Annotated in this window: 51 protein-coding genes and 1 riboswitch (2 of these 52 cut by a window edge); of the genes, 30 read left to right on the plus strand and 21 right to left on the minus strand. The window is 67.9% G+C overall.

Features of this window, described 5'->3' with window-relative positions; translation table 11 throughout:
- Window positions 1-1,151, plus strand: partial view of an alpha-D-ribose 1-methylphosphonate 5-triphosphate diphosphatase gene (locus J1M43_RS12010; RefSeq protein ID WP_206476824.1) — the 3' portion only. The gene continues 28 nt to the left of window position 1, outside the view; only the last 1,151 of its 1,179 coding nucleotides appear in the window; its start codon lies off the left edge, out of view; it ends in the stop codon at window positions 1,149-1,151.
- A complete protein-coding gene (gene phnN, locus J1M43_RS12015) occupies window positions 1,148-1,705 on the plus strand; it encodes a phosphonate metabolism protein/1,5-bisphosphokinase (PRPP-forming) PhnN (protein ID WP_206476825.1) in 558 nt (185 codons plus the stop codon). The genes J1M43_RS12010 and phnN overlap by 4 nt, the downstream gene beginning before the upstream one ends.
- Before the next feature lie 33 nt (window positions 1,706-1,738).
- On the opposite strand, the gene J1M43_RS12020 is transcribed toward phnN, so the two are convergent.
- Window positions 1,739-2,110 carry a VOC family protein gene (locus tag J1M43_RS12020; protein ID WP_206476826.1) on the minus strand — a complete coding sequence of 124 codons (372 nt, stop codon included), beginning with the start codon at window positions 2,108-2,110 and terminating at the stop codon, window positions 1,739-1,741.
- Between the two features lie 97 nt (window positions 2,111-2,207).
- On the opposite strand from J1M43_RS12020, the gene J1M43_RS12025 reads away from it, so the two are divergent.
- The gene (locus tag J1M43_RS12025; protein ID WP_206476827.1) at window positions 2,208-3,422 is read left to right on the plus strand and encodes a hypothetical protein; all 1,215 of its coding nucleotides are present in this window, start codon (window positions 2,208-2,210) and stop codon (window positions 3,420-3,422) included.
- A 27-nt stretch (window positions 3,423-3,449) separates the two neighbouring features.
- Here J1M43_RS12025 and J1M43_RS12030 read toward each other — a convergent pair whose 3' ends face one another.
- The 7 genes from J1M43_RS12030 to J1M43_RS12060 all read right to left on the minus strand — a co-directional run bounded on the left by J1M43_RS12030 (window position 3,450) and on the right by J1M43_RS12060 (window position 11,108).
- Entirely contained in the window at window positions 3,450-4,064 is a 615-nt protein-coding gene (locus J1M43_RS12030) for a response regulator transcription factor (RefSeq protein WP_206476828.1), read from the minus strand.
- A complete protein-coding gene (locus J1M43_RS12035; protein WP_206476829.1) occupies window positions 4,061-5,233 on the minus strand; it encodes a sensor histidine kinase in 1,173 nt (390 codons plus the stop codon). Before J1M43_RS12035 ends, J1M43_RS12030 begins: the two co-directional genes overlap by 4 nt.
- 10 nt (window positions 5,234-5,243) lie before the next feature.
- Window positions 5,244-6,005 (minus strand): ABC transporter permease, encoded by a 762-nt coding sequence (locus J1M43_RS12040; protein ID WP_241245227.1) that lies wholly within the window; start codon window positions 6,003-6,005, stop codon window positions 5,244-5,246.
- Between the two features lie 2 nt (window positions 6,006-6,007).
- Window positions 6,008-6,964: an ABC transporter ATP-binding protein gene (locus J1M43_RS12045; RefSeq protein WP_206476830.1), complete on the minus strand. Its 957-nt coding sequence runs from the start codon at window positions 6,962-6,964 to the stop codon at window positions 6,008-6,010.
- A 165-nt stretch (window positions 6,965-7,129) separates the two neighbouring features.
- Window positions 7,130-7,690 carry a hypothetical protein gene (locus J1M43_RS12050; RefSeq protein WP_206476831.1) on the minus strand — a complete coding sequence of 187 codons (561 nt, stop codon included), beginning with the start codon at window positions 7,688-7,690 and terminating at the stop codon, window positions 7,130-7,132.
- Window positions 7,691-7,804: 114 nt separating this feature from the next.
- Entirely contained in the window at window positions 7,805-9,670 is a 1,866-nt protein-coding gene (locus J1M43_RS12055; protein ID WP_206476832.1) for an FAD-dependent monooxygenase, read from the minus strand.
- A gap of 64 nt (window positions 9,671-9,734) precedes the next feature.
- Window positions 9,735-11,108, minus strand: a complete 1,374-nt coding sequence (locus J1M43_RS12060) for an MFS transporter (protein WP_206476833.1) — start codon at window positions 11,106-11,108, stop codon at window positions 9,735-9,737.
- A gap of 98 nt (window positions 11,109-11,206) precedes the next feature.
- Between J1M43_RS12060 and J1M43_RS12065 the strand changes: the two genes are divergently transcribed.
- From J1M43_RS12065 to J1M43_RS12105, 9 genes are all read left to right on the plus strand, one after another.
- On the plus strand, window positions 11,207-12,760 hold the full coding sequence (locus tag J1M43_RS12065; RefSeq protein WP_206476834.1) for a fumarylacetoacetate hydrolase family protein: 1,554 nt from the start codon (window positions 11,207-11,209) through the stop codon (window positions 12,758-12,760).
- Entirely contained in the window at window positions 12,757-13,434 is a 678-nt protein-coding gene (locus J1M43_RS12070; RefSeq protein ID WP_206476835.1) for a GntR family transcriptional regulator, read from the plus strand. The genes J1M43_RS12065 and J1M43_RS12070 overlap by 4 nt, the downstream gene beginning before the upstream one ends.
- Window positions 13,435-13,447: 13 nt before the next feature.
- Window positions 13,448-14,944: a 5-carboxymethyl-2-hydroxymuconate semialdehyde dehydrogenase gene (hpaE, locus tag J1M43_RS12075; RefSeq protein WP_206476836.1), complete on the plus strand. Its 1,497-nt coding sequence runs from the start codon at window positions 13,448-13,450 to the stop codon at window positions 14,942-14,944.
- A gap of 10 nt (window positions 14,945-14,954) precedes the next feature.
- Window positions 14,955-16,118, plus strand: a complete 1,164-nt coding sequence (hpaD, locus tag J1M43_RS12080) for a 3,4-dihydroxyphenylacetate 2,3-dioxygenase (RefSeq protein WP_206476837.1) — start codon at window positions 14,955-14,957, stop codon at window positions 16,116-16,118.
- Between the two features lie 2 nt (window positions 16,119-16,120).
- The gene (locus J1M43_RS12085) at window positions 16,121-16,903 is read left to right on the plus strand and encodes a 2-keto-4-pentenoate hydratase (RefSeq protein ID WP_206477385.1); all 783 of its coding nucleotides are present in this window, start codon (window positions 16,121-16,123) and stop codon (window positions 16,901-16,903) included.
- The gene (locus tag J1M43_RS12090; protein WP_206476838.1) at window positions 16,888-17,697 is read left to right on the plus strand and encodes an HpcH/HpaI aldolase/citrate lyase family protein; all 810 of its coding nucleotides are present in this window, start codon (window positions 16,888-16,890) and stop codon (window positions 17,695-17,697) included. Before J1M43_RS12085 ends, J1M43_RS12090 begins: the two co-directional genes overlap by 16 nt.
- A gap of 111 nt (window positions 17,698-17,808) precedes the next feature.
- Window positions 17,809-18,366 carry a hypothetical protein gene (locus tag J1M43_RS12095; RefSeq protein WP_033104907.1) on the plus strand — a complete coding sequence of 186 codons (558 nt, stop codon included), beginning with the start codon at window positions 17,809-17,811 and terminating at the stop codon, window positions 18,364-18,366.
- Between the two features lie 155 nt (window positions 18,367-18,521).
- Window positions 18,522-19,607: a Xaa-Pro peptidase family protein gene (locus J1M43_RS12100; RefSeq protein ID WP_052166692.1), complete on the plus strand. Its 1,086-nt coding sequence runs from the start codon at window positions 18,522-18,524 to the stop codon at window positions 19,605-19,607.
- 50 nt (window positions 19,608-19,657) lie between these two features.
- Window positions 19,658-20,533 (plus strand): glycoside hydrolase family 43 protein, encoded by an 876-nt coding sequence (locus J1M43_RS12105; protein WP_033104908.1) that lies wholly within the window; start codon window positions 19,658-19,660, stop codon window positions 20,531-20,533.
- Between the two features lie 25 nt (window positions 20,534-20,558).
- Here J1M43_RS12105 and J1M43_RS12110 read toward each other — a convergent pair whose 3' ends face one another.
- The 3 genes from J1M43_RS12110 to J1M43_RS12120 form a co-directional block, all read right to left on the minus strand.
- Window positions 20,559-22,205 carry a hypothetical protein gene (locus tag J1M43_RS12110; protein WP_052166693.1) on the minus strand — a complete coding sequence of 549 codons (1,647 nt, stop codon included), beginning with the start codon at window positions 22,203-22,205 and terminating at the stop codon, window positions 20,559-20,561.
- Window positions 22,206-22,292: 87 nt separating this feature from the next.
- Entirely contained in the window at window positions 22,293-23,609 is a 1,317-nt protein-coding gene (locus J1M43_RS12115; RefSeq protein ID WP_052166694.1) for an ABC transporter substrate-binding protein, read from the minus strand.
- Window positions 23,610-23,808: 199 nt separating this feature from the next.
- Window positions 23,809-24,825, minus strand: coding sequence for a LacI family DNA-binding transcriptional regulator (locus J1M43_RS12120; RefSeq protein ID WP_033104909.1), 1,017 nt, complete (start codon window positions 24,823-24,825; stop codon window positions 23,809-23,811).
- Between the two features lie 162 nt (window positions 24,826-24,987).
- Here J1M43_RS12120 and J1M43_RS12125 point away from each other — a divergent pair, with 162 nt between their 5' ends.
- From J1M43_RS12125 to J1M43_RS12155, 7 genes are read left to right on the plus strand one after another with little or no spacing between them, the layout of a single operon-like run.
- Window positions 24,988-25,929 (plus strand): carbohydrate ABC transporter permease, encoded by a 942-nt coding sequence (locus J1M43_RS12125; RefSeq protein ID WP_033104910.1) that lies wholly within the window; start codon window positions 24,988-24,990, stop codon window positions 25,927-25,929.
- Window positions 25,919-26,830: a carbohydrate ABC transporter permease gene (locus J1M43_RS12130; protein ID WP_033104911.1), complete on the plus strand. Its 912-nt coding sequence runs from the start codon at window positions 25,919-25,921 to the stop codon at window positions 26,828-26,830. Before J1M43_RS12125 ends, J1M43_RS12130 begins: the two co-directional genes overlap by 11 nt.
- 16 nt (window positions 26,831-26,846) lie before the next feature.
- Window positions 26,847-28,196, plus strand: coding sequence for a Gfo/Idh/MocA family protein (locus J1M43_RS12135; RefSeq protein WP_033104912.1), 1,350 nt, complete (start codon window positions 26,847-26,849; stop codon window positions 28,194-28,196).
- The gene (locus J1M43_RS12140; RefSeq protein WP_052166695.1) at window positions 28,193-29,140 is read left to right on the plus strand and encodes an NAD(P)-dependent oxidoreductase; all 948 of its coding nucleotides are present in this window, start codon (window positions 28,193-28,195) and stop codon (window positions 29,138-29,140) included. The genes J1M43_RS12135 and J1M43_RS12140 overlap by 4 nt, the downstream gene beginning before the upstream one ends.
- Window positions 29,133-30,044 (plus strand): 5-dehydro-4-deoxyglucarate dehydratase, encoded by a 912-nt coding sequence (locus J1M43_RS12145; protein ID WP_234000493.1) that lies wholly within the window; start codon window positions 29,133-29,135, stop codon window positions 30,042-30,044. The genes J1M43_RS12140 and J1M43_RS12145 overlap by 8 nt, the downstream gene beginning before the upstream one ends.
- Window positions 30,044-31,114 (plus strand): mandelate racemase/muconate lactonizing enzyme family protein, encoded by a 1,071-nt coding sequence (locus J1M43_RS12150; protein ID WP_033104913.1) that lies wholly within the window; start codon window positions 30,044-30,046, stop codon window positions 31,112-31,114. Before J1M43_RS12145 ends, J1M43_RS12150 begins: the two co-directional genes overlap by 1 nt.
- A complete protein-coding gene (locus tag J1M43_RS12155; protein ID WP_206476839.1) occupies window positions 31,066-32,583 on the plus strand; it encodes an aldehyde dehydrogenase (NADP(+)) in 1,518 nt (505 codons plus the stop codon). Before J1M43_RS12150 ends, J1M43_RS12155 begins: the two co-directional genes overlap by 49 nt.
- Here J1M43_RS12155 and J1M43_RS12160 read toward each other — a convergent pair.
- From J1M43_RS12160 to J1M43_RS12180, 5 genes are all read right to left on the minus strand, one after another.
- On the minus strand, window positions 32,573-33,757 hold the full coding sequence (locus J1M43_RS12160; RefSeq protein ID WP_206476840.1) for an ROK family protein: 1,185 nt from the start codon (window positions 33,755-33,757) through the stop codon (window positions 32,573-32,575). The genes J1M43_RS12155 and J1M43_RS12160 overlap by 11 nt on opposite strands.
- Window positions 33,758-33,819: 62 nt before the next feature.
- Window positions 33,820-36,240: a glycoside hydrolase family 3 N-terminal domain-containing protein gene (locus J1M43_RS12165; protein ID WP_206476841.1), complete on the minus strand. Its 2,421-nt coding sequence runs from the start codon at window positions 36,238-36,240 to the stop codon at window positions 33,820-33,822.
- A 7-nt stretch (window positions 36,241-36,247) separates the two neighbouring features.
- Window positions 36,248-37,138, minus strand: a complete 891-nt coding sequence (locus tag J1M43_RS12170) for a carbohydrate ABC transporter permease (protein WP_188436096.1) — start codon at window positions 37,136-37,138, stop codon at window positions 36,248-36,250.
- Complete coding sequence (locus J1M43_RS12175) at window positions 37,135-38,151, minus strand: carbohydrate ABC transporter permease (protein WP_206476842.1); 1,017 nt, start codon at window positions 38,149-38,151, stop codon at window positions 37,135-37,137. Before J1M43_RS12175 ends, J1M43_RS12170 begins: the two co-directional genes overlap by 4 nt.
- Window positions 38,152-38,159: 8 nt before the next feature.
- Window positions 38,160-39,461 (minus strand): extracellular solute-binding protein, encoded by a 1,302-nt coding sequence (locus tag J1M43_RS12180; protein ID WP_188436097.1) that lies wholly within the window; start codon window positions 39,459-39,461, stop codon window positions 38,160-38,162.
- Window positions 39,462-39,615: 154 nt separating this feature from the next.
- On the opposite strand from J1M43_RS12180, the gene J1M43_RS12185 reads away from it, so the two are divergent.
- The 5 genes from J1M43_RS12185 to J1M43_RS12205 all read left to right on the plus strand — a co-directional run bounded on the left by J1M43_RS12185 (window position 39,616) and on the right by J1M43_RS12205 (window position 44,702).
- The gene (locus J1M43_RS12185) at window positions 39,616-40,614 is read left to right on the plus strand and encodes a LacI family DNA-binding transcriptional regulator (RefSeq protein WP_206476843.1); all 999 of its coding nucleotides are present in this window, start codon (window positions 39,616-39,618) and stop codon (window positions 40,612-40,614) included.
- A gap of 105 nt (window positions 40,615-40,719) precedes the next feature.
- Window positions 40,720-41,907, plus strand: a complete 1,188-nt coding sequence (gene xylA / locus J1M43_RS12190; RefSeq protein ID WP_206476844.1) for a xylose isomerase — start codon at window positions 40,720-40,722, stop codon at window positions 41,905-41,907.
- Between the two features lie 2 nt (window positions 41,908-41,909).
- Complete coding sequence (gene xylB / locus J1M43_RS12195) at window positions 41,910-43,313, plus strand: xylulokinase (protein ID WP_206476845.1); 1,404 nt, start codon at window positions 41,910-41,912, stop codon at window positions 43,311-43,313.
- A 60-nt stretch (window positions 43,314-43,373) separates the two neighbouring features.
- Window positions 43,374-44,096 (plus strand): DUF6882 domain-containing protein, encoded by a 723-nt coding sequence (locus tag J1M43_RS12200; RefSeq protein WP_206476846.1) that lies wholly within the window; start codon window positions 43,374-43,376, stop codon window positions 44,094-44,096.
- Window positions 44,097-44,135: 39 nt separating this feature from the next.
- Window positions 44,136-44,702, plus strand: coding sequence for a hypothetical protein (locus J1M43_RS12205; RefSeq protein ID WP_206476847.1), 567 nt, complete (start codon window positions 44,136-44,138; stop codon window positions 44,700-44,702).
- A 182-nt stretch (window positions 44,703-44,884) separates the two neighbouring features.
- On the opposite strand, the gene J1M43_RS12210 is transcribed toward J1M43_RS12205, so the two are convergent.
- Together J1M43_RS12210 and glyA are read right to left on the minus strand one after the other, a co-directional pair.
- A complete protein-coding gene (locus tag J1M43_RS12210) occupies window positions 44,885-45,766 on the minus strand; it encodes a bifunctional methylenetetrahydrofolate dehydrogenase/methenyltetrahydrofolate cyclohydrolase (RefSeq protein ID WP_033104923.1) in 882 nt (293 codons plus the stop codon).
- Window positions 45,763-47,037 carry a serine hydroxymethyltransferase gene (glyA, locus tag J1M43_RS12215; RefSeq protein ID WP_206476848.1) on the minus strand — a complete coding sequence of 425 codons (1,275 nt, stop codon included), beginning with the start codon at window positions 47,035-47,037 and terminating at the stop codon, window positions 45,763-45,765. Before glyA ends, J1M43_RS12210 begins: the two co-directional genes overlap by 4 nt.
- 44 nt (window positions 47,038-47,081) lie before the next feature.
- A riboswitch (ZMP/ZTP riboswitch) is annotated at window positions 47,082-47,165 on the minus strand.
- A gap of 75 nt (window positions 47,166-47,240) precedes the next feature.
- Between glyA and J1M43_RS12220 the strand changes: the two genes are divergently transcribed.
- From J1M43_RS12220 to J1M43_RS12245, 6 genes are all read left to right on the plus strand, one after another.
- A complete protein-coding gene (locus tag J1M43_RS12220) occupies window positions 47,241-48,749 on the plus strand; it encodes a family 20 glycosylhydrolase (RefSeq protein ID WP_206476849.1) in 1,509 nt (502 codons plus the stop codon).
- Window positions 48,746-49,894, plus strand: a complete 1,149-nt coding sequence (nagA, locus tag J1M43_RS12225; RefSeq protein WP_206476850.1) for an N-acetylglucosamine-6-phosphate deacetylase — start codon at window positions 48,746-48,748, stop codon at window positions 49,892-49,894. The genes J1M43_RS12220 and nagA overlap by 4 nt, the downstream gene beginning before the upstream one ends.
- A gap of 360 nt (window positions 49,895-50,254) precedes the next feature.
- Window positions 50,255-52,261, plus strand: a complete 2,007-nt coding sequence (locus J1M43_RS12230) for a sigma-70 family RNA polymerase sigma factor (RefSeq protein WP_206476851.1) — start codon at window positions 50,255-50,257, stop codon at window positions 52,259-52,261.
- A gap of 9 nt (window positions 52,262-52,270) precedes the next feature.
- Window positions 52,271-52,642, plus strand: coding sequence for a YrdB family protein (locus tag J1M43_RS12235; protein WP_033104927.1), 372 nt, complete (start codon window positions 52,271-52,273; stop codon window positions 52,640-52,642).
- Complete coding sequence (locus J1M43_RS12240) at window positions 52,639-54,000, plus strand: FAD-binding oxidoreductase (protein ID WP_033104928.1); 1,362 nt, start codon at window positions 52,639-52,641, stop codon at window positions 53,998-54,000. The genes J1M43_RS12235 and J1M43_RS12240 overlap by 4 nt, the downstream gene beginning before the upstream one ends.
- On the plus strand, window positions 53,993-54,412 hold the full coding sequence (locus tag J1M43_RS12245; RefSeq protein ID WP_033104929.1) for an NUDIX domain-containing protein: 420 nt from the start codon (window positions 53,993-53,995) through the stop codon (window positions 54,410-54,412). Before J1M43_RS12240 ends, J1M43_RS12245 begins: the two co-directional genes overlap by 8 nt.
- A gap of 156 nt (window positions 54,413-54,568) precedes the next feature.
- On the opposite strand, the gene nagB is transcribed toward J1M43_RS12245, so the two are convergent.
- The 3 genes in view from nagB to J1M43_RS12260 are tightly spaced (at most 38 nt apart) and all read right to left on the minus strand, a layout consistent with a single transcriptional unit that may run on beyond the window.
- Window positions 54,569-55,348, minus strand: a complete 780-nt coding sequence (gene nagB / locus J1M43_RS12250; protein WP_033104930.1) for a glucosamine-6-phosphate deaminase — start codon at window positions 55,346-55,348, stop codon at window positions 54,569-54,571.
- Window positions 55,341-56,267 carry an ROK family protein gene (locus J1M43_RS12255; RefSeq protein ID WP_033104931.1) on the minus strand — a complete coding sequence of 309 codons (927 nt, stop codon included), beginning with the start codon at window positions 56,265-56,267 and terminating at the stop codon, window positions 55,341-55,343. The genes nagB and J1M43_RS12255 overlap by 8 nt, the downstream gene beginning before the upstream one ends.
- A gap of 38 nt (window positions 56,268-56,305) precedes the next feature.
- Window positions 56,306-57,399: the 3' portion of an ROK family transcriptional regulator gene (locus tag J1M43_RS12260; RefSeq protein WP_033104932.1), read on the minus strand. 94 nt of this gene lie beyond the right edge of the window; 1,094 of the gene's 1,188 nt are visible here — the last part of the coding sequence; the start codon falls outside the window, past its right edge; the stop codon is at window positions 56,306-56,308.

A 57,399-nucleotide genomic window follows, 5' to 3' on the forward strand; every position in this document is an offset into this window, starting at 1 on the left:
TCGTGCTCGAGAACGAGATCGTGCACGGATCCGTGCGCGTCGCGGACGGGCGCATCACCGAGGTCTCGGCGGTCGCGCGCCCTTCGGCCGACGGCACCGTTCACGAGGACCTGGGCGAGGACTACCTGCTGCCGGGCCTCGTGGAGTTGCACACCGACCAGGTCGAAGGCCACCTCCAGCCCCGGCCCCAGCGATTCTGGGACCCCATCCCCGCGGTGATCGCCCACGACGCGCAGATGGCCGCGTCGGGCATGACCACGGTGCTCGATGCGCTGCGGATCGGAAGCGGACCCGGCGAGAACCGTCTGGCAGGCAGGGCGCGTGTGCTCATGGATGCCGTGGTGCACGCGGCCGAGGCGGGACTGCTGCGCGCGGATCACCATGTGCACCTGCGCTGCGAGGTCGCGACGCCGGATGTCGTCGAGGTCTTCGACGACATCGGAGGGCACGAGCGCGTGCGGCTGATCTCTCTGATGGATCACACCCCTGGTCAGCGCCAGTACGCCGATGTCGAGGCGTTCCGCACCTACATGGTCGGCAAGCACAGTTTCACGAACGAGCAGTTCGACCAGCATGTGGAGGCTCTGCACCAGTACTCGTCGCAGTTCTCCGCGGACAATCGACGACTGATGGTCGAGCGCGCCACCGCGCGCGGCATCACGATCGCCGCGCACGATGACGCCACCCAGGCGCACATCGACGAGTCGGCAGCGGCGGGCGTGCGGATCTCGGAGTTCCCCACGACGATCGAAGCCGCTCGTGCGGCACGTGCCGCCGGTCAACTCGTCGTGATGGGAGCCCCGAACATCATCCGCGGAGGTTCTCACTCCGGCAATGTGGCCGCGACCGAACTTCTCCGCCTCGGGCTGCTGGACGTGCTCTCCAGCGACTACGTTCCCTCGAGCCTGCTGAACGCTGTCTTCCATCTGTTCCACAGCGGAGACGTGACGCTTCCGCAAGGTGTCGCACTGGTGAGCGCCAACGCCGCCCGCGCGGCAGGCTTCGACGATCGCGGTGTCATCGCGGCCGGTACGCGCGCCGATCTCGTGCGCGTGCACGCGTACGCCGGCGCTTCCGCGGAGCAGCATCCGCTCGGTTCGGCGCTCCCTATCGTGCGCGGTGTCTGGCGCGAAGGGACCAGGGTCGCATGAGCGGAGTGTTCGTCGCGATCGTCGGACCGAGCGGAGCCGGCAAGGACACCGTCATCGAGCATGCCAGGGCCGCGCTGGCCGACTGCGACGACATCGTCTTCCCCCGCCGCCTCATCACGCGCCCCACAGGCGACGGCGAGGACTGCATCTCGGTCACGGACGACGGGTTCGCGCATGCCGAGGATCGCGGCGAGCTCGCCCTGACCTGGCGAGCGCATGGTCTCGCGTACGGCGTCCCCGCGTCGGCGCGGACGACGGTCGCTGCCGGGGGCGTGGTCGTGGCCAACGTCTCACGCGGCGTGGTCGCGCAGCTGCCGGCGCTGTTCGGAGAAGCGCGGGTGGTGCGCATCACGGTGTCGGACGAGATCCGCCTGGCGCGCATCATCGCCCGTGGCCGGGAGACCCGCGAGGCGGCTGCGGCGCGCGTCTCCCGACCGGACCCGGCGCCCGAGCACCCTGTCGACCTAGAGATCGTCAACGACGGCACACTCGACGAAGCCTGCGAACGCCTCGTCGAGTTCCTCCGCCACGTGCGGGAGGTCGTGCCGCGCTGACCCCGCGGGGCTGTGCTGCGTCGACCTGCCGTATCAACTCCGGTCGGGAAGCTGCTGCAGCGTCCAGGTGTTGCCGTCGGGGTCGTCGAACGTCACGAACCGGCCCCACGCCTGTTCGTCGACGCCGTTCGCCTCGACACCGGCATCGCGCAGCTGTGCGAGCGCGGCATCCGCGTCAGGCACCACGACCTGGATCGTGTTCTGCTGACCCGGTTCGAGATCGAGGCCGAGGCCCTCGCCGAAGGCGATCGAGCAGGCCGACCCAGGCGGAGTCATCTGCACGAACCTCAGACCTTCGTGGACGACCTGATCGTGGTCGGCGTTGAAGCCGATCTTCACATAGAAGTCCTTCGCCCGGTCGACGTCGCTGACCGGCACATGGATGAGTTCGATCTTCCAGTCCATCACTCGCTCCTCCTGGCGGGCGTCGGCGCCCGTCGACGTTCACGGTACGCGCGGCCACCGACATCGCACCAGAGCGCCAATGGCGGATACTGGTCCGATGACACCAGATCCGGAGAACGGCCGGCTGCAGACCATCCTCGCGGCGCTCGGTGCCGGGCCGGAGGACGAGCCCGCGCGTCGCCTGATCGGGGCGTTGGGCGGCGGGCCCGTCGAAGCTCATGAACGTCGGGTCGGAGAGCCGGCAGTGCTGTCGCGGCATGTGCGCTTCGGCTCGGGCGGAGAGCTCGTCCTTCACGACGATGCGATCATCGCCGTGATCCTGCATATCGCGACGACACCGTTCGCTCCGCGCGGACTCGACGTGGCGGACTGGATCCCGGGTGTCGACAACGACGCGACCTTCTCCGATTTCAAGAAGGTCTTCGACGTGACATGGCGTTTCGCCGCCGGCGACCGGTACTTCGTTCTCGAATCGGGGTATGTGCGACCCGAGTTCGTGAAGCACGGGGGCTATCGGGCCGGTGACCTCCAGCGCGTCGTCGTCACGGTGGACGATCCTGGGCGCACCTGCCGTCCGGCGGACGAGGACTGCCCTGTGTGCCGCGACCTGATCGTACGCCGAGGCGACGGATCCTTCGATGTGGACGGCACGATCGATGCACTGCGTGCAGCGGTGGGTGCCGGTCAAGTCGAGGAGCAACGAGGAGTCGTCCCACTCGCCGACCTCGACCTCCTTCATGCCTCCGCCCTGATGAAACAGGTGGAGAGCCAGGTCGCCTGCTCGGCATGCCACCGGGTCGCGTGCCTCACACTGTATCGAGACGCCGCACCGACGTTCGCGTACTACCCCTTCGACACCGCGATGAGGCGTCCGCTCGAGGCGATTCCCCCCATCGAGGAATGGGGCGATGCCGCTCGCATCGCAGAGGCGCAGGGCGCGATGCGATATGTCGATCACGAGCCGGGCTCATGGTTCCTGGTCGAGCAGAAGGGCGAGCTGTACCTCGAGTCGCGGTACACGATCAGTACGATGGCGGACGATCAGTGCGTGATCCGCTTGGACGACTCGGAGCGACAGGGATATCGCGACGACGGCCATGACTACCTCACCGGTCTCGCCAGAGAAATCGACGACAGCAGCCCCCACCGGGAGGACTCCCCCTTCCACCTGAGGAATCTCCTCCGACACCCCGACGGCGCACGTGACTACTCCGAGGAGGTGCGTGCCGCGATCGCCAACCACACCTGGCTCGCACGGCAGAAGCAGGCCGCGGCGCAGCGAATGCGGGCCGAACCCGCAGCGGACGGCTGAGCGGTCGACAGGTGGGGTCGTGCAGCGTCAGATCCAGCCCTTGTCCTGCGCGATCCGCACCGCCTGCGCACGATTCGCCGCGCCGACCTTGCCGATCGCCGCCGACAGGTTGTTGCGCACGGTCCCCGCCGACAGGAACACCTCGGAGGCGATCGCCGCGGCGCTGCGTCCGTCTGCGGCCAGTCGGAGCACCTGCTGCTCGCGCTCGCTGAGGGGGTTCGCGCCTTCGAAGACGCTGGCTTCGGCGAGTGCAGAGTCCACGACCCGCAATCCTGCGTGCACACGGCGCACGGCATCGGCGAGCTGTTCGGCCGGCGCATCCTTCACGACGAATCCGCTCGCGCCCGCATCCAGTGCGGCGCGCAGGTAACCGGGCCTCGCGAACGTCGTCACGATCAGCACCCTGGTCGCCGCGCTCGCGGCCCGCACCGCCCGCGTCGCGGCGATTCCGTCCATCCCCGGCATCTGGATGTCCATGCGACAGACGTCCGGCGCGGTGTCGGCGACCACCTTCACCGCGTCCTCACCGTCTCCGGCGACTCCGACGACCGTCAGATCGTCCTCGAGCTCCAGCAGTGCAGTGAGGGCGCCTCGCAGCATCGCCTGATCATCGACGATCACCAGTCGTATCGGGTCGGTCACCAGGTCACCTCCACGCACGTACCACCGCTCTCGTCCGCCCGCACGGCGAAAGCCGCGCCGCTCATCGTGGCGCGCTCGCGCATCCCCCTCACTCCGTTGCCCTCGTCTCCCCCGTAACCCGCGCCATCGTCGATCACCGCGAGGTTGCCTGGTGCGATGCGCACCGTGACCGTGCGCGCCTCTGCATGCCTGAGCACATTGGTCGTCGCCTCTCTCAGTATCCAGCTCGCCGTCAGCGACTGCGCGGGCGAGAGGGCGGCGGCGTCACCGTCCACGAGCATCACGACATCGGCCGACTGCAACGCGTCCCGGCAGGAGGCCAGCTGCTCGACGAGCGCCGCGCTGCGCACGCCCGCCACCGTGGCGCGCACACCCGCGATCGCCTCGGTCGTGAGCGACTCGATGTCGGCGAGCTCGGCCTTGGCGCGCTCCGGATCACTGTCGACGAGCCGCCGCACGAGCTGCGCCTTCAGACTGACGACGGTGAGCGAGTGCCCCACGAGGTCGTGCACGTCGCGCGCCACCGCCTCTCGGGCCTCGCTCGTGGCGAGTTCGAGACCGAGCTGCTCGGCCTCTGCCGAGCGGATGATCAAGCTGGTCGAGACGGTGTTGACGACGCCGAGCAGCAGGACGATCGCGAAGATGGTCAGGTTGTCCATGCCCTGCGGTGTGAAGAAGAGCATCACCGCAGTGAGCGTGACGCAGGCCGCCATCGTGGTCCAATGAGCGAGACGGGTCAGTCCGTACGACGCGAAGGACATGATGAACGGCAGGAAGCCCAGCGCCGCGCCGCCCACGCTGGGGACGACCAGCGCCGCGCACGCGATGAGACCTGCGAACGCCGCCCACTGGATCGGCTTCGGCGGCGTGGTCAGCCCGCCGCCGCCGAAGCTCATCCCGTTCATGAAGCCGGCGACGTAGACGACGATGAACGCGCCGAGCCCCACCCAGCCGGTGGCGATCCACCCCTGGGCGGCATCCGAGCGCAGCAGCGCCATCAGCGGATACACCAGGAATACGAGCCAGACGACGGCCATCAACCAGCCGAACCGCTCCCACGGCGCACCGGAACCGACGCTGCGCCGGCGGCTGCCGCGAGTGGCCCAGGCTGCGGGAGCGGCACCGGCGGCTGCCGCAGCTGCGGCATCCCTGGTCACGTCATCCGCCATGCTGTCGACCCTATCGGCGCGAACGCGAGCGCTTCACCCCGGCGGCCACGAGCACGGCGAACACCGCGAGCCACACCACGATGTTCAGCAGGAGCACCCACAGCGGATCGCTCTGCCCTGTGGTGAGCGTGCCGTCGGTCAACGGCCACCTGCTCAGCGCGACGAAACCGTACAGCGGAGTGAACCGGGCGATGTCGAGCATGACGCCATCGAGCGGGATGAACACGTTTCCGAAGAACGCGAAGAAGGTCATCGAGATGGATGCCAGGGCCGCCGCAGAGTCGGAGTTGAAGAACAGCCCGACCCCGAGTCCGTAGAGACCGTAGATGAGTCCGACGGCGAGCATGATCCCCGCCGCAGCCCACCAGCGCCACGCATCAGCAGCCTCCGCCCCGGTGAGCAGCCCCGCAGCGAACACGAGGACCACGGCGAGCGCGGCGAACGAGACCGCCGTGAGCAGCTTCGTCATCGCGTACCCGGCTGTGCCGAGCGGGGTCATGGCGAGCTGGCGGCCCCAGCCCTGCTTCGCCTCGCTGGCGGCGAGCGATGTGAGCGAGCTCATGGCGACGGCCGTTCCGTATGCTCCCATCGACACCATCACGTAGAACTTGACGTTGCCGTGCCCGGCCGACATCGAGCCGTAGCCCATGCTCGCACCGAACAGCAGGTACATCGCCACCGGCATCGCGAGGGTGAAGGCGAGCGTGTAGGGGTTGCGGAGCTGCCGCATCGCTTCGATGCGCATCATGGTGGGTGAGATCGTCATGGTCATGATCAGTCCTCCGTCAAAGCGGTGAAGGCGGTTTCGAGGGTGGGGGCGGTGATCTCCAGATCGTGCGCGCCGGCGTTCAGCAGAGCGGATGCCGCGGCATCCGAATCCTTCGCACGCAGGCTCACGCGATCGCCGTCGACGTGGACGTCGACGATGCCCTCGGTCGCGGTCAGCTGCCGGACGATCGTGTCGGCGCCGCCTGCAGGAAGGCTTGCGGCGACGGTGCGGCCGCCGAGGTTGGCGCGCAGTTGCGCGGTCGGAGCATCGGCGACGATGACACCACGGTGCATCACCACGGTGCGTCGTGCGAACTGCTCCGCCTCCTCCAAGTAGTGCGTGGCGAAGATGATCGTTCGACCGGCATCCGCATCCGCGCGCATGACGTCCCAGAAATGCCGGCGGGCGTTGACATCCATGCCGGCGGTCGGCTCGTCGAGCACGAGGATGTCGGGGTCGGCGACCAGTGCGAGCGCGAACTTGACGCGTTGCTGCTCACCGCCGGAGCATTTCGAGAGACGGCGCCGGGCAATGGGCGCAAGTTCGGTGCTGGCGAGCACATCGGGCACACGGGAGAGCGCCTCCCGGCCGTGCAGCGATGCGATGACCTCGACGGTCTCGCGCACGGTGAGGTCAGACAGCAGGCCGCCGGTCTGCAGCACGCCGGCGATCACACCGGCCTTGGCTGCCTTGATGGGTTTCTGGCCGTACACCGAGAGGGTGCCGTCGCTGGGATCGGTGAGCCCCAGCAGCATGTCGAGCGTGGTCGTCTTGCCGGCGCCGTTCGGGCCGAGAAGTGCGATGACCTCGCCACGGCGGATGCTGAGATCCACACCGTCGACGGCCTTCACCGTGCGCTCGCCCAGGCCGAAATGCCGGTGCAGATTGGTGATGACGACGGCATCGTCGGATGCTGTGGCGCGCGGTTTCGTCGATGCCCGTGTGTCCGGTGCTGTGCTCATGCCTACAGCCTGGCGGGCGCCGGCTGCGGTGTCCGGACGGCGGTGTCACCGGATACTCGTGACAGGTGTCATGCGGTGTGCTTCAAGTCGCAAACACTGCCGCTCTGGCGGCGCCACACCGGCGGTTTCTGCGACCTGAGTGATCTCGTCCTGCTTCGGGGCAGTTCACAGACTGGCGAGATGAGCGGCGATGCGCTCGGCGATGTCGTTCGACGTGCGCATGGACTCGCGCCAGTCATCGTGGAGCAGGGCGTGGTCAGCGCCCTCGACGCTGACCAGTTCGGCGGCTGTGCCCTGGACGGCCTCCGGAATCCAGTGCCGGTCGTTCGTACCGCCCACTGCCAGGTGACGCCGGTCGGCTGTGAGCAGCGCCGCGGCGACCTCGCTCCTGTTGAGAAGCGGTGTCAGCCAGACGCCGGCGATGTTCTCGTCGATGCACCGCGGCAGAGCGAGAGTCCCGAGCGACTTCGCGACAACGAGGTCGAGCGTCCCGGCTCCTTCTGCCGCGTTGAGTTCGAACACGTGCTCGATCAAGTCCTGTGGGGTCGCGTGCGCCCGATCGCCTTCTTCCCAATCCGCGATGCGGATGTGCCAGCCCGCCGAGAGGAGCACCGCGGTGGACCAATACAAAAGCGGCGCCTGCGCGGTGTAATTGACCCCGGGAAGCAACAGTGCCGATCGGCGCCCCGTTGCCTCATCCGAGCCCAGCGTTGTGATCCGAACCATGAGACGAGAATAACGACGCCCACAGTTCAGGTCGCAAACGTTGCCGTTCTGGCGGCGCCACACCGGCAGGTTTCGCGACCTGAACGAGCCCGGGCAACGCCCCGGGCATACGACTCAGACCGCGAGGAAGACACCCTGCAGGAATGCGTCGAGCTCGGCGACGCCATCCAGCGGCAGCACGGCGGCCACGTACTGGTCCGGCCGCACAACGACGACCACGCCGTCCCGCGCGAGCTCGCGCTCGTCGAAGATGTCCGTCGGGCACCACGCGTTCGGCGTCGCGGCGTAGACCTTCTCCCAGTCGATGAGCCCGAGCGGACCGGTGCGCGGCACGAACAGCGACGGTGCCGACAGCACGTCGAGCTCGTCGAACGCCTCCTGGTAGATGACCTTCGCGTCGATGACGGCATCCACATCGGCATCCGCCGGCGTGACGCGCGCGATCAGCGGCGCGACGGCCGACGCCCACTCGCGCAGGCGTGCGCCACCGGCATCGGCGAATGCGTACACGCGCCAGCGGCCATCGGCCTTCGCGTGGTGGCCGAGGTGCACGGCGTTTCCGTCGCTCACCCGCACGACCTCGGACGACTTGAACCGCCGCCCGATCGGGAATCCTGCGGCGAGCGCCTGGTGTTCGCTACCGCCGGTGATCGCCGACGGCGTGTAATGCGTCATGAACCCGGACGGGAACTCGGCCGTCGCGAGGTAGTAGTTCGACAGCTCCTGCGGGTCGGAGATCTCCTCGGGCTTGCGCGCCATGAGCGATGACCATTCGCGGTCGAAGTCGATGAGGTGCTGCGCGACGGGCTGCCGCTCGGCCGAGTACGTGGCCAGCAGGCTCTCCGGCGAACGCCCCGTGAGCACCGCTCCGAGCTTCCAGCCGAGGTTGAAACCGTCCTGCATCGAGACGTTCATACCTTGCCCTGCCTTCGCGCTGTGCGTGTGGCAGGCATCGCCGGTGAGGAAGACCCGCGGCGAACGGTCTGAGTCCAGGGCGTCGTCGAAGCCGTCCGTGACGCGGTGCCCGACCTCGTACACGCTGTGCCAGGCGATCTCTTTCACGTCGAGCGTGTAGGGGTGCAGGATCTCATTGGCCTTCTCGATGACCTTCTCGATCGGCGTCTGACGCACCCGGTGGTTGTCGTCGGAGGCGACCTCGCCGAGATCTACGTACACCCGGCTGAGGTACCCGCCCTCGCGTGGGATGTGCAGGATGTTCCCCGCCTTCGCGTTGATCGCGCACTTGGTGCGCCAGTCGGGGAAGTCGGTGTTGACGAGCACATCCATGACGCCCCACGCATGGGCTGCGAATTCACCGACGTGGGTGCGGCCGATGGCCTCGCGCACGCCGCTGCGGGCGCCGTCGCAGCCGACGACGTACTTCGCTCGGACGGTGCGCTCCCCCCCCGCACGCGGCCCTGCGGTGTGACGCACCCGCACCTCCACCGGGTACTCGCCGTCGCCGTGCACGGTGAGGCCGACGAACGCGATCCCGTAGTCGGGGGTGATGCGCCCTGGCCCGTCGGCGGCGGCTTCGGCGAAGTAGTCCAGCACCCTGGCCTGGTTCACGATCAGGTGCGGGAACTCGCTGATCTTGAGACCGTAGTCCTCGGTGCGCGTGGTGCGGATGATGTTCCCCGGGTTCTCCGGATCGGGCCCCCAGAAGTTCATGTACGCGATGTTGTACGCCTCGGCCGTGATGCGCTCGGCGAACCCGAAAGCCTGGAACGTCTCGACGCTGCGCGGCTGGATGCCGTCGGCCTGGCCCAGCACGAGCCGTCCGTCGCGCTGCTCGATGATCCGGGTCGTGACATCGGGGAACTGCGACATCTGCGCCGCGAGGAGCATGCCTGCGGGGCCGGATCCGACGATGAGCACGTCCATCTCGTCCGGCAGGTCGGCTGGACGATCGACTCCGGTGCCCGCCGCCGCGACGATCCGCGGATCCTGCGAGACGTAGCCGTGGTGATGGAACTGCATCAGTACTCCTTCTTCTGCGTGAACCGCGGGGCGGGTGCGGATCGCTCCGCCCCACGGGGATGTGTCAGGCCCTGGCGAGTCCGCGGATCGGACTGACCGACTGCTCCTCCTCGTGATCCGGACCCAGCGGGATGCCGCTGCGGTCGCGGAGCAGGAGCGTCGCGATCAGGCCGATCACGGTCATGCCGGCCAGGTACCACGTCACCATCTCTGTCGATCCCGTCGCGTCGACGATCGCGGCGGCGATGGTCGGGGCGAACGCGCCACCCGCGATCGCGCCGATCGCGTAGGAGATCGAGACGCCGGAGAACCGGATGGATGCCGGGAACAGCTCGGTGTACAGCGCGGCCTGGGGCCCGTAGGTGAATCCGAGTCCGATGGTGAGGATCGCGAGGCCGAGGAACAGCAGCCCGATGTTCGCGGTGTTCACGAGCGGGAACAGCAGGAAGACGCCGACGAGCTGCATGATCCACCCGGCGATGTACGTGTTGCGGCGGCCGATCCGGTCAGAGATCCACCCTGCCAGCAGCGTCGTGATCAACCAGGTCACAGCGGAACCGGTCACGGCCCACAGCACGGGGCCGCGGTCGAGGCCGATGGGTCCCTCGGGATCCGTCGCGTAACCCTGGATGTACCCGCCGGTGGTCATGTATCCGATCGCGTTGTTGCCCGCGAACACCAGAGCGGCGATGACGACCAGGAGCGCGTGCTTGCGGAAGAGCTGCACGATCGGCATCTTCGCCTTCTCCTTGCGTGCGGCGAGCTCGGCGAACACCGGGCTCTCCTCGACGTTGCGGCGCACGTAGTAGCCGATCAGGATCAGCACGACGCTGAGCAGGAACGGGATGCGCCAGCCCCAGGCGAGGAACTGATCCCCGGGTGCGATCGCGGTCATGATCGCCATGACGCCGGAGGCCAGCAGCAGGCCGAGCGGCACGCCGATCTGCGGCGAGGCACCGAAGATGCCGCGCCTCTTCTTGGGTGCGTGCTCGACGGCCATGAGCACGGCGCCGCCCCATTCACCGCCGGCCGAGATGCCCTGCAGGATGCGCAGCAGCACGAGAAGGATCGGGGCGCCGACGCCGATGACCTCGGCGGTCGGCAGCACGCCGATGAGCGCGGTGGCCGCGCCCATCAGGATCAGCGTCCACATCAGCACGCGCTTGCGGCCGAGCTTGTCGCCGAAGTGGCCGGCGAGGAAGGCGCCGAGCGGACGGAACAGGAAGCTGATTCCGACGGTCGCGAATCCGAGGATGACGGTGTTCGTGCCGAGCGCCGAGAAGAACAGCTGGCCGAAGACGAGTCCGACGGCTGTCGCGTAGATGAAGAAGTCGTACCACTCGACGGTGGTTCCCACCACTGTGGCGAACACCACGCGACGCCGGTCCGCGGCGCTGGCGATGGTGCCGGTCGGCGTGAAGCCGGGCTGATCAGTCATTGAAACCTCCGGGTGACGACGTTGTCCCGAGTGCGGATCTGATCCTTGCCACCCGATGTCAGGATGATATACGATTTCAAATACATCGCACAAGAGCGATGCTTCAGACGCAAGGAGGCGCCCACGTGACGGACCCGATCGCCCGCCCCGGCAAGATCATCGCGGTTCACCTCAGCTATGCATCCCGTGCCGATCAGCGCGGCCGTCGGCCCGCCGATCCCTCCTACTTCTTCAAGGTCGCAAGCTCCATCGCAGCATCCGGCGGCACCGTCGAGCGCCCGGCCGGCACAGAGCTGCTCGCCTTCGAGGGCGAGATCGCCCTCGTGATCGGCTCCCCCGCTCGCCACGTCGGCATCGCCGACGCCTGGTCGCACGTGGCCTCCGTCACCGCCGCCAACGATCTCGGGCTGTACGACCTGCGGGCGAACGACAAGGGCTCGAACGTGCGCTCCAAGGGCGGCGACGGGTACACGCCGCTCGGTCCGAACCTGATCGACGCGCGATCGGTCGACCCCGCGGACATCCGGGTGCGCACCTGGGTCAACGGCGAGTTGCGCCAGGACGACGACTCCTCCGGCCTCATCTTCCCGCTCGCGCAGTTCGTCGCCGATCTCTCGCAGCACTTCACGCTCGAGACCGGCGACGTGATCCTCACCGGCACACCGGCGGGCTCGTCGGTGATCGTTCCGGGCGACGTCGTGGAGGTCGAGGTCGACGCCCCGAACGCGCCCGGCGCTCCGTCATCCGGACGCCTGGTGACCACCGTCACGCAGGGCGACGTGCCGTTCGACGACACTCTCGGGTCGGTGCCGGCGGTCGATGACACGCAGCGCACCGAGGCCTGGGGCACGACTCCCGCCGACCCTTCGACAGGCTCAGGGAGCGGCTCAGTACCGGCCCCTGAGCCTGTCGAAGGGTCCGGGTCCCCGCACCCTGAGCCTGTCGGAGGGTCCGGGTCCCTGCATGCACTCTTCCCCGACCTCCGCGCCAAGCTCGAGAAGGCACCGACGGCCGGACTCTCGTCCCAGCTGCGCAAGCGGGGCCACCACTCCTGCTTCATCGACGGTGTCACCGCCAACATCGCGGGAGCGAAGATCGTCGGCACCGCGCGCACGCTGCGCTTCATCCCGGCCCGCGAAGACCTCTTCAAGAGCCACGGCGGCGGATACAACGCGCAGAAGCGCCTGTTCGATGCGGTCGGCGAAGGCGAGATCATCGTGATCGAGGCGCGGGGGGATGCAACGACCGGCACCCTCGGCGACATCCTCGCACTGCGCGCGAAGGCCCGAGGCGCGGCCGGCGTCGTCACCGACGGCGGCGTGCGCGACTTCGACGAGGTCGCCCGCATCGGCCTGCCGGTGTTCTCGCAGGGTGCGCACCCGTCGGTACTCGGCCGCAAGCACGTGCCGTGGGAGCTGGATGTCACCATCGGATGCGGTGGCGCGGCTGTGCAGCCGGGCGACATCATCGTCGGCGACGGCGACGGCGTGATCGTGATTCCGCCGTCGCTTGTCGAAGAGGTCGTCGACGCTGCGCTCGCGCAGGAGGACGAGGACGCCTGGATCGCCGCGCAGGTCGAGGCGGGGCATCCGGTCGACGGCCTGTTCCCATTGAACGCCGAGTGGCGCGCGAAATACGAGGCCCGCGAATGACGAAGCTTCTCAGCAAGTCGCAACAGGCGTACCACTGGATCAAGGAGCGCATCGCGAGCCAGACCTACACCCCCGGCTACCGGCTGGTGCTCGGCGCGATCGCCGGCGAGCTCGACATGAGCGTCGTGCCGGTGCGTGAGGCGATCCGTCAGCTCGAGGCCGAGGGGCTCGTGCATTTCGAGCACAACGTCGGCGCTCGGGTCGCGATGGTCGACGACTCGCAGTACCGGCACAGTATGGAAGCCCTCAGCATCCTCGAGGGCAGCGCGACCGCGATGTCGGCGCGGCACCTGAGCGCCGACGACCTGAAGCTGGCCCGTGCGATCAATGCGCAGATGATCGAGACGCTCGACCACTTCGATCCCCCGGCGTTCACGCGGCTCAACCAGCAGTTCCACGCCGCGTTGATCGCCCCGTGCCCGAACCCCCGACTGCAGGAGCTGGTCACCGTCGAGATGGCCCGCCTGAACCGGCTGCGCGATTCGACGTTCAGCTACGTGCCGGGTCGCGCACACGAGTCGGTGCGCGAGCACGAGCACATCGTGGCGCTGATCGAGAACAGCGCGCCCATCTCCGAGATCGAGCGGGCCGCGCGCGATCACCACTCGGCCACGCTCGACGCGTACCTCACGAAAGAACACCCCGACGAAGCCGTCGGCATGCACGTCCACTGACACCGGAGGAACCATGACTGATTCACGCATCCCCGCTGACCTTCCCGATCACATCCAGCACTACATCGACGGCGCGTTCGTCGACTCCGTCGACGGCGACACGTTCGACGTGCTCGATCCGGTGACGAACGAGAACTACACCACAGCATCCGCCGGCAAGAAGGCCGACATCGACCTGGCGGTCGCAGCAGCCAAGCGTGCGTTCGACGAGGGGCCGTGGCCGAAGATGCTCCCCCGCGAGCGCTCGCGCGTGCTGCACCGCATCGCCGACATCGTCGAGTCGCGCGACCAGCGCCTCGCCGAGCTCGAGTCGTTCGACTCCGGCCTGCCGATCTCGCAGGCCCTGGGACAGGCGCGCCGCGCGGCGGAGAACTTCCGATTCTTCGCCGACCTGATCGTCGCGCAGGCCGATGACACGTTCAAGGTGCCCGGCCGCCAGATCAACTACGTCAACCGCAAGCCGATCGGCGTCGCCGGCCTCATCACGCCGTGGAACACGCCCTTCATGCTCGAGTCCTGGAAGCTCGGCCCGGCCCTTGCCACCGGCAACACGGTCGTGCTGAAGCCGGCGGAGTTCACGCCGCTGTCGGCGTCGCTGTGGGCAGGCATCTTCGAGGAAGCCGGGCTGCCGAAGGGCGTCTTCAACCTCGTGAACGGCCTAGGAGAGGATGCCGGCGACGCGCTCGTCAAGCACCCCGACGTGCCGCTCATCTCGTTCACCGGCGAGAGCTCTACCGGCCAGCTGATCTTCGCGAACGCCGCCCCGTTCCTCAAGGGCCTGTCGATGGAACTCGGCGGCAAGTCGCCCGCCGTCGTCTTCGCGGACGCCGACCTGGATGCCGCGGTCAATGCCACGATCTTCGGCGTGTTCTCCCTCAACGGCGAGCGCTGCACCGCCGGCAGCCGCATTCTGGTCGAGCAGTCGATCTACGACGAGTTCGTCGAGAAGTACGCCGCGCAGGCGAAGCGCGTCAAGGTGGGTCTGCCGAACGACCCCGCCACCGAAGTCGGCGCTCTCGTGCACCCGGAGCACTACGAGAAGGTCATGAGTTACGTCGAGATCGGCAAGACCGAAGGGCGCCTCGTCGCGGGTGGCGGACGGCCCGAGGGCTTCGAGACGGGCAACTACGTCGCCCCGACCGTGTTCGCCGACGTCTACCCCGATGCGCGGATCTTCCAGGAGGAGATCTTCGGACCCGTCGTCGCGATCACCCCGTTCTCCTCCGATGCGGAGGCGCTCGCCCTGGCGAACAACACCAAGTACGGTCTCGCCGCGTACATCTGGACGAATGACCTGGGTCGGGCGCACAACTTCGCGAGTGATCTCGAGGCGGGCATGGTGTGGCTGAACAGCAACAACGTGCGCGACTTGCGCACGCCGTTCGGCGGCGTCAAGGCCTCCGGCCTCGGCCACGAGGGCGGCTACCGCTCGATCGATTTCTACACCGACCAGCAGGCCGTGCACATCAACCTCGGCGAGGTCCACAACCCCGTCTTCGGAAAGCCGTGAGGACGCTGACATGACCAATCGCGAAGACATGACCCTGACCTCCTCTGGCTACTACGTCAGCCAGGAGGCGCCGATCCAGACGGACAACCCGGTCCCGACGCCGAAGGCCACGCCGCCCGACATCCTGCGCTGCGCGTACATGGAGCTCGTGGTCACCGACCTCGCGGCATCCCGCCAGTTCTACGTCGACATCCTCGGCCTGTACGTCACGGAAGAGGATGACGAGGCGATCTACCTGCGCTCGACCGAGGAGTTCATCCACCATAACCTGGTACTGCGCGCGGGTCCGATCGCGGCCGTGCGCGCGTTCTCGTACCGCGTGCGCACTCCAGAGGACCTCGACCGCGCGGTCGAGTTCTACTCCGAGCTGGGCTGCGATGTCCGGCGCGAAGCGAACGGCTTCGTCAAGGGCATCGGCGACTCGGTACGCGTGGTCGACCCGCTCGGCTTCCCGTACGAGTTCTTCTTCCAGGCCGATCACGTCGAGCGGATGTCGTGGCGCTACGACCTGCACACCCCCGGCGAGCTCGTCCGACTGGACCACTTCAACCAGGTGACTCCTGATGTGCCGCGCGCGGTGAAGTACATGCAGGATCTGGGGTTCCGCGTCACGGAGGACATCCAGGACGAGGCCGGCACGGTGTACGCCGCGTGGATGCGACGCAAGCCCACCGTGCACGACACCGCGATGACAGGCGGCGACGGACCGCGCATGCATCACGTGTGCTTCGCCACGCACGAGAAGCACAACATCCTCGCGATCTGCGACAAGCTCGGTGCCCTCCGCCGCTCCGATGCGATCGAGCGCGGTCCAGGCCGCCACGGCGTCTCGAACGCGTTCTACCTGTACCTGCGCGATCCAGACGGGCACCGCGTCGAGGTCTACACGCAGGACTACTACACCGGCGACCCCGACAATCCGGTCGTCACCTGGGATGTGCACGACAACCAGCGCCGCGACTGGTGGGGCAACCCGGTCGTGCCGTCCTGGTACACCGAGGCATCGCTCGTGCTCGACCTGGACGGCAACCCGCAGCCGGTCGTCGCCCGCACCGACGACAGCGAGATGGCGGTCACGATCGGCGCCGACGGATTCTCGTACACTCGTCCGGGCGACGAGACTGCGATGCCCGAGTACAAGCAGGGTGAGTACAAGTTGGGGCACCAGCTGTGACGCTGCCCGCGGCGGTGATCGCGCAGATCGCGGACGAGCTCGCAGAGGCGGATCGCACGCACAGCGTGATCCCGCGGATCACTTCACGGTTCCCGGATGCCACGATCGAGGACTCGTATGCGATCCAGGGCGTGTGGCGAGACAAGAACCTCGCTGCCGGGCGACGCCTCGTGGGTCGCAAGATCGGTCTGACGTCCAAGGCGATGCAGCAGGCGACCGGGATCACCGAGCCCGACTACGGCGTCATGTTCGACGACACCGTGTACGCATCAGGGTCGGACATCCCGTTCGACGACTTCTCGAATGTGCGCATCGAGGTCGAGCTCGCGTTCGTACTCAAGCATCCGCTTGAGGGTCCGGACTGCACACTCGACGATGCTCTCGCCGCGATCGACTACGCGGTTCCCGCTCTCGAGGTGCTGAACTCGCACATCGAACTGGAAGGCCGCACGATCGTCGACACGATCAGCGACAACGCCGCCTACGGCGCGATGGTGCTCGGCGATGTGCACAAGAGGCCGGACGAGATCGATCTGCGCTGGGTACCAGGCGTGCTCTCCCGCAACGGTGAGATCGAGGAGACCGGTGTCGCCGCAGGCGTTCTCGGGCACCCCGCGACCGGAGTGGCGTGGTTGGCGAACAAGTTCCACCAGCACGGCGCCAGGCTCGAGGCCGGAGAGATCGTCCTCGCCGGCTCGTTCACACGGCCCATGTGGGTGTCGAAGGGCGACAACGTGCGCTGCGACTACGGAGAGATGGGAATCATCGAATGCCGATTCATCTAGAACCCGCGCCCTCGTTCCGCGACCGGCTCGTTGCGACCGAGCGTCCGCTCGTGGGCGCATGGATCTGCTCCGGCAGCCCGATCGCCGCCGAGATCGTCGCGGGGTCGGGACTCGACTGGACGCTGATCGACGGCGAGCACAGCCCCATCGGGCTGGAGTCGACTCTGGCGCTGCTGCAGGCCGTGGCGCCGTACCCGATCACTCCGGTCGTGCGCGTGCCGTCGGCGGATCCCACGTGGATCAAGCAGGTCCTCGACGTGGGTGCGCAGAACCTTCTCATACCGATGGTGAACACCGCTGCGGATGCTGCGGCCGCCGCCGCCGCGACCCGCTACCCGCCGCGCGGCATCCGCGGAGTCGGCAGCGCGCTCGCGCGCGCCGGCCAGTTCAACCGCATCGAGGACTACCTGCAGCGCGCCCACGAGATCACTTCCCTGACCGTGCAGATCGAGACGGATGCCGCGGTGCAGAACGCCCGCGAGATCGCGGAGGTCGACGGGGTGGATGCCGTCTTCATCGGGCCGAGCGATCTGGCGGCATCGATGGGACTGCTGGGTCAGCAGGAGCATCCCGACGTCGTCGCGGCCGTCGAGCGCTCGATCGCCGAGGTGCGCGCAGCCGGCACGCCGGTCGGTGTGAACGCCTTCAATCCGGCGACTGCGCGCCGCTACCTCGACGCGGGAGCATCCTTCGCGCTCGTCGCCGCCGACGTCTCGATCCTCGCGCGGGCGACGGAGAAGCTCGCCGCCGAGTGGATCGCCGATCAGGACAGCGACGAGCGCGCGAGCTACTGAATCCCTCTCTCCGAGGGCTGTTCGAACTTTCTGCAATCCGATTCTGCGATGGTTCCGGACAACCCTCGTGGGACGAAACGTCTCACGTCACGAAACTGAAGGAGACATCTCATGCGAAACAAGAATCGACTCGGATTGCTCACCACTGCTGGAGCCGGAGTCGCGGCTCTCGCGCTCACCGGGTTCGCTCTGCCTGCTACAGCCGATGATGGCTCTAGCTCGGTCGACGACTCGACGACCTCGACCGACGTCACCGGCTCGACCGACGCGATCCAGGACATCGTCCGCGATCTGATCCTCGCCAGCGGTAATGACACCTCCACCGGCGACATCGGTCTTGACGGACCGCTCGTCGACGGGCCGGTCGTGAGTGACATCGGCAACGGGGCCATCCTGTCGGGTAACGACACCCCGGTCGCCTCCGGCAACGAAGTCTCCGGCAACGAGGTCTCCGCGCCGGTCGGCTCGGGCAACGAGGTCTCGGCACCTGTCGAGGCTCCGATCGAGGCGCCCGTCGAGGCGCCCGTTGACGCACCGGTCGGCTCGGGCAACGACACGACCGTCGACGCACCGGTCGAGACCGACAACGACACCGGCCTATCGCTGGACGACATCGGCGGCGACATCGGCGCCGACGTCGACAGCCTGGTGAGCGGTCTTCTCGACTGATCTCCTGCCAACCCCAGAGCCCGCCCGCACATTCATGTGCGGGCGGGCTCTGTCGTGTTCGGCAATGACCGACCGATCCAGTCCGAAGATGCGTGAAAGCGGTTTCTTGCGTAGTGTGGGCGGCGTCCAGTTCTTCCCGACGCAGAGGAGCCGCAGTGCTGAACGATTCGCTTGCTCGCGCTGAAGCTGGGTCGACGACGCCGACATCGGACCGTCCAGCGAAGCACGACCGTCTCGTTCGGATCCTCGACCGTCACGGCGCCGAATCGATCGCGCTGACTCGGCCGGAGACCCTGTCGTGGTATTTCGACGGGGCACGAACCGGCGTGCCGTACGGCGGGCTCCCCGTCTTCTCCGCGCTGGTCCACCGTGACGGCACGGCCCAGGTCACGGCATTGGAGAACGAGGAGGAGCGACTCGGCGCGGAAGAGATCGGCGGCGCCGAGATCCGTGCCGTCCCCTGGTATGCCGACCTCGTGGAACACGTGCCAGGAGCACTTCTCGACACGGCCGTCACGGGGGAACTGCGCCAGGCGCGCGCCGCGCTCCTGCCGGTCGAGCGGGAAAGATACCGGATGCTGGGTCAAGACGCCGCAGCGGCCATGACGCATGTCCTGCAGCGGTGCCGACCCGATATGTCGGAGTACGACCTTGCCGCTGATCTCGCGCATGCCGTACTCTCCACGGGCGCTGAACCGTCGGTGATACTCGTCGCCGGCGCAGCGCGCGGAGGCATCCAGCATCCGCTGCCGACGTCAGCCGCCGTCGGCGACCGCGTCATGGCCGTCCTCACCGCCAGGCGCTTCGGCCTGCACGTGAGTCTCACCCGCTGGGCGCGGTTCGGAGGAGCGGAGACGACCGCGGAGATCGCACTCCGAGAGGTCGAGGCCGATGCCTTCGCGGCGACACGTCCCGGACGCGAAGTGCGCGAAGTCCTCGGCGACATCGCATCCGCCTACGTCCGACACGGCTTCGGCACAGCCGACCGACCCGCATGGCGGCAGCATCACCAGGGCGGTCCCACCGGCTACCTCGGCAGAGACCCCAAGGCAGACCCGAGCACCACGACACTCGTCGCCGCCGGAGGAGCCTTCGCGTGGAACCCGTGGGTCCCGCACGCGAAGACCGAAGACACGGTGCTCATCGATGCAGAGGGCGTGGACGTCCTGTCCGTCGATCCTGCCTGGCCGACCGTGCAGGTCCGCGGTCTTCCCCGCCCGATCGCCCTCGACCTCTCCTGACCCCGACCGACTCTCCCTGCCGTTTCCGGCCAGCGCCCAAGGAGCTCGACATGCGCCTCGACGACATCCAGATCCGCGATCCTTTCGTCCTCACCGTCCCTGGTGAAGAGCGATCCTGGCTCTTCGGCAGCACCGATACGAACATCTGGAACGGTCCGGCGACAGGATTCGACACGTACTGGACGACCGACTTCGAGGAGTGGCGCGGGCCGCTGCCCGCTTTCCGGCCCACGGAGGACTTCTGGTCGCACACCCAGTACTGGGCACCGGAGGTGCATGCGTACCGCGATGCCTTCTACATGTTCGCGACATTCACTGCCGACGGCCATCGCCGGGGCACGCAGGCCCTGCGCTCGTCGAAGCCGGAGGGTCCGTACGAGCCGTGGTCGGACGGTCCGCTGACCCCGCGCGACTGGGAATGCCTTGACGGCACTCTGCATGTCGAAGACGGCGTACCGCACCTCGTCTTCTGCCACGAGTGGAAGGACGTCGGGGACGGTGAGATCCATGCCGTGAGGCTGTCCGAAGATCTGCGCACGACCCTCGGCGAACCCACTCTCCTCTTCCGCGCCTCCGATGCCCCCTGGGCACGATCGATACCGCGACCCGAGTTCGAGAAGGTGTACGTCACCGATGGCCCGTCCATGCACCGCACTGCCGACGGGCGCCTGTTGATGCTGTGGTCGAGCTTCGGCGAATCGGGCTACGCGATGGGCGTCGCGACGTCGGCGTCCGGCCGGATCCACGGCCCGTGGGCGCAGAGCGCGGAGGCGATCTGGCCGGCCGACGGCGGACACGGCATGATCTTCGCGGCCCCCGACGGACAGCTGTTCCTCACGCTGCACACACCGAATCGCACGCCCGACGAGCGCGCCCGGTTCTTCCCGCTCGAGGAGACGGCGGACGGACTGCGGCTGCGGCCCTGACCCACGCGCAGAGGCCACCGCCATCTCAGGCGAAGACGGGACCCACGAACTCCACGGCGACCCGCTCGGCGGCCGCGCCCGCGTCGATCGCGACGCGCTCATTCGGTGAGACGGTCAGGGCTATCGCCAGCGTCGGCAGCCTCAGCTCCCCCGCCACGGGTTGCGCTGCAAGTCCGATGACCGCTCGAACGGCACCCGTCCTGTCCGCCACCACACGCCATCCGCGTGGAAACGAGAAGGCGAGCACACCGTCGCGGTGCACCTCGACGAGATCGTCATCGGCGACCTGCTCCCAGACGACGCCGTCGACGGTCCTGGCGTACCCCACGGCCTTCGCGGCGGCACCGTGGTCGAGCCTGGTCGGCGTCAGCCCCGAGAACCACAGATCTCGGTCCGGTCGGACGAGCACCCCGCCGTGCCGCTCCACCGCGTCGAGGAACCACAGGATCGACGGCGAGTACACCTCGGTGTAGCCCGGAGCACCCGACCATGGATCGAGGCACTGGGGGAAACGGTCCGCGACGGCGAGTGCGGCGAGCACCGGCGACGCCGTCAGTGCGAGCTCGGCGACGTGACCGTGCCGCTCGAAGGCGTCGGGAGCGCGTAACTGGGCGAGGAAGTTCACCGGCCCGCCCCAGGAGTTGCGGGAAGCGTCATGGTCGAATCTCGGGTCATCCATCGCGACAGTCGTGAAGCCGTAATGCGAGAGGAACTTCCGAGTGTTCATCAGATACCGGCGCAGGCTCGCAGCGAAGAACGGCTCGTCGCCGACCTCGCACGCCAGCACCCGGGCCAGCACGTCGGTCTGGATGCGCACATGCCGATCAGAACGATCACGGTCGTAGTAGAAGCCGTCATCCTCGTCGAAGCACTGCTCATGCAGCGCGTCGAGCGACGCCTGCGCGGCATCTCGCCACGGCTGGCCGTCCTCCCCCAGTTCGTCCGCGATGAGGCCGAGGTAGGTGCGCTGGCACGCGACGTTCGCAGTGAGGTCGGGGGCCGCATACGGAACACCCGTTGCTGCAGGGTCGTACTCGCGGGCGTCTCCGCGGAACGCACGGTCGGGTGCGAACCAGAACCGAGGAGAGAGGTCATGCCCGGTGTCGAAGGTGCAGAACGCCTCCACGGCTCCGGTGCCGCGAGTGTCGCGGTACCGCGCGAGCCACGCGTCGTACCGGACCATCACGGGATACATGGTCTGCAGCAGCGCACGATCCCCGGTCGAGGCGAAGTGGCGCCAGACGACTCGAGCGAGCGGCGTCACGATCTGAATCTGGCTGAAGCCGGGGCCGTCCGCGGTCACCTTGTAGGGGATCATCCCGTCGTCGCGCTGGTGCTGCGCGAACAGCAGCAGCGTATCCCTGGCGAGCTGCGGCGCGAACCGTGCGAGCACCTCGACGTTGATCGTTCCGGTGCTCTCGAGCCAGGAGCCGTGGTAGACGCCGCCCTCGTTGAGCACCGGCGCGCTGCCGGCGAGGGGGCGGATGCACTGGTCGAGTTCGGCGAGCGCGGCGTGCCAGCGCTCTTCCAGCGGTCCGTCGAGGGCGACGAATCGCACAGCGGACGCCGCGAGCTCGACGCCGAGGGGAGACTCGGTGATCCCCGCTCGCATGACCGGCTCGGCCGATCTCAGCCGTCGAAGCGCCTGTGCACGCTCTGCCTCGGTCATCATGTCCCTTCGTCATCGGATGGTGTGCGAAGAGGTGCGGACGGTGACCTCGGTCATCGTCCGCACCTCCTCGCTTCGGTACCCGACCTGCTACTGCAGAGCCGCTCCGAGTTCGTCGACCCACTGCTGTCCCGCTTGCTCAGGCGTCGCCTTGCCGAACAGCACGTCGGATTCCATCCGCTGCGACAGCTCATTCATGATCGCACCACCGGCCGGCTGCGGAGGTGCGACGACCCCCTCCTCCAGCACGACGTCGACGTAGTCGGCCGCGATCTGTCCTGGTGCGCTCAGCAGCGGCGCGACAACGGCGAGAGTGTCGGGGTTGAACGGCACACCGCGGGTGTCGAGGATCAGCTCGGCAGCAGCCGGCTCGTTCAGGAACCAGTTCACCAGCAGCGCAGCGGCCTCTGGGTGCGGCGATGCCGCGTTGATCGCCCAGAACGCCGACGGCAGGAGGGCGACACCCGAGGTCTTCGTCGATGTCGGAGGCAGCATCATCTGGACGTTCTCGCCTGCGGTGGCGTAGGCGCCCATGAGGTTGCTGTAGCCGAACGTGACGGCGGCCTGGCCCAGCGTGAACGGCTGCTGGTCTGGCGGCAGCTGCCAGTTGGCCGTCACCACGGACGGGTCGGGCAGGCCACCGCCATCGGCGAGCTGCTGCTCGATCTCGTACCACCCGGTGATGTCATCGGCGGAGACGTCGAGAGCACCCTCCCAGTCGTACATGCCGAGTTCGCTGACCTGACCGGCGTACGTGCCCATGATGTCCTGAATGCGCAGGTCCAGGCCGTAGATCGACTGACCCGCGGCGTTGGTGAGCCCTGCGCTGCCGATCGTGTTGGCCGCTTCGATCAGCTCGTCCCAGTCCCATCCGTCTGCGGGAACCTCGACGCCGGCCTGCTCGAAGATGTCGACGTTCACGAATGCGGCTGTCGCGTTGCCTCCTGTCGGCAACCCGTACACGGTGTCGTCGACCACTGCACTGGTCAGGGAGAACTCCGGGTACGTGCTGTAGTCGAGCTGATCGCTCACGGTCGACAGGTCGAGCAGGGCGCCGAGCTCGCCGTACTCCTGCGGCTTGGCGCCGCCGAGGGCGAAGACATCCGGAGCGGTGTCGCCACCACCCGCGAAGTCGGTCGCGAGTCGGTTGAAAAGGTCATCGGGGGCGCCGACCGGCGTCTCCACGACCGTGATGTTGGGGTACTCGGCCTCGAACAGGTCGATGACCTCGCCGAACAGGGTGGCGCGGGCGTCGTCGCCCCACCACGACATCTCAAGCTCGATCTCCTCGTCGGGGTCGAACTCGCCGCCATCGGCCTGAGGGCTGCCGGAGCAGCTGGTGAGTACGAGCGCTGTGGCGACGGCGATCGAGCCGATGGCCGCGCGGGAGCGTGTGTTACGCGTCATTGCGCCTCTTTCGGGTTGAGGCCGCCATCGAGGCGGCCGGTGGGTGACGGGTGTCGGTTACGGGGCCCTCATGCATCGAGGACACGGTTCGAGAAACCGCTTTCACGTGAAGCTAGCACCGAGAGACGGACGTGTCAACGGATTCTGCGGAGACGACAACAAATCGATATCCCGCCGACGAACTGGAGTCGTGGCCGGTTCAATCTCCGTGGCCGGCGGGGGCTGGTCCGCTGGAATCGCGCACCTCGACCCGTGGCTGGAACACCACGTTGTGCCCTGGCTGCTCACCGTTCATGAGCGCTCGCATCCGCTGCCAGGCGAGCACTCCGAGCTCGGAATGCGACACGGACGCCGTGGTCAGCGCCGGCGCGACGTACTGGGCGAGCGGAATGTCGTCGAACCCCGTCACGGAAATGTCCTCGGGAACGCGCATGCCGAATTCCCGCAACCCGCCGATCAGTCCGATCGCGACCAGATCGTTGAATGCGAGCGCCGCTGTCGCGCCGGTCTCGCGCACTGCCGGTGCCGCGGCCCGTCCCTCCTCTGAGCCGGCTCCCGCCGGGATGCGCTCCAACTGCACGTCCGGATGTTCACGGACGAAGTCGTCGAGGCCGCGTTCGCGATGCGCATTCGAGGCACTGCGCTCCGGTCCGTACACGTATGCCAGCGACCGGTGCCCGAGGTCGTGAAGGTGCTGCGCGAGTGCGGCGATCCCCGCGCGATAGTCGATGGCCAGAGACGGCGCCGCGATCTGAGGCACGCTCCGGTTGATGAGCACGAGCGGGTGGAGCTGCGCGGCGAGCGCCGCGAGTTCTTCCTCGGGCATTCGCGGCGCGCACAGCACGATCGCGTCGGTGCGACGTCGGATCTCCACGGAGAGCGGCCCCTCCTCGGAGGGCGTCTCCCCCGAATCCGCGACCAGCACGCGATAGCCGTCCAGCGCGGCGGTCTTGCTGAGCCCGGCCAGCACCGATTGGAACGCCGGATTCGCAAGATCGGGCACGACGAAGGCGATCGCATGCGTGCGCCCGAGTGCCAGGCTGCGGGCCAGCGGGCTGGGCGCGTACTCGAGCTCGCGCGCCGCCTCGCGCACCCGCTCGGCGACCTCGGGCTCGCCGCCGAAGCGTCCGTTCATCACCCGCGACACCGTCGCAGGCGAAACGCCTGCGCTCCGCGCCACATCGGCGATCGTGACACTCCCGCGGTGTGCGGTCATCGCCTTCCCTCCCGGCCGAGCGCGCGCCCGATCAGTGCCACCATACCGGCGCCGGCTTGACTAATCGTCGCGGACACGTCAATAATCGGATCATTCGTGAAACCGCTTTCTCCATCCGGATCGAATCCTGGTCGAGAGCGAGAGATCTGACAAGGAGGTCACGTGAGCAGTCTCGGCGAACTACGCACAATCGCGCGTTCTCGACGCACCGGAAGCAGGCGCGTCCGAGAGAAGTACCCCGACAACAAAGCGGCGCTGGTATTCCTGCTGCCCTGGCTCGTCGGTCTGCTCGGTCTCACGATCGGCCCGATCATCGCATCGCTGTATCTGTCCTTCACCGACTACAACCTGCTGCAGCCGCCGGTGTGGACAGGGTTGAGCAACTTCTTCGAGATGTTCGGCGACGCCCGGTTCTGGAACTCGGTCCGCGTCACCATGATCTATGTCTTCGTCGGAGTGCCGCTGCAGTTGGCCCTGGCGCTCGGGCTCGCCATCCTGCTCGACAAGGGCATGCGCGGGCTCTCCTTCTACCGCTCGATCTTCTACTTGCCCTCGCTCCTGGGCGGGTCAGTGGCGATCGCGATCCTCTGGCGTCAGGTCTTCGGCAAGGACGGCATCGTCAACGGCTTCCTCGCCTGGTTCGGCATCGACGGGCCGGGCTGGATCGGGCATCCCGACTTCGCGCTCGGCACACTGATCGTGCTGCACATCTGGACGTTCGGCTCGCCGATGGTGATCTTCCTGGCCGGACTCCGCCAGATCCCTGAGATGTACTACGAGGCGGCATCGATGGACGGCGCGGGCAAGATCCGCCAGTTCTTCTCCATCACCTTCCCGCTTCTGACTCCGGTCATCTTCTTCAACCTCGTCCTGCAGATCATCTTCGCGTTCCAATCGTTCACACAGGCGTATGTGGTCTCCGGAGGCACAGGCGGCCCGAGCGATTCGACGATGTTCTTCACTCTCCTGCTCTACAAGGAGGCCTTCACCGAGCTCGACATGGGGTACGCCTCGGCGATGTCCTGGTTCCTGCTCGTCGTGATCGCGGCCTTCACCGCGTTCAACTTCTGGCTTTCGAAGTATTGGGTGTTCTATGACGACTGAAACCGAGACCCTCCTACGGCCGAATCGCACCGACCGACCAGCGCGTCGGTTCGTCAGCTCCCGCTCCCCTCACCTGCGGCGGCTGCGATCGATCGGCAAGCACGTGATGCTCACCGGCGTCTCGCTGCTGATGATCTACCCGCTCATCTGGCTCGTGGTGTCCAGCCTGAAGCCCAACGATCAGATCTTCCGCGACCTGAGCGTGTTCACCACGGATCTCACGCTGGAGAACTACAGCAACGGGTGGAACGATCTGCAGGCGCCGTTCGGCGTCTTCCTGATCAACTCGTCGATCATCGCGTTGGGCGCGATCGTGGGGAACCTGGTCTCGTGCTCCATGGCCGCGTACGCGTTCGCAAGGTTGAAGTTCCGCGGCCGCACGCTGGCGTTCACGCTCATGCTGGGCTCGATCATGCTGCCCTTCCAGGTGCTTCTGGTGCCGCAGTTCCTCATCTTCAAGGAGCTGGGTTGGCTCAACACCTTCCTGCCACTCGTCGCGCCGAAGTTCCTGGCCACCGAGGCATTCTTCGTGTTCCTCATGGTGCAGTTCATCCGAGGCCTGCCGAAGGAGCTGTTCGAGGCCGCCCGCATGGACGGCGCAGGACATTTCCGCAGCTACTTCCAGATCACGCTGCCGATGATCGTCCCGTCGCTCGCGACCACCGCGATCTTCACCTTCATCTGGACATGGGGCGACTTCTTCGGGCCGCTGATCTACGTCAGGCTGCCGGAGCTGTTCCCTGCGTCCCTCGCGCTCAAGGGCTTCCTCGACGCGCAGTCCAGCTCGGATTACGGCTCGATGTTCGCGATGAGCGTCGTCTCGCTCCTGCCCCTGTTCCTCGTCTTCCTGTTCGGTCAGCGCTTCCTCATCAAGGGCGCAGCGACCTCAGGCATCAAGTGATCGGAAGAACCCTCGAATGACCCGCCGCCGCTACGCCCTCGTCGGAACTGGCTCCCGCGCCCAGATGTATCTCGAGGCGATCGCCTCCACCCACGCCGACGTCGCTCAGCTCGTCGCGTGGTCCGACACCAACCCCGGTCGAGCCCAGTGGTCGCTGAGCCGTCACCCCGCCCTCGGATCGCCGATCTGGTTCGAGCCCGGCGACCTCGCCGATGCCGTGCGCACCCACCGCATCGATCGGGTCATCATCACCTCGCCCGACTTCACCCATGCCGACCACATCGTCACCGCTCTGGACGCCGGGGCGGATGTCGTCGTCGAGAAGCCGCTGACGACGAGCGAAGAAGGCGTGCGACGCATCGCGGATGCGGTCGAACGCACGGGGCGCGACGTGACCATCACGTTCAATTACCGGTACTCCCCTCGCAACACCGAACTCAAGCGCGTCATCGACGCGGGCGAGATCGGCGAAGTCACCGGCATACATTTCGAGTGGGTGCTGGACACCGCGCACGGAGCCGACTACTTCCGTCGCTGGCACCGCATCAAGGAGAAGTCCGGCGGGCTGCTCATCCACAAGTCGAGCCACCACTTCGACCTCGTGAACTGGTGGACGGCGGACGTGCCATCGCGCGTGTTCGCCTCCGGGGGTCTGCGCTTCTACGGTGCGCAGAACGCCGCGAAGCGCGGCCTCGGCCCCCGGCCCGAGCGCGGAACGACCGATTCGACCCTCCGGGACGCATTCAGTTTGGATCTGCGCACGGATGCGACCTGGAAGGGCCTCTACCTCGACCAGGAGCAGCACGACGGCTACCTGCGCGACCGCGACGTGTTCGACGAGGGCATCACGATCGAGGACAACCTGTCGCTCGTGGTGGACTACTCCAGAGGCAGCACCATGTCGTACTCGCTCAACGCCCATTCACCGTGGGAGGGCTACACCGTCGCGATCAACGGCACGCTCGGCCGCGCTGAGCTGACCGTCGTCGAACGTGGAACTGTGCTCGTGGATGAAGAGGGGCGCACAGTGGTCGACCCGAGCGCCCGGCCCGATCTCGTCGCAGACGACGCCGCGCGTCCCGTCTCCGAGCGTCTCGTCGTGCAGCGGCACTTCCAGCCTGCCCGTGAGGTCCCGATCCCCGAGGGGATCGGCGGACACGGTGGCGGCGATGCCGTGCTGCTGCGCGACGTCTTCGTCGGTGCACAGCCCGATCCGCTCGGACGCACGGCGGACTGGAGCGACGGCGTGCGCAGCATGGTGGTCGGACTCGCCGGCAACCGCTCACTCGCCGACGGCCTGGCAGTCCGCATCGACGAACTCGAACTCGGCACGGCCGGCGCCGCTCTCGCCGGCATCGACAAGTGAAGGCGGGCGATCGCGTCATCGTCACCGGCGGCGCCGGACGACTGGGACGCAGCGTGGTGCGCGCACTGGCGGATGCCGGATACGACGTCGTCTCCATCGACAGGGCGACGGTGGCGGACCTGCCTGCCGAACAGCGTGAAGCAGACCTCCTCGATGCGGCCGCCACACGATCCCTGTTCGCAGCGCTCGCACCGGATGCCGTGATCCACCTCGCCGCCATCGCGGTGCCGGGTGCGCTGCCCGACTCCGAGGTCTTCGACATCAACACCCGTCTCGTCTGGAACGTGCTGGAGGCGACCGTGGCGGCGGGAGCCGGCGCACTGCTCGTCGCATCGAGCCCGACCGTGATCGGCTACGGATCTCCGTCGGGCTGGAGTCCGGCATATCTGCCGCTGGACGAACAGCATCCGCTCGCTCCATGGAACGGCTACGCGGTCTCCAAGGTGGCGATCGAGCAGATCGTCCGGATGGCCGTGCGCCGCAACGGCGACACCATGCGCTTCGGGGCCTTCCGACCCTGCTACGTCATCGCTCCGGAGGAGTGGGCGGGCGCCCAGACGCAGCAGGGCCACACCATCGAGGAGCGCCTCGCCGACCCGGCTCTCTCCGCCGTCGCGCTGTTCAACTACATCGACGCCCGTGACGCCGGCGACTTCGTGCGCAGCTGGCTCGAGCACGCGTCGGACATCCCGAACGGAGAGGTCTTCTTCGTCGGCGCTCCGGACGCGCTGCTGGATGCCCCGACCGGTCCCGCTCTGGCGGCCCTCGTACCAGGCGCCTCGGAACAGGCTTCGAGCCTGCCCGGCGATGCCGCGGTCTTCTCGTCGGCGCTCGCCGAGCGACTGCTCGGCTGGCGCGCGCGTCACACCTGGCGCAATGAACTCCGAGGTGCCGCAGCGTCCTTCCCCTCGATCGATCATCCGCAGGAGTCCTCCCGTGCCTGAGCTCACCATCCCCGACCGCGTGCTCTACTTCCCGGTCACCGCCTTCGACGACAAGGATCGCGTCGACGTCGATCTCGTCGAACAGCACATCGCGGAGCGCGTCGAACACGCTCCCGGTGCGGTGTTCGCCGCGTGCGGCACCGGCGAGTTCCACACTCTCTCCGTCAGTGAGAACGCCGCAGTCATCGAGGCCGCTGTGCGTGCTGCGAAAGGCAGGGTTCCCGTGCTCGCCGGCGTCGGCGGCCCACTGGGTCACGCGATCGAATGTGCACAGGAGGCGCAGCGACACGGCGCCGAGGGCCTTCTCGTTCTGCCGCCCTATCTGGTCGGTGCACCTCAGCAGGGCCTCATCGCGTACGTGGAGCGCATCGCCGCAGCCACGGATCTGCCGCTGATCGTCTATCACCGCGCGAACGCCCAGTTCCACCCCGACTCGATCGGAGCTCTTCTGCGCCTGCCGCAGGTCGTCGGTATCAAGGACGGCGTCGGCGACCTCGCCGTGGCGCAGCAGTTCGTCCGCCGGGCAGAGGATTCCGGTCGCGACATCCTGTTCTTCAACGGCCTGCTCACTGCCGAGATGACCCAGGCCGCGTACTCGGCGATCGGGGTGCCGATGTACTCGTCGGCCGTGTTCGCGATGGCGCCCGAAATCGCTGTCGCGTTCTTCACCGCCCTGCGCTCCGGCGACGTCGACACGCAGCACCGCCTGCTCGACGGCTTCTACGCGCCTCTGATCGCGCTGCGCGATGAGGTGCCGGGCTTCGCCGTCTCGCTGATCAAGGCAGGTGTCCGTCTCGGCGGCCTGCCGGTGGGATCCGTGCGCGCGCCGCTGATCGACCCGACGGACGCGCAGGTCGATCGTCTTGCGCGGCTGCTCGCCGCCGGTCGGGAACTCGCGGCGTGATGACCGACTCCGAACCGGCGATCGCCGACGTGCGAACCAGGCTCATCCGCATTCCGCTGAGTCGCCCCTGGGGCGAGGACGTCACGGACATCCGCGTCATCGCGGTCACGGTCGTCTGCGATGACGGCAGCCAAGGGCACGGGTTCTCCTGGACACCGTCGATCGGCGCCACCGCCGTGCAGGCGATGCTCGACGAGGATCTCGCACCGTTCCTGCAAGGACGCCCCGCGACGACGGAGCTCTGGGACGACTCGTGGGCGCACCTGCACGAGGCCGGCAGCGGCGGCGTCACGACGATCGCTCTGGCCGGTGTCGATCTCGCGCTCTGGGACCGGCGGGCGCGAGTCCGAGGCACCAGCGTGACCGAGGTGCTCGGGCGACGCCACGACCGGCTCCCGGCGTACGGGAGCGGCGTGAACCTGCACTACACGCTCGATGAGCTCGTCGCACAGGCGCAGCGCTGGGTGGACTCTGGCTACGGTGCCGTGAAGATCAAGGTCGGCAGGCCGGATCTCGCCGACGACCTCGACCGCGTCGCGGCCGTGCGATCCGTGATCGGTCCCGATCGCCGTCTGCTCGTCGACGCGAATCAGCGCTGGGACCTGGACACCGCGACCCGCCGAGTCGAAGCGCTGTCCGCGCACGGGATCGGCTGGATCGAGGAGCCGCTGCGCTCCGACGACCTCGCCGGACACGCAGAGCTGCGACGCCGTGTCGACGTGCCGATCGCCTTGGGTGAGAACGTGCACACCCTCCACCGGTTCAGGGAGTTCCTCGACGCGGGTGCGGTCGACGTGGTCCAGCCGAACGTCATCCGCGTGGGCGGGATCACCCCGTTCCTGCGGATCGCCGACCTCGTTCGAGAACGACGGATGGAGCTCGCACCTCACCTGCTGCCGGATCTCTCCGCACAGGTGGCGTTCGCGCTGCCTGAGCGGAGTTGGATCGAAGACGTCGAGGATGCCGGGTTCGCGCATCTCGGTGCACTGAGTGAGCCCGCGGCCGTGACGGTGGCGGATGGATGGGTCACCGCCGCGCCCGCGCTCGGACTCGGCCTCCGGTTCCGCTGAATCCGGATGCTGCCACAAGGAGGAATTCGATGAACGACACCACACCCCGCGAGCTCGATCAGATCGCGGATGCCGCAGCCGCGGCATCCGCTCTCCTCGACCGAACGGATGAGGCCGTCCGCGCCGGCTGGCTGCGCGCGATCGCCGTCGCGCTCGACGCGCAGTCGAGCATGCTCGTCGGGATCGCCGACGACGAGACGGCACTGGGCACTCCTCGTCTGGCGGGCGAACTCGCCCGTACGACAGCACAGCTGCGCCTGTTCGCGGACGTCATCGAAGAGGGCTCGTATCTCGAGGCGACCATCGACCATCCGAACGCCGCTGCCACTCCCCCGATTCCGGATCTCCGTCGGATGCTGCGCCCGATCGGACCGATCGCCGTGTTCGCGGCATCCAACTTCCCCTTCGCGTTCTCGATCGCAGGCGGCGATACGGCATCCGCGCTCGCCGTCGGATGCGCCGTGATCGTGAAGGCACACCCCGGACACCCGCAGACGTCCGCGTCGACCGCACGGATCGTCATCGACTCGCTGCGAGAAGCCGGCGCTCCTGAAGGTGCATTCGCCATGGTCTCCGGATTCGACGCCGGCCTGTCGCTCGTCGATCACCCGGCGATCCGCGCCGTCGCGTTCACCGGCTCGGTCCGCGGTGGCCGCGCGCTCCTCGACCGCATCTCGACGCGACCCGATCCGATCCCGTTCTACGGCGAGCTCGGATCGCTGAATCCGGTGGTGGTCACCGCCTCCGCCGATTCCGAGCAGGGCGCGAAGCTCGCGGCGGGACTCGCCGCGTCCTTCCAGCTCGGCGTCGGGCAGTTCTGCACCAAGCCAGGTGTCGTGCTCGTGCCGCACGATTCGGTGCTGGAGCGCGAACTGCCCCAGTACCTCTCCACCCAGCCGCGCATGCTCACGCCCGCAATCGCCGGCGGATTCGCAGGCGGCAATAAGCGGATGCGCGAAGTCAGCGGGATCCGCGTCGTGACAGCGGCGGGCGACATCGGCGACGGGACCTCGCCGATGGTCGCGATCACCGATGTCGCCACTCTTCAGGCGAACGCGGACGCCCTGCTCGAAGAGGTCTTCGGACCGTTCACACTCCTCGTCCGCTATCAGGGCGACGCGGAGCTGGATGCTGTGCTGGATCTGCTTCCCGGAAGCCTCACCGCGACCGTGCACAGCGCCGACGGCGAAGACGTCGCGGCGCTCGTGCGTCGTCTGGAGCCCCTGGCAGGGCGTCTGCTCTTCGGCGGGTGGCCGACCGGGGTGGCCGTCAGCTGGGCGCAGCAGCATGGCGGCCCATGGCCGTCGACGAACACCCAGTTCACGTCGGTCGGGGCGACAGCCGTGCGCCGCTTCCAGCGCCCTGTCGCCTATCAGGACGCGCCGGATGCGGTGCTGCCGTCTGCCCTTCGCGAGGAGAATCCGCTGCGGACCCCCCGCCGCGTGGACGGCGTTCTCGTCACACCTTGAGCGCACCGAGTGCGCGTGCCGGATCCTTGAGCAGCGACGCGAATGCGGCCTCCGCGGCACCGATCAGGAGGCGATCGGCACCCAACGCGGCGGGGCGGATCTCCACCTGTTCGCCGGGTGCGGCGAGCGCGTTCGCCCGCACGTCGGCGGAGAAGCTCCCCGGGTCGCTGCCGATCAGCATGCCGAGGAACCCTCCGAGCACGATCATCGAGGGATTGAGGACGTTCACGGCGTTGGCGAGCGTCGCGGCCAGGATCCGCCTCTGCCGATCGATCTCCTCGGCGACAGCCGCGTCCTCGACGTCGGCGAGCGCTGCGGCGAGCACCGGGTCATCGACTGCTCCGAGGCCGGTCACGTGCAGCAGTCTCGCCCGGTTCACCTCATCTTCGAGTGTCCCTGCCCGGGTGCGTCGGTCGGCCTCGGCGGGGATGCTCGGACGGGTCTGACCCCACTCGCCGGCGTATCCGCCCGCTCCGGCGATGAGCGTGCCGTTCAGGATGAGGCCGCCACCGATGCCGCTGGCGCCGCCGTTGAGGTAGACGACATTGCGGTGCTCCCGCGCCGCGCCGAACAGCCGCTCCGCGCGCGCGCCGAGCGAGGCGTCATTGTCGATCGCCACCGACAGTCCGAGCCGCTGAGCCAGTGGGGAGCGGATGTCGGCCTCGTGCCAGCCCAGGTGCGGCGCCAGACGCACCAGCCCGTCCTCGACGCGGACGAGACCAGGCACGGCCACGCCGATCCCGACGAACCGGCTCGCGGCCAGTGGACCGGCCCGCCACCCCTCGACCACGCGCGCCACCACGTCGACGACGTCATCGACGCTCGGAGGCTGCGCGCACTCCACTCGAGTCCGCTCGCGGACCCGCCCGGAAAGAGCGACCGCGCCGATCTCGATCGCGTCGACCTCGGGGTTCACCGCGATCGCCATGACCTCGTCTCCTGCTGCGACGATCGGCGACGGCCTGCCGACCCGTCGAGTGGGATCAGGATCCTGCTCGAAGACGAGCCCGCTCGATGACAGCTCCGCGACCAGATCGGCCACCGTCGAGCGGTTCAGCCCCGTCTCCGCAGTGATCACGGCACGCGAACGCGGGCCGAGCTGGTGCACGAGTCGCAGCACCTCGCCGAGGTTCGCCGCGCGCACGCGTTCGACGCTCGATGCCCGTTCCGCCATCGTGTCCCCCGCCGCTCCCGATTATGTTGCTCATGACACGATATCCGGTCGGCACCGATCGCTCAGCGCGGCGCGTAGTCGAAACTTTCGGATGCCGCGTCAGATGTCACCGCGGACGCCTCGACTTCGGCCGTGGCCCGCCGCGGATCAGCCGTCGTGAGCACATGCGCGGCGCCGGTGACGGCGAGCGTCGAGCGTGCCGTCGCGGAGCCGGCGGCCTCGGTCGCTGCCGCATCCGCGCCGACCCACACCTCGACATCGCCCGGCTCGACGACGCGCGTCATGGACCGATCGCTGAAGGCGAACCGCTGAGTGGGTACCGAGAACCTCACCATCGCGGACTGCCCCGGTTCGAGCCTCACCCGATGGAAGGCGAGCAACTGTGCGACAGGGCGCGACACCGATGCGACGACGTCCCGGCCGTAGAGCTGCACGACTTCGTCCACGGTGCGCGTCCCGGTGTTGGCGACCTCGACCGCTGCGGCGAAGGATTCACCGGCGGTCACCTCCGCATCAACGACGAGCCCGCCGTACGCGACCTGCGAATAGGAGAGACCGAAACCGAACGGGCGCACCGGCGTGGGGTCGGTGGCCGTGACATCCGATGCCCCGCCGAGCCGCGGATGGAGGTATGTGTACGGCTGCGCGCCCGCCGCACGCGGGAGCGAGACCGGCAGCCTCCCCGACGGATTGACCCGCCCGGAGAGCACTCCGGAGAGCGCCGCCGCTCCCTCTTCGCCGGGGAAGAACGTCTGCAGCACTGCAGCAGGGCGGCGTTCGCCGTCCAGCGCCCAGCCGATCGCGTACGGCCGGCCCGTCAGTGCGATCATCACGACCGGCGTGCCGGTCGCGACGACGGCCTCGACGAGTTCACGCTGCACACCCGGCAGCTCCAACGTCTCCGAGTCGTTGCCCTCGCCGACGGTGCCACGGCCGAACAGACCGGCCTGATCTCCGACGACGACGACCGCCACATCCGCACCGGCGGCCGCCGCGACGGCCTCGTCGAATCCGGAGCGGTCCTCGCCCTCCACGTCTGCACCCCTGGCGTACAAGACGTCTGTGCTCCTGCCGACCTCGGCTTCGAAAGCCTCCAGGAAGGTGGGGATCTCGAACCCGATCTCGAACCCCGGGTGATGCGCGAGCACGTGGTTGGCGAACGAGTAGCACCCCATCAGTGCTTCGGCCCGGTGCGCGTTCGGGCCGATCACGGCGATCCGCGACGATACGGCCAACGCGCCGGATGCCCCGACGAGCGGCAGCACACCGTCGTTCGACAGCAGCACGATCGATTCTTCCGCGAGGCGCCGCGCGATGTCGCGGTGCCGGGGCGAGTCCAGGTCGATCTCACTCGGCGACTCATCCTCGAATGCGTCGGGATCGAGCAGCCCGAGCTCCTCCTTCTGCGCCAGTGCGCGCAGGACCGCACGATCGACGAATGCCTCGTCGAACTCGCCGGCGCGGATGCGCTCCGCGAGCGGTGCGAGATACGCATCACCGGTGGGCAGCTCGATGTCGATCCCTGCAGTCAGCGCAGCGGCCGCCGCTTCGCCGCGGTCGGCGGCGATCGCATGCATGACCTCGAGGAACGCGACGGCGAAATAGTCGGCGACGACCACGCCGTCGAAGCCCCAGCGTCCACGCAGCAGGTCGGTCAGGTACTCCTCGCTCGAGCCGAGCGGCACGCCGTCGATCTCCGCGTAGGAGTTCATGACGGAGCGAGCGCCGCCGTCGAACAGCGCCATCTCGAACGGGGGCAGGAACACGTCAGCGACCTCGCGCGGTCCGGCGGAGACCGGCGCGTGGTTGCGCCCCGCGCGCGAGCCCGAGTAGCCGACGAAGTGCTTCAGAGTGGCGTGCACTCCTGCGGACTGCAGCCCGGCGACGTACGAGGTGGCGAGCACGCCGACGACGTAGGGGTCCTCCGCGATGCACTCGTCCACGCGCCCCCAGCGCGGGTCGCGGATCACGTCGAGCACCGGTGCGAGGCCCTGATGGATGCCGAGCTCGCGCATGGAGTCGCCGATGGACGCAGCCATCTCGTGGACGAGGTCCGGGTCGAAGGATGCACCCCAGGCCAGCGGCGTGGGGAAGGCCGCAGCCTTCCATGCCGCCAGGCCCGTGAGGCACTCCTCGTGCACCAGTGCGGGGATCCCCAGCCTCGTCTCGCGCTTGAGCCGCCGCTGCTCCTGCCAGAGCCAGGCAGCCCGCTCGACCGGTTCGACCGGACGCGTGCCGTACACGCGGGTGTAGTGGCCCAGGCCGTTCCTGGTCACATCCTCGAGGTGACCGGCGTCCTTCTGGCCCGCCGCCATCTCCGACTGCATCGGGGCGACCACGCCGTTCTGGTCGAGCCAGTACCCGACGATCTGCGCGAGCTTCTCGTCGAGGGTCATCTGCGCGTGCAATGCACGGACGCGCTCGGACACTGCGGGCATGGCGGGAACTCCCGCCGTCGAATCCGACACGGATCTCTCTTTCATTTTCAGTTCAGCCCTTGACCGCTCCGGTGAGGCCGCCGACGATACGACGCTCGAACATGCTGAAGAAGATCAGCGCAGGCAGCATGGACAGCGACGTGTACGCGAGCACTCTGGCGGTGTCGACCGAGTACTGCGATGAGAAGTTCTGCACCCCGAGCGGAAGGGTGAACAGACTGGCGTCGTTCAGGATGAACAACGGCAGCATGTATCCGTTCCACGATCCGATGAAGGCGAGGATGCCGACGGTGATCACGCCGGGCAGGCTCAGCGGGATCACCATCCTCCAGAAGAATCCGAGCCTGGAGGCGCCGTCGATCGATGCCGCCTCCTCGAGTTCCTTCGGGATCGCGCGCAGGAACGGCACGAGGATGATGATCGTGGTCGGCAGGGCGAAGGCGATCTGCGGCAGGATGATGCCGCCGAGGCTGTTCACCAGGCCGAGGTTGCGGATCAGCAGGTAGAGGGGTGTGATCGCCACCGTGATCGGGAACATCAGCCCCGCGGCGAAGAACGAGTACATGATCGCCTTGCCGCCGAAGTCGTAACGGGCGATCACGTAGCTCGCCATCACGCCGAGGATGACGGCGCCGAGTGTGGTGCCGACGGCGGCGATCGTCGAGTTGACCATCGCGGTCCAGAACTCGCTGCTGCCGAGGACGTCGGTGTAGTTCGCGATCTCCCACGGCGCGGGCCACCCGGACGGGTCGTTGGTGATCTGCGAGTTCGTGCGGAACCCGCCGATGATGATGTAGAGGATCGGCGTGATGCAGACCGTGATCAGGATCAGTGCGACCAGGTAGACGCCGGGGCTCCCCCAGCGCACACCGGATGGCGCGCGTCGGCGTCCGCGGGGCCCGATGGCCTGAATGGCCACGGAGGTCTTCAGAGTGTCGGTCATCGCCGGCGCCCCTTTCGGCTGTCGCCCGTCAACGCACCCTCGGTGTCTCGGCGCAGGACGAACCGCTGGTACACGAGGGCGACGACGAGTGAGATGAGGAAGAGCATCACGGCGACCGCGTTGCCGTAGCCGTAGCTGCCGGCCAGATGCCCGTTCTGGTACATGTAGGTGGCCATGGTCGAGGTGCCGGCGGTGGCCGCGATGTACTGGCCCCAGATGATGTTGACGAGGTCGAACAGCTGCAGGGAGCCGATGATCGACAGGAACGCCCAGATGCGGATGGTCGGCCCCAGCAGCGGCAGCGTGATGCTCCACTGCGACTTCCAGAAGCCGGCGCCGTCGATCGCCGCCGCCTCGTAGAGCTCTTCGGGGATCGACTGCATTCCGGCGAGCATGAGGATCACGGCGAAGCCGATGTACTTCCACGTGATGATGATCATCAGCGACCACATCGCGATGGCCGGATCAGCGATCCACGAGTTCTGCAGTGCGCCGAGGCCGACCTTCTCGAGCAGGGAGTTCAGCGCCCCGGCATCCTGGAGCATCAGGCTCCAGCCGGTTCCGACGACCACCTCGGCGATGACGTATGGCGCGAAGATCAGCACGCGGATCACAGAGCGTCCGCGGATCTTCTGGTTCAGCAGCAGTGCGAAGAGGATCGCGATCGGCCCCTGCATGAGCAGCGAGAGGACGACGATCGTGAAGTTGTGCCCCACTGCGGCGCGGAACGTGTCGTCCTGCAGCATCAGGGCATAGTTGTCGAGTCCGACGAACTCGGTGGGCCAGCCGTAGCCGTTCCATTTGAAGAAGCCGTAGAACGCGGCCATCATCACCGGGAAGATGACGAAGCCGACGAAGATCAGCAGTGCGGGTCCCGCCAGGAGCGTGATCTCGCCACGTTTGCGCCAGTCGGGACGCCGCGGCGCCCGTGTCGGGACCGATGCACCATCGGTCCCGACACGGTTGCTCCTCGCAGGCGCAGTGGATGACATCAGCGCCTGAGATTCGGTCATGTCTCTTGTCAGCCTCTCGCCGCGGCGTTGGCGATGCTGTCGACGAGCTTCTGCGGGTCGCCCTGGCCTGCGAGCATCTCGACGACGCCGGTGTTCAGCGCGTTTCCGACGTTCTGGCCGAGCGCGGTGTCCAGCCACAGCGAGACGTACGGCGCCTTGCTGTACGCCTCCATGAGCGGAGCCAGCGACGGGTCGGTCACCGCGCCGGTGGCGTCCTGGTTGGCCGGGATCGTCTGGAATGCGGTGGCGTACTTCTCCTGCCATTCCTTCGACGAGACGAAGTTGAGGAACTCCTCGCACGAGGCCGGAGAGTCGGTCGAGCACGAGTACCCGTCGACGCCGCCCATCATGGCTCCTGGCTCACCGTCGCCGCCTTCGACCTCGGGGAACGGGAACCAGCCGAGGTCCGGCAGCGGCTGCTCGTCGGGGGTGAGGCCGGCGATCACGCCGACATCCCACGCGCCCATGAGCTCCATGGCCGCCTTGTGGTTCGCGACCAGGCCGGCGGACGAGTTCGCGCCCTGCTGGGCCGTCGTCGTCAGGAAGCCGTCGTTGAAGGGCTCGGTCGCCGTGAACTCGTTCAGGTTCTCAGCAGCGTCCAGCCAGCACTGATCGGTGAAGTCGGGGCTGGTGGCCAGGTTCTCGATGATGTCCTGTCCACAGGCACGCACCGCGAAGAAGTAGTACCAGTGCGCGGCAGGCCACGCATCCTTCGCACCGAGTGCGATCGGAGCAATGCCCGCCTCCTTGAGCTTGTCGACCGCGTCCTCGAGCTCGGCGACAGACGTCGGCTCTGACTCGATGCCGGCCTGCTCGAACAGGTCCTTGCTGTAGAAGATCCCACCGGGGAGCACGGCACTCGGCACACCGTAGATCTTGCCGTCGACCGTGAACGCGCTGAACGGAGCCTCACCGAAAGCGGTCTTCACGTCGTCGTCGATGAGGTCGGTGAGGTCCTTGACCTTGCCCGCCTCGACGATGTCGGCGAGCTTGCCACCACCGCGAGCCATGAAGATGTCCGGCATGTCGCCGGAATTGACGGCGGTCTGCAGCTTGCCGTCCATGTCTTCGTTCTGGATCGACGTGACCTTGACGGTCACCTCAGGGTTCTCCTCGTTGAAGGCCGCTGCCGCGTCTTCCCAGTACTGCTTGCCGTCGCCGGTCGTCGAGTTGTGCCACATCGTGAGTGTGGTCTCGCCACCCTCGCCTTCGCCGCCGCCACCGCTGGTGCCACCGCTGCAGCCGGCCAGGACGAGCGATCCCAGTGCGACGACTGCGGCGCCTGCCGCCAATGCCTTTCGCATCTTCATGCTGTGTTCTCCTCTTCTTCGAGTTCTCGTGCAGCGCGACACGATATTTGTTGCCAGCCACACCAATGTGTTTGTTCGCTTACTCTGACACCGCTCCCACGAGGATGTCAAACGATATCGATAACGTTTTCGAAAACATGGATATCATGAGGGCATGAACCGCCGGACAACGATCACCGATGTCGCCCTCGCCGCTGGAGTCTCGGTGGCCACCGTGTCCAAGGCGATCAACGGGCGCTACGGCGTGTCAGCGGAGACGCTCTCCCATGTGATGGGCGTCGTGGCCGATCTCGGCTACGAGAGTTCGATCGTCGCCACCTCCATGCGCCGGCGGCGCACCCTGGTGATCGGCGTCCTCGTCGCCGAGTTCGAGCCCTTTGCGCTGCAGCTACTCAGGGGCGTGTCCAGCGCTCTGGAGAACACCGAGTACGACGTGCTCGCGTACGCAGGAAGCGTCTCGGCCGGCACGCACCTCGGGTGGGAGCGCCGTTCACTCTCCCGGCTCGGCGGCACGCTCATCGACGGCGCGATTCTGGTCACCCCGACGGCTGCACCGTCTGAGACGTCGGTGCCGATCGTCGCCGTCGACCCGCATGTCGGAACCGACGATCCCGCAACCGTGAGCGTGGCGAACGTTGAGGGCGCCAGGGCCGCGACGAGCCACCTCCTCTCGCTGGGCCATCGCCGGATCGCGCACCTGCGCGGACGCACCGACCTGGAATCCGCCCGCGAGCGCGAGCAGGGGTACCGCGACGCGCTGAGGGCATCCGGCATCCCGTTCGATCCCACCCTCGTGATCGACGGCGGCTACCGGGCCGCCGACTCGACGGCGGGCGCGCATGCGATCCTCGATCTCCCCGACCCGGTCACCGCCGTCTTCGCCGCCAACGACCTCTCCGCCATCGAGATGATGCGGGTGGCATCCGAGCGCGGACTGCATGTGCCGGACGACCTCTCCGTCGTCGGTTTCGACGACATCATCGACGCCGCCGCCCACGTCCCCCAGCTCACGACGGTTCGCCAGCCGCTGCCAGAGATGGGCGCGGCGGCCGTGCGGATGCTGCTCGAGATCCTGCAAGGCCATGAACCAGAGCCGGTACAGATGGCGACGACGCTCGTGGTGCGCGAATCCACCGCTCCACCGCGGTCCTGACGACGACGCGCCGTCGTCGGCGGGCTGCGATTGCCAACCTCGATCGCATGCGATATGTTGTGCAGCACAACTTATATTTCTTCCATCGCCTGCAGAGGAGCAGCCATGCCCACCCCCACCCGCGAAGACAAATTCTCGTTCGGTCTCTGGACCGTCGACTACAACGGCACCGATCCGTTCGGCGGCCCGACGCGCCCTCGCCTCGACGTGGTGCACGCCGTCGAGAAGCTCTCCGAGCTCGGTGCCTACGGACTCACGTTCCACGATGACGACCTGTTCGCCTTCGGCTCCACCGACGCCGAGCGTCAGAAGCAGATCGACCGGCTCAAGGGCGCACTGTCCGACACCGGCCTCATCGTGCCGATGGTCACCACGAACCTCTTCAGCGCCCCCGTCTTCAAGGACGGCGGCTTCACCTCCAACGACCGCGACGTGCGCCGGTATGCCCTCCGCAAGGTGTTCCGCCAGCTCGACCTCGGTGCAGAGCTCGGCGCCAAGACCTTCGTCATGTGGGGCGGCCGCGAGGGCGCAGAATACGACTCCGCCAAGGATGTGCGCCAGGCCCTCGAGCGCTACCGCGAGTCCGTGAACCTTCTCGCCGACTACGTCACCGACAAGGGCTACGACATCCGCTTCGCGATCGAGCCCAAGCCGAACGAGCCCCGCGGCGACATCCTGCTGCCGACCCTCGGCCACGCGATCGCCTTCATCGGCTCGCTCGCACGTCCCGAGCTGTTCGGTGTGAACCCCGAGGTCGGCCACGAGCAGATGGCTGGCCTGAACTTCGCCGCCGGCATCGCCCAGGCGCTGTTCCACGAGAAGCTCTTCCACATCGATCTCAACGGTCAGCGCGGCATCAAGTACGACCAGGACCTCGTGTTCGGTCACGGCGACCTGCACAACGCATTCGCGCTGGTCGACCTGCTCGAGAACGGCGGCCCCGGCGGGGTTCCGGCCTACGACGGCCCGCGTCACTTCGACTACAAGCCCAGCCGCACGGAAGACGAGACCGGCGTGTGGGACTCGGCAGCGGCGAACATGCGCACGTACTTGCTCCTCAAGGAGCGGGCAGCGGCGTTCCGCGCAGACCCCGAGGTGCAGGAGGCGCTGGCCGCTTCCAAGGTCGCCGAGCTCGCGCAGCCGACGCTGAACCCCGGCGAGAGCTACAACGACTTCCTCGCCGATCGCAGCACCTTCGAGGACTTCGACGCCGACGCCTACCTCGGCGGCAAGGGCTTCGGATTCGTCCGTCTGCAGCAGCTCGCCACCGAGCACCTGCTCGGCGCGCGCTGAACATGACGCTCGTCGCCGGCATCGATTCGTCGACGCAGAGCTGCAAGGTCGTCTTGCGCGACCTCTCGTCCGGAGCGGTCATCCGCTCCGGACGAGCCGGGCATCCTGATGGCACCGAAGTGGACCCGTCGGCGTGGTGGGAGGCGCTGCGCAGCGCCATCGCCGATGCCGGCGGGCTCGACGACGTCGCCGCCGTCGGCATCGGTGGACAGCAGCACGGTCTGGTGGCCCTGGATGCAGAGGGGCGCGTCATCCGGCCCGCTCTGCTCTGGAACGACACGAGGTCGGCGGATGCCGCGACCGCGCTGACCGCCGAGGTCGGCGCCGCAGAGTATGCGCGACGCACCGGCGTCGTGCCGGTCGCGTCGTTCACGGCGAGCAAGGTGCGGTGGGTGGCGGATGCCGAGCCGGAGAACGCGGCCCGCATCGCGGCGATCGCACTCCCCCACGACTGGCTCACCTGGCGTCTGCGCGGTTATGGACCGGCCGACGAGTCACCGCTAGGGCCTGTGCTCGACGAACTGATCACCGATCGGTCCGATGCCAGTGGCACGGCGTACTTCGACTCCACTCGAGGCGAGTACGACCGTGAGCTGCTCGCCATCGCGCTGCGCCGCGACGCGAGTGATGTCGTGCTGCCCCGTGTTCTCGGCCCCGCCGAGCACGTCGAAGGAAAGGGCGGAATCATCGTCACTGCCGGCGCGGGCGACAACGCGGCGGCCGCACTCGGAATGGGAGCCGGAAGCGGCGACATCGGCGTCTCGATCGGCACCAGTGGAACGGTGTTCGCCGTCACCGACGTCGCCGTCGCCGACCCGAGCGGCACCGTGGCCGGATTCGCCGACGCGGCCGGAGGCTTCCTGCCGCTGGTCGCCACGCTGAACGCCGCGCGGGTGCTGGATGCCACGGCATCCCTTCTCGGCGTCGATCACGACGAGTTCTCCCGGCTTGCCCTCGCGGCCGAGCCGGGTTCGGGCGGACTCGTGCTGCAGCCGTGGTTCGAGGGCGAGCGCACACCCAACCTGCCGGATGCCACGGCATCGCTGTTCGGCATGACGCTGACCTCGACGAGCCGTGAGAACCTCGCCCGCGCCGCGATCGAGGGCGTGTTGTGCGGCCTCGCCGACGGCCTCGATCGCATCCGCGCGCACGGAGTGAAAGCCGAGCGCATCCTGCTGGTCGGAGGCGCCGCGCAGAGCGAAGCGGTGACGCGCATCGCGGCACAGGTGTTCGATGCGCCGGTCGTGGTTCCGGCGCCTGGCGAATACGTGGCGCTCGGAGCGGCAGTCCAGGCCGCATGGGGGCTCAGCGGCACCGCGCCTAAGTGGCCGGTGGCGATCACCGCGCGTCCAGAGATAGACACGCGCCCGATCATCCGAGAGCACTACGCCGCCCGCCTGCCATGACCAGTCGTCGCGGCGCGGCACAGGTGGCGAAAACATAGGATTCCAGGCCAGACTGGAACCATGACCTTCGCCGCACTGCAGCCTCTCGCCGATCGCGCCGCCTTCTTCGTGGCACTCCGTCAGGACGCGCTCACCACTGCCGTCGACGCGCTGGGCGAGCACCGCTGGGACGCCGACATGGCCGCAGGTACGCTCACCTTCACTGCGAACGCGAACCCCGCGCATCAGGTGGTCACCCGCCCGCATCTGATCGCGACGATCGCACCGGGGCCCCGGTCTCTGCTCTGGGCGTGGGCTCACCCCCAGGGAGACGCGCAGGGCGTCGCCGCCCAGCTGCGCGACTACGGCACGCAGTACGACATCGCGGAGCTCAGCCGGTCCGAGCTCGCCTTCCCGGATGACACCGGCTCGGACCTCGACGAATGGATCGCGCAGGTCGCACATCAGATCGGCACCGTCGCCGTGGAGATCACCGGTCGCTCCCCTTACTATTCGGCGCCGATCGGCGGCGGCACGCGCGCCGTGTTCGTGCTGGATGCGCCGCTCGCTCCGCTCACCGTGCAGGATGCCGTCATCTCCGCGCCCCGCATCCTGTCCGGCCTCGCACTCAGCGATGCACGCTCGGCTGTGTGGGATGCTGCGCGGCTGGCCGGCTGGAACCTGCAGTGGACCGATGAGGCCTTCAGCGGCGCGATCGTCACCGATGCCTCCGGTTCGGCCACCTTCCGCTTCGACGAGCAGGCCCGCATCGTGGGCATCGAGGCGCCGGGCCTGACCGGCTGATCCTTCTCCAAAAGAAACTCGACGGCATAGGCTGACGGCATGAAGAACTGGATCGTCCGCGCCGTCTCGCTGTACGTGTTCAACGTCGTCGTCCTGCTGCTGATCGACCTGCCGATGTCGAGCGTCAGCGTCGGGTGGAATGCCTTGTGGGCGGCCGTGATCCTCACGCTGGCGACGCTCGCGCTCAAGCCGACGCTGCTCCGGATGTTCCGCGGGGCGGCCTCGAAGTCGGCGCAGACGCGCACGAAGGTCGGCGAGAAGGTCGTCCAGTACGTGCTCGTGTTCATCGTCGAGCTGATCGTCTGGGTGCTGACCGTGTGGCTCAGCGGCGTCGATGTGCACGGCTGGTTCTGGGGCTACGTGCTTCCCCCGCTGTACCTGCTGATCGCGTGGGTCATCTACGACCTGGTGGATGACCGGATCGAGGCGAGGGCCGGCGCGGTGTTCGACACCGTGCAGTCGAAGGTGAAGGGCGGGCGCGCCTCGACGACCGGATCTGCGGATGCCACGGCATCCGAGCCGCCGAGCGCGGCGACGCGCGCTGCCGGGGACGAACTCGCCGACGGCCTCACCCCGGAGCAGCGCCGGATGCTCGACGAGCTGTAGGTTCGACGCCCCTCGCTCAGCACGTGTTCGGCGGCTTCGACTCGCTCAGCACGTGTTCGGCGGCTTCGACTCGCTCCGCTCGCTCAACCCGTTTCGTCTCGCTCCGCTCGCTCAACGACCCGCAATGATTGCGGGTCGTTGAGCGCAGGAGCGCAGCGACGGAGGCGAATCGAAACGGGCCCTCAGCCTGCCGCGCGCTCCGCGGCCTCGACGACGTTCGTCATCAGCAGCGCGACGGTCATCGGCCCCACACCGCCGGGGTTCGGGGAGACGAAGCCCGCGACCGACGCGACATCAGGATGCACGTCGCCGTAGACCTTCGACTTGCCGGTCTCAGCGTCGTCCTCCCGGGTGACTCCCACATCGAGCACTGCCGCACCGGGCTTGACATCCTCTGCCCGGATGAGGTGCTTGACCCCGGCCGCCGCGACGATGACGTCGGCCTCTCGCAGGTACTTCGGCATGTCGACCGTGCCGGTGTGCGTCAGCGTGACGGTGGCGTTGAGCTCGCGGCGCGTCAGCAGCAGGCCGATCGAGCGGCCGATCGTGACCCCTCGTCCGACGACGACGACATGCTTGCCCTTCAGGTCGTAGTCATTGCGCAGCAGCAGCTCGATCACACCGCGGGGGGTGCACGGCAGCGGCGTGTGGATCGGCGCGTTGACGTTCAGCACGAGCCGTCCGAGGTTGGTCGGGTGCAGGCCATCGGCATCCTTCTCGGGGTCGATGCGCTCGAGGATCGCATCCGTGTCGATGTGCTTCGGCAGCGGCAGCTGCACGATGTAGCCGTGGCACGTCGGGTCGGCGTTCAGTTCGTCGATCAGCGCTTCGACCTGCTCCTGCGTGGCGTCGGCCGGCAGTTCGCGCTGGATCGAGTTCATCCCGATCGCCTCGGACTGGCGGTGCTTCATCCCGACGTACAGCTGGGATGCCGGATCCGCGCCGACCAGCACGGTGGCGATGCCCGGGACGATGCCCCGCGCGCGCAGCGCCGCGACCCGCTCGGTCAGCTCGGTCTTGATCTCCGCGGCTGCGGCCTTGCCGTCCAGGACGACAGCGGTCACTGCTGCAGCTCCGGGTAGAGCGGGAATGCACCGGCGAGCGCGTCGACGCGTGCCTTCAGGGCGGCCACATCGGCGCCGGGCTGCAGGGCCAGGGCGATGATGTCGGCGACCTCGGTGAACTCGGCATCGCCGAAGCCGCGCGTGGCCAGCGCCGAGGTGCCGATGCGCAGACCGGAGGTGACCATCGGCGGGCGAGGGTCGTTCGGCACGGCGTTGCGGTTGACGGTGATGTGGATGTCGTGCAGCAGATCCTCGGCCTGCTTGCCGTCGATCGCGGCATCACGGAGGTCGACGAGCACGAGGTGCACGTCCGTGCCGCCCGAGCGCACCTTGATCTGCGCATCCGCGACATCCTGCTGGGTGAGGCGATCGGCGAGGATCTGGGCACCGCTGATGGTGCGCACCTGGCGATCCTTGAACTCGGGCGTCGCGGCGAGCTTGAAGGCGGTCGCCTTGGCGGCGATCACGTGCATGAGCGGGCCGCCCTGCTGACCCGGGAACACCGCGGAGTTGATCTTCTTGGCGAGGTCGGCGTCATTGGTGAGGATGAAGCCGGAGCGAGGGCCGCCGATCGTCTTGTGAACGGTCGACGAGACGACGTGTGCGTGCGGCACGGGGTTCGGGTGCACACCTGCGGCGACGAGACCGGCGAAGTGCGCCATGTCGACCCAGAGGAGGGCCCCGACCTCATCGGCGATCTCGCGGAACTTCGCGAAGTCGAGGTGGCGAGGGTACGCCGACCAGCCGGCGACGATGACCTTCGGCTTGTGCTCGATGGCCAGGCGACGCACCTCGTCCATGTCGACGAGCGAGGTCTCCGGGTTCACGCCGTAGGCGACGATGTCGTACAGCCGGCCGGAGAAGTTGATCTTCATGCCGTGGGTCAGGTGACCGCCGTGGTCGAGCGACAGACCGAGCAGGGTGTCGCCGGGGCGGGCGATCGCGTGCAGCACGGCCGCGTTGGCTGTCGCACCGGAGTGCGGCTGGACGTTCGCGAACTCGGCGCCGAACAGGCTCTTGACCCGCTCGATCGCGAGGGATTCTGCGACGTCGACCTCTTCACAGCCACCGTAGTAGCGGCGTCCGGGGTAGCCCTCGGCGTACTTGTTCGTGAGCACCGATCCCTGCGACTGCAGTACGGAGACGGGCACGAAGTTCTCGGATGCGATCATCTCGAGGAAGGTGCGCTGCCGGTTCAGCTCGCGGTCGAGGACCTCGGCGATCTCGGGATCGACTTCGGAGAGCGGGGCGTTGAAGTACGGATCGGTCATGTCGTCCTCTTTCGTTGCGGAATGAAATGTCATCGGTGGTGGATGTCATCGGCCCAGGCGCGCGGTCGAATTCCGTAACGGTCGCTCCCCGGTGGTGACCCACCCAGACGCCAGTCGCGACCGTTCGAGCATAGCGGAATTCCGAAGTCCCAGAGTAGCGGGGCGATCTGGCCGCATCGGGTGCCGCAGGGTACGTTTTGTTCATGGTCCTACCACTTGTTCCGCTGCCCGTGTCCGTCACCGAACCGACCGGAATGCTGTCGTTGACGGCGGCCACCCGCATCATCGTGGAGAACGACGCGGATGCTGCGGCATCCGTTCTCGCCGACGTGATCGCCGAGCGCACGGGGCTGCGCCCCGCCGTCGCAGGGCCCGGACACGACGCCATCCGGCCAGGCGACATCGTCGTTCGACGCACCGCCCGGCAGGGCGAGCAGTACACACTGCACGTCGGCGACACAGCGCGCCTGGAAGGCGCCGATGCCGGCCTGTTCTACGCCGCGCAGACACTGCGTCAGCTCCTCACCGACGACCGCGAGGGCTGGGCGCTCCCCCACGTCGACATCGAAGACAGCCCGCGTTTCTCCTACCGCGGCGTCATGCTCGACGTCGCCCGCACGTTCTTCGACGTCGACACGGTCAAAGCGTTCATCGACCGGGCATCGTCGCTCAAGTTCAACCGACTGCACCTGCACCTCACCGACGACCAGGGCTGGCGGCTCCAGATCGACAGCCGTCCACTGCTCACCGAACGCGGCTCGACGACGGCGGTCGCTGCCCGCCCCGGCGGGTTCTACTCGAAGGACGACTTCCGCGAGATCGTGCGATACGCCGCATCGCGCCACATGGTCGTCGTGCCGGAGATCGACCTGCCCGGGCACACCCACGCGATCGGCCTCGCCTATCCCGAGCTCGTCGAGGCCCCTGTCATGAACGACGGCCTCCTTGCGCAGGCGAAGGAGCTCGGAGAGGCGCTCCCGGCCGCCGGGGAGCCGTATCGCGGCACCGGCGTCGGACACTCGTCCGTGAAGATCCACGGCGATGCGACGTGGGACTTCCTGCGCGATGTCCTCACCGAGCTCGCCGAACTCACCCCTGGACCGTTCCTCCACGTCGGCGGCGATGAGTGCCTCGGCACCGCTCAGGCCGACTTCGATGTCTTCATCGAGCGTGTCACCGCCCTGACCACCGAACTCGGCAAGACCCCGATCGCATGGCACGAGGCGGGCTCCGCCCAGGTCGCAGAGGGAACGATCGGGCAGTACTGGGGCAGCACCACCCCGGCCGGAGAGCACGCCGATCACGCGCGGCGCTTCGCCGAGCACGGCGGGTCGGTCATCATGTCGCCGTCGAACACCGCGTACCTCGATATGAAGTACGACGCGGAGTTCCCGCTCGGGCTCGACTGGGCGGCACTGATCGACCTGCAGACAGCGTACGAGTGGGAGCCGACGGCGATCGTCGACGCTCTCCCCGCCCAGGCGATCCTCGGAGTCGAATCCCCGCTGTGGGCCGAGACGATCGAGACATTGGACGACATCGATCAGCTGATCTTCCCGCGCGTCGCAGCGATCGCCGAAGTCGCGTGGTCGCCGGCCGCTACACGCGAGTGGACGTCGTTCCGAGAGCGCGTCGGAGGGCTCGGAGCCGTCTGGGATGCCGCAGGATGGGCCGGCCACCGTCCCTCCGAGATCGCCTGGAGCACCCGATGACCACGACCCTGATCCACTCCGTCCGTCTGATCACCGACGGCACCGAGACCCCTGACGCCTGGGTGAGATTCGAAGACGGCCGCGTGGCCGCGACCGGCATCGGCGCCGACTGGACGGACGCCGACACGGTGATCGACGCGATCGCGCTCGCTGGCGAGGGGGCCATCCTCACCCCGGGTTTCATCGACATCCACGGTCACGGCGGCGCAGGAGCATCCTTCGACGACGGCGTAGACGCCATCCGCACCGCGCGCGAACTGCACCGCGCCCACGGCACGACGCGTGCGGTCATCTCGCTCGTGACCGCTCCGCTCGACGATCTCGTCCGTCGCGTCGGTGAGATCGCCGATCTCATGACGACGGATGCCGACATCCTCGGCTCGCACCTGGAGGGTCCGTTCCTCGATCCCGGTCATCACGGCGCCCACGAGCCTTCGCTGCTGCGCGAGCCGGCAGCAGCCGATGTGCGGCGCCTGCTCGAGGCGGGGCGAGGCACAGTACGCCAGGTGACGATCGCGCCGGAGCTTCCCGGAGGCCTCGAGGCGATACGCATCATCGTGGCGGCCGGCTCCGCAGCGGCCGTCGGCCACACCGACGCGGATGCCGCGACCGCCGTCGCCGCGTTCGAGGCCGGGGCGACGATCCTCACGCATGCGTTCAACGCGATGCCGGGCATCCACCACCGCGCACCGGGTCCGGTGCTCGCCGCTGCGGCCGACCACCGTGTCGTGCTCGAGGCCATCGCTGACAACGTGCACCTCGACCCGCACGTGATCAAGCTGCTCTTCGACGCGGCTCCCGGCCGAGTCGCGCTGGTGACGGATGCCATGGCCGCAGCCGGCAGCGCAGACGGCAACTACGACCTTGGTGCGGTCAAGGTGACCGTCGCCGACGGCATCGCCCGCGCCGACGACACCGGATCGATCGCGGGGTCCACGCTCACTCAGGATGTCGCGCTGCGGCGCGCAGTCGAGGCCGGCGTGTCGCTCGCGGAGGCGGTGCGCGCGCTCACGCAGACGCCCGCGGCAGCGATCGGGTACGAGGCCCAGCTCGGACGACTCACGCCGGGGCGCATCGGTGACGCAGTTCTGCTGGACGTGCGACTTCAGGTCAAGCACGTGCAGACCGGTGCTGCGCTCGTCTGAGCAGGTGAGGTCGGCGATCGCTGCTCCCCTGCCGGCGACCTCTTCCCTCCGGTTGCGAGCGGGTGGCTCGGAACTCCTCCCCCGAGGTGCCGAGCCACCCGACCAGAGCAAAGCCCGCGATGGCGCCCGAACTCCGCCCCCCGGTGGAGTTCGGATGGCTGTCTCCACTTGATGAGACGACGACCGGGTCGATTCATCACGCGATTCCCGAAAGAACTTTTCGAGAGTTGACCCCGAGTTGTCCACAGGGCTGGCCCCGCTGGGAGTTTCGAGGGAGAATAGTCCGGGCGCGTGAGGACCGACCGGATCACGCGTCTCTTCATGTGAGGGTCAACCGGCCCTCACAACAGATGGAAGCCAGTGCAGAACCACGACCACACCGCAGAAGGCGCATCAGCCGATGCCGATCTGATCCTGCGCACCCGCTCGGGCGACGCGGACGCATTCGGAGAACTCTGGCAACGGCACTATCCGTCTGGGATGTCGGTCGCCCGTTCGATCACGTCGAGCATCGATCCCGACGACCTGGTGCAAGAGGCGTACGCACGCATCTACCAGGCGATCATCAAGGGTGGCGGCCCGAACGGGTCCTTCCGCGCCTATCTGTTCACCAGCATCCGCAATACCGCCGCTGCCTGGGGGCGATCGCGTCGCGAGACCGCGATGGACGAGCTCGAGACCGTCGCCGATCCGAACAGCACCGAGCAGGCAGCCGACGAGGCGCTCGATCGCAGCCTGACCGCACAGGCGTTCCGGAGCCTGCCCACCCGGTGGCAGGAAGTGCTCTGGTACACCGAGATCGAGCGGATGAAGCCGGCCGAGGTCGCTCCCCTGCTCGGTATGAAGGCCGGAGCGGTCTCGCAGCTTGCCTTCCGTGCTCGAGAGGGCCTCCGTGAAGCATGGATCCAGGCGCATCTTCGCAGCGCCGAGCCCGGCTCGCCGTGCCAGTGGACCATCGAGCACGTCGGCGCCTACTCACGAGGAAACCTCAGCTCACGCGATCAGAGGCGGCTCGATCAGCACATCGAGGACTGCGCACGGTGCACGATCGTCGTCGCCGAGGCGAAAGACGTCTCCAATCGTCTCGCTCTCGTGCTGCTCCCGCTCGTTCTCGGCATCTCCGGGGCTGCCGGATACACCGCGACGCTGCAGGCCGGCGGAGCTCCGGTCGTGGCGCTCGCAGCCATGCCGTCCAGCGTGATCGAGGGCGGAGTCGTCGTCGGAGGCTCAGCAGGTACGAGCGGTGCCGTCGGCGGCCTCGCAGGCGACGGCGGAACCACGGCCGGTGGCAGCGCTGCGGGTGGCAGCGCAGCCGGAGGATCCACGGCCGGGGCCGTGACCGGCATCGGCGCTCTTGTGGGGGCGGGCTCCGCGGCGCTGGTGGTCGCCGGCGTCGTGGCTGCGACGACGATCGTGCCAGGACTGCTGGACGCGAATCCGATGACCTCGATGCCGAGCGCGAGCGAGGTCGGCGATTCGTCAATCTCCACCGAGCTCGAACCAGGCAGCGAGATGAACGACAAATTCATCCTCGAGATCGAGGAGGAGCCTGAGGCGCCCCACACCCGCGATGTCGATCAGACGCCGCAGATCAAGCTGCCGACGGTCGACAATGAACCGACGGCAGCGCCGGTGGCGCCCTCGGTTCCCGGCGGCAGCGGCGGAGACGGCGACGAAGGGACGACCGAACCAGTGAAACCTCCGGTCGGCGAAGAAAAACCCCCGGTCAGCCCTCCGGGTGAGGGCGGCGAGGATCCCGAACCTGCTGTTCCGACCGAGAAAGCGACTGTGACGGGCGCGGATTGGATCGACCGCGACCCTCCGCTCAACGATAATCACACGGTCACCATCTACGTCTCCGGCGTACCCGGAACGAGCATGGAGGCCGCGATCGTGAAGGACAACAAGCGCGGCGACTCCTACATTGCCGACATCGGCGACGATGGGACCGGCGTTTTCGTTCTCGAGGCAACCCAGGATGACCTCGCGGCCCCGAACATCGTCGAATTTAAGTACGTTACGACGGACCCCGGCTCCCAGTTCTCGTTCAGCATGACCGTGGCGGAGATTCGCGAGCTCGCCACGGGCGGCACCGAAGATTCCGAGATTCCCGACCCGGCGGAGGACCAGCCCGCACCTGCGGAACCCACTGCCAAAGCGCATGCAGCGCAGGAGCAGCCGTCCGCAGACGAGCCGGTCGTCGAGGCGCTGGCCGAGGAGACCACCTCGAGCTCAGTCGTCGAAGAAGTCGCGCCCGATGCTGTGCCGGTCGCTGCCGATGAAACCCCGTCCGCGGACGCGACGGCGCCGCTCGAAGACCTTGCCCGCCTCACGACCCCGGCCGAGGACGCTGCCCCCGCCGAATAGACTGGGAGCATGCCCGAAACCCCCGACGCAGTCCCCGGTGTCAACCGCCCGAACATCACCCCGCTCGACATCATCCGGGCCGTCATCCTCGTCGTAGCGATCGCCTCGGTCGCGCTCTGGGGCTTCGCGATGTGGACGTTCCCGTGGAACATCGTCCTGGGCATCGGCTCACCGCTGCTGGTGCTCCTGGTGTGGGCGCTCTTCCTCTCTCCGCGCCCGGTGCTGACTCTGCACCCGTTCGTGCGTGCCGCCGTCGAACTGCTGATCTACGTGGGTGTGACGCTGGCCTGGTGGTCGATGGATCAGGCCTGGGTCGGACTCGGCTTCGCCGTCGTCGCCGTCACCTCCGGGCTCTTCGCCGGTCGGAGAGACTTGCGATGACCGTCGCCGCAGCTCTGCGGAACGCCCTCGGCGACATCGTCGACACCACCGAAGGCTCCCTGGAAGCTGCCCGCGCTGACCGGTCAGGGCACTCTTCGGCCGGTCGCCCCATCGCCGTCGTGCACGCCGAGACGATCGAACACGTCCAGCAGGTCATGCGGATCGCGACCGACACCAGCACCCCTGTCGTCGTGCGCGGTGCCGGCACCGGCCTCGCGGGAGCCGCCAACGCCGGCCCCGGCGAGATCGTCCTGTCGACCATGCGAATGAACCGCGTGCTCGAGGTGCGACCGGACGATCTGTTCGCCGTCGTCGAGCCGGGCATCCTGAACGCCGAGCTGAACACCCTGCTCGCCGAGCACGGACTGTGGTGGCCGCCGGATCCCGCCAGTCGCGAGATATCCACCGTCGGAGGCAACATCGCCACTGGTGCCGGCGGACTGCTGTGCGCGAAGTACGGTGTCGTGCGCGATGCCGTGCTCGGAGTGGACGTCGTACTCGCCGACGGACGGCTGATGCACCTGGGACATCGCAGCGTGAAGGGTGTCACGGGGCTCGATCTCACTTCGCTCATGATCGGCTCCGAAGGCACCCTCGGCATCGTGGTCGGCGCGACGCTGAAGCTGCGGCGCCTGATCGTCGGCGAGATCTGCACCCTCACCGCCCTGTTCCCCACCGTGCGCGATGCGGCGGCCGGATCGGCAGCGGTCACGGCATCCGGTGCCCAACCCTCGATCATGGAGCTGATGGATTCGAAGGCGCTGGCCGCCGTCCACGCCCTTCTGTCCTTACCTGTGCCCTCGGCCGGTACCTCCCAGCTGACGATTCAGACCGACGGCCCCGCGGCTCGAGGCGAGGCCGACCGCATCGCCGCGTCCCTTCGCGGGTGCGGCGGCGAAGTGACCCTGACATACGACCGCGACGAGGGCGAGCGCCTGCTCGCCCTCCGCCGATCGATGCACGGCGCGATGGCGGCCCTCGGCACCACACTCATCGAAGACGTGTCCGTGCCGCGCAGCGCGCTGCCGGCGATGTACGACGAGATCGCCCGCATCGAGAACGCGTACGGTCTCGAGATTCCCACCGTCGCCCACGCCGGAGACGGCAACCTGCATCCGAACTTCATCTTCGAGGGCGACGTCGTGCCCGAGCAGGTATGGGCTGCGGCCGACGATCTGTTCCGATCGGCGATCCGGCTCGGCGGCACCCTCACCGGCGAGCACGGCATCGGCATGCTCAAGAGCCGCTGGCTCGCCGAGGAGCTCGGCGACGATCAGTGGCAGCTGCAGCGGCAGATCAAGGCCGTATTCGATCCGCTCGGCCTCCTCAACCCCGGAAAGGTCTTCACCAGTGCCTGACATCCACGTGAGCGCGGCGATCATCCACGACGCGGACGGCCGCGTGCTCGTGGTTCGCAAGCAGGGCACCACGAAGTTCATGCAGCCTGGCGGCAAACCGGAGATCGGCGAGAACGCCGCGCAGACCCTGGCGCGCGAGCTCGACGAGGAACTGGGACTCAAGGTCGACGAAGCGCAGCTACGGCCGCTCGGACGGTTCATCTCCGCCGCCGCGAACGAGCCGGGTCACCGCGTCGTCGCGGACGCGTTCGCCCTCACGATCAAGGCCGATTCCGTCACTGTGCAGGCAGAGCTCGCCGAACTGCGATGGATCACGCCGGCCGACGTCGCTGCGCTGGAGCTCGCGCCGCTCAGCCTCGAGCACCTGCTGCCGATCGCGTGGCCGGAAGAGGGCATGGCTTCGTCTCGCTGACGCTCGCTCAACCCGTTTCGTCTCGCTGACGCTCGCTCAACGACCCGCGGTGCAGCGCTCGCTCAACGACCCGCGGTGCAGCGCTCGCTCAACGACCCGCGGTGCAGCGCTCGCTCAACGACCCGCGGTGCAGCGCTCAACGACCCGCGGGAAGTGTCAGAGCCCCTGCCAGGCCGGCTTGTTGTCGAACGTGTAGCGGTAGTAGTCGGCGAGCTTCAGCCTCGATGCGGCCGCCTCGTCGACGACGACCGTCGCGTGCGGGTGCAGCTGGATCGCCGACCCTGGGAGCATCGCGGTGAGCGGACCCTCGACCGCGTCGGCCACAGCCTGCGCCTTGCCGTCGCCGAACGCCAGCAGCACCAGGTGGCGCGCCTGCAGGATCGTGCCGAGGCCCTGCGTCATGCAGTGCATGGGAACCTGGTCGATCGAGTCGAAGAATCGCGCGTTGTCCTCGCGGGTCTGCTGCGTGAGCGTCTTCACCCTGGTGCGCGATGCGAATGACGAGCCCGGCTCGTTGAATCCGATGTGGCCGTCGGTGCCGATACCGAGGATCTGCAGGTCGACGCCGCCCGCAGCCTCGATCGCCGCCTCGTAGTCGGCGCCCGCATGCTCGATGCCGGCGGTCGCGCCATTGGGCACGTGGATCTGATCGGGGTTCAGGCCGAGCGGCTCGACGACCTCACGGGTGATCACCGAGCGGTAGCTCTCCGGATGCTTCGGGTCGATGCCCACGTACTCGTCCAGCGCGAAGCCGCGCACCTGCGACACGTCGGTTCCCGCGAGTCGGCCGTGCAGCGCCTCGTAGACCGGCAGCGGTGTGGATCCCGTCGCCAGCCCCAGCACGGCATCGGGCCGAGTGGCGATGAGTCGCACGATCTCGTCGGCGACCAGTGCACCCGCAGCGGCGGCGTTCTCGACGATGACGACTTCAGCCATGGGCGGCGATCTCCTTTTGAGGTGTGTGCGCTCCGACCAGCGCGGCGCCGAGGGCAGCCGCAGGGGAACCGGAGGGAAGCAGTTCGATTCTCTCATCGAGATGCAGTGAACGCAGAAACGGCGAGCCCTTCGCGTCCGTGATGAGAGCGTTGCGGATGCCGTCGCCGACGCGGTCGCCGAGAGCGGTGAGTCCGCCGCCGATGACGACCGATTCGACGTCGGCGCTCAGCACGAGAACGCGCACTGCGGCCGCCGCGCCGCGGAAGAGGTCGGCACGGAGCCGGAGCGCGTCGCCGTCCCCCCGATCGGCGGCATCGAAGATGTCGCGGACCGGCAGCGACCCCGGTCGTCCCCAGGCTCGGGCGAGCGCGCCGCCACCGCACAGGGTCTCGATGCAGCCGCGCTGTCCGCAGCTGCAGACGCGCCCATTCGGGTCGACGGAGATGTGGCCCACCTCGCCCGCGGTGCCGCGTGATCCACGCCAGATCGCGCCGTCGATCACGATCCCGGCGGCGACGCCGGTGCCGAGGTTCAGATATGCCATCGACGCGGACTCTCCGCGGAGTGCCGCAGCGCCGAGTGCGGCAGCCTTCACATCGTTCTCGACGACGACGGGCACCCCGAGACGCGCAGACGAGACAGACGCGAGATCGAGCGACTCGACGCCCAGGTTCACGGCATGCAGCACGCGGCCGTTCGCGGTGTCGACGAGGCCCGGAATCCCGATGCCGACGCTCGTCACGTCGGCGGCCGAGACGTCGGATGCCGCACACAGCTCCCGCACGCTCTCCACGACATCGGCGACGACAGCCTCGTCGCCATGACCGCTGGGGCGGCGGATTCGACCGACGATCTCGTCTGCGTCCGTGACGGCGACGGCATCCGTCTTGGTACCGCCGATGTCCAGGCCGATGCGCACCGGCCGTCCTACGAGACCGGGGTGCCCTGCTGATGCCACTACGAGACTCCCAATTGAGCGGACAGCACCATGACCGCGGCGCCGCGCAGCACGATGTCGCTCTGCGCAGTGAGCCTGATCACGACATCGTCGAAGACGCCCTCGAGCGTTCGCTCCCGCAGGGTCGAGGTCGCGGCTTCGATCAGCGTGCCGTCCAGCAGGTCGGCGGGCCCGGAGAGCACGACCTCCGAGAGATCGAGGGCCGTCACGATCGGTGCGATCGCGATCGCCAGGCGAGCACCCGCATCACGCAGGATCTCCTCGCGCGCCTCCGGCTGCGCCTGGACGGCATCCCGCAGTCGCGTGACGCTGAGCCAGGCCTCCAGACAGCCGTCCCGACCGCAGACGCAGCGGGGGCCACCGTCGGTGCCGACGACGACGTGACCGATCTCGCCCGCGGCGAAGCGGCTGCCGAGCAGCGGCTGGCTTCCGGAGATGAGCCCGGCTCCCACGCCGACACCGATCTTGACGAGCATGAAATCGGCCCTGGCGTCGCCGAAGGTGTACTCGGCGAGGACCGCGGCGTTCGCGTCGTTGCGGGCGAGCACCGGGAGTCCGAGGTCGCCGCCGAGCTGTGCCTCGAGCGGGAAATCGGTCCAGCCGAGGTTGGGAGAGCTCAGCACGACGCCGTCCGGGCGCACCACACCGGGTGTTCCGACTCCGACGCCGAGCAGCGGCGCGGTCGCAGCGGCCACCAGCATGCCGGCGAGTTCACGCAGCGCCGCGTACGCGACGTCGCCGTCCGGCTGCTCGGGACGTGCGGTCTCGCGTCGCTCGATCACGTCTCCGTCGAGGCTCAGCACCGCTCCGCGGAACGCCTCGGCGTCGGAGAGGTCGATGCCGATGATCTGATGGCCGAGCCGGTCGATGTCGATGAGGATCGGAGGCTTGCCCGGGCCGGCGGTCTCGCGCACGCCGAGCTCGACGACGATGCCGTCGGCGATGAACTCCGCGACGAGGTCGGAGATGGTCACCCTGGTGAGGCCGGTCTCCCGCGAGAGGTCTGCGCGGCTCATCGCACCCGAGTGGTAGAGCGTCTGCAGCACGAGAGCACGGTTGTGTCCGCGGGCATGCTCTGGCAGCACCTTGGAGC

This window comes from Microbacterium sp. KRD172, from assembly GCF_017168295.1.
GTDB classification, from domain to species: Bacteria; Actinomycetota; Actinomycetes; order Actinomycetales; family Microbacteriaceae; genus Microbacterium; species Microbacterium profundi.

What these genes read in the sequence shown, in the direction of transcription:
- J1M43_RS12170 (WP_188436096.1), bottom strand. Translation starts at nt 37,138, where the DNA reads ATGACCGACACTCTGAAGACCTCCGTGGCCATTCAGGCCATCGGGCCC.
- J1M43_RS12055 (WP_206476832.1), bottom strand. Translation starts at nt 9,670, where the DNA reads ATGCAGTTCCATCACCACGGCTACGTCTCGCAGGATCCGCGGATCGTC.
- J1M43_RS12200 (WP_206476846.1), top strand. Translation starts at nt 43,374, where the DNA reads ATGACCTTCGCCGCACTGCAGCCTCTCGCCGATCGCGCCGCCTTCTTC.
- J1M43_RS12020 (WP_206476826.1), bottom strand. Translation starts at nt 2,110, where the DNA reads ATGGACTGGAAGATCGAACTCATCCATGTGCCGGTCAGCGACGTCGAC.
- J1M43_RS12120 (WP_033104909.1), bottom strand. Translation starts at nt 24,825, where the DNA reads ATGACCGCACACCGCGGGAGTGTCACGATCGCCGATGTGGCGCGGAGC.
- xylA (WP_206476844.1), top strand. Translation starts at nt 40,720, where the DNA reads ATGCCCACCCCCACCCGCGAAGACAAATTCTCGTTCGGTCTCTGGACC.
- J1M43_RS12150 (WP_033104913.1), top strand. Translation starts at nt 30,044, where the DNA reads ATGACCGACTCCGAACCGGCGATCGCCGACGTGCGAACCAGGCTCATC.
- xylB (WP_206476845.1), top strand. Translation starts at nt 41,910, where the DNA reads ATGACGCTCGTCGCCGGCATCGATTCGTCGACGCAGAGCTGCAAGGTC.
- J1M43_RS12060 (WP_206476833.1), bottom strand. Translation starts at nt 11,108, where the DNA reads ATGACTGATCAGCCCGGCTTCACGCCGACCGGCACCATCGCCAGCGCC.
- J1M43_RS12115 (WP_052166694.1), bottom strand. Translation starts at nt 23,609, where the DNA reads ATGACGCGTAACACACGCTCCCGCGCGGCCATCGGCTCGATCGCCGTC.
- hpaE (WP_206476836.1), top strand. Translation starts at nt 13,448, where the DNA reads ATGACTGATTCACGCATCCCCGCTGACCTTCCCGATCACATCCAGCAC.
- J1M43_RS12240 (WP_033104928.1), top strand. Translation starts at nt 52,639, where the DNA reads ATGACCGTCGCCGCAGCTCTGCGGAACGCCCTCGGCGACATCGTCGAC.
- J1M43_RS12205 (WP_206476847.1), top strand. Translation starts at nt 44,136, where the DNA reads ATGAAGAACTGGATCGTCCGCGCCGTCTCGCTGTACGTGTTCAACGTC.
- J1M43_RS12130 (WP_033104911.1), top strand. Translation starts at nt 25,919, where the DNA reads ATGACGACTGAAACCGAGACCCTCCTACGGCCGAATCGCACCGACCGA.
- J1M43_RS12035 (WP_206476829.1), bottom strand. Translation starts at nt 5,233, where the DNA reads ATGGCGGATGACGTGACCAGGGATGCCGCAGCTGCGGCAGCCGCCGGT.
- J1M43_RS12155 (WP_206476839.1), top strand. Translation starts at nt 31,066, where the DNA reads ATGGGTCACCGCCGCGCCCGCGCTCGGACTCGGCCTCCGGTTCCGCTG.
- nagB (WP_033104930.1), bottom strand. Translation starts at nt 55,348, where the DNA reads ATGGCTGAAGTCGTCATCGTCGAGAACGCCGCCGCTGCGGGTGCACTG.
- nagA (WP_206476850.1), top strand. Translation starts at nt 48,746, where the DNA reads ATGACCACGACCCTGATCCACTCCGTCCGTCTGATCACCGACGGCACC.
- J1M43_RS12110 (WP_052166693.1), bottom strand. Translation starts at nt 22,205, where the DNA reads ATGATGACCGAGGCAGAGCGTGCACAGGCGCTTCGACGGCTGAGATCG.
- J1M43_RS12050 (WP_206476831.1), bottom strand. Translation starts at nt 7,690, where the DNA reads ATGGTTCGGATCACAACGCTGGGCTCGGATGAGGCAACGGGGCGCCGA.
- J1M43_RS12180 (WP_188436097.1), bottom strand. Translation starts at nt 39,461, where the DNA reads ATGAAGATGCGAAAGGCATTGGCGGCAGGCGCCGCAGTCGTCGCACTG.
- J1M43_RS12090 (WP_206476838.1), top strand. Translation starts at nt 16,888, where the DNA reads ATGCCGATTCATCTAGAACCCGCGCCCTCGTTCCGCGACCGGCTCGTT.
- J1M43_RS12220 (WP_206476849.1), top strand. Translation starts at nt 47,241, where the DNA reads ATGGTCCTACCACTTGTTCCGCTGCCCGTGTCCGTCACCGAACCGACC.
- J1M43_RS12160 (WP_206476840.1), bottom strand. Translation starts at nt 33,757, where the DNA reads ATGGCGGAACGGGCATCGAGCGTCGAACGCGTGCGCGCGGCGAACCTC.
- J1M43_RS12095 (WP_033104907.1), top strand. Translation starts at nt 17,809, where the DNA reads ATGCGAAACAAGAATCGACTCGGATTGCTCACCACTGCTGGAGCCGGA.
- glyA (WP_206476848.1), bottom strand. Translation starts at nt 47,037, where the DNA reads ATGACCGATCCGTACTTCAACGCCCCGCTCTCCGAAGTCGATCCCGAG.
- J1M43_RS12185 (WP_206476843.1), top strand. Translation starts at nt 39,616, where the DNA reads ATGAACCGCCGGACAACGATCACCGATGTCGCCCTCGCCGCTGGAGTC.
- J1M43_RS12045 (WP_206476830.1), bottom strand. Translation starts at nt 6,964, where the DNA reads ATGAGCACAGCACCGGACACACGGGCATCGACGAAACCGCGCGCCACA.
- hpaD (WP_206476837.1), top strand. Translation starts at nt 14,955, where the DNA reads ATGACCAATCGCGAAGACATGACCCTGACCTCCTCTGGCTACTACGTC.
- J1M43_RS12175 (WP_206476842.1), bottom strand. Translation starts at nt 38,151, where the DNA reads ATGACCGAATCTCAGGCGCTGATGTCATCCACTGCGCCTGCGAGGAGC.
- J1M43_RS12235 (WP_033104927.1), top strand. Translation starts at nt 52,271, where the DNA reads ATGCCCGAAACCCCCGACGCAGTCCCCGGTGTCAACCGCCCGAACATC.
- J1M43_RS12040 (WP_241245227.1), bottom strand. Translation starts at nt 6,005, where the DNA reads ATGACCATGACGATCTCACCCACCATGATGCGCATCGAAGCGATGCGG.
- J1M43_RS12025 (WP_206476827.1), top strand. Translation starts at nt 2,208, where the DNA reads ATGACACCAGATCCGGAGAACGGCCGGCTGCAGACCATCCTCGCGGCG.
- phnN (WP_206476825.1), top strand. Translation starts at nt 1,148, where the DNA reads ATGAGCGGAGTGTTCGTCGCGATCGTCGGACCGAGCGGAGCCGGCAAG.
- J1M43_RS12135 (WP_033104912.1), top strand. Translation starts at nt 26,847, where the DNA reads ATGACCCGCCGCCGCTACGCCCTCGTCGGAACTGGCTCCCGCGCCCAG.
- J1M43_RS12065 (WP_206476834.1), top strand. Translation starts at nt 11,207, where the DNA reads ATGCTTCAGACGCAAGGAGGCGCCCACGTGACGGACCCGATCGCCCGC.
- J1M43_RS12105 (WP_033104908.1), top strand. Translation starts at nt 19,658, where the DNA reads ATGCGCCTCGACGACATCCAGATCCGCGATCCTTTCGTCCTCACCGTC.
- J1M43_RS12070 (WP_206476835.1), top strand. Translation starts at nt 12,757, where the DNA reads ATGACGAAGCTTCTCAGCAAGTCGCAACAGGCGTACCACTGGATCAAG.
- J1M43_RS12165 (WP_206476841.1), bottom strand. Translation starts at nt 36,240, where the DNA reads ATGAAAGAGAGATCCGTGTCGGATTCGACGGCGGGAGTTCCCGCCATG.